The organism is Campylobacter concisus (genome assembly GCF_902460845.1).
Classification (GTDB): domain Bacteria; phylum Campylobacterota; class Campylobacteria; order Campylobacterales; family Campylobacteraceae; genus Campylobacter_A; species Campylobacter_A concisus_X.
In genome coordinates this window covers 1-57,671 of the sequence record NZ_CABPVS010000002.1, presented here as the reverse complement: position 1 = coordinate 57,671, position 57,671 = coordinate 1, and the positions used below count along the sequence as shown (strand labels likewise).

Here is a 57,671-nt window from a genome sequence, read left to right as displayed (position 1 = left end):
ATATCGACTACATCGCTGGCATCGAGTCTCGTGGCTTTATCTTTGGCGCAGCGCTTGCAGCAAGGCTGAGGCTGCCTTTTGTGCCTATTCGCAAGCCAAAAAAACTGCCTTTTATCACGCTTTCTCAAAAATATAGCCTAGAGTATGGCGTCGATGAAGTACAAATTCACATCGATGCTTTTGGTGAAAAAGCGGGCGCAAGAGTGCTTTTAATAGATGATCTCATAGCCACTGGAGGCACTGCAAAGGCTTCAATCGAGCTTATCAATCAAACTAACGCAACCTGCGTAGAAGCGTGCTTTATCGTAGATCTAGTTGATCTAAAAGGTAGTGAAAAGCTAAAGTCGCTTACTAAAATTTACAGCGTTTTAGAGGTTTAGAATGGAAGAATTTTTCATAGAACTACTTAAAGAGTACGGTTACATCATACTTTTTGTCTGGTGTATCATGGAAGGCGAGATGGCCTTAATAATGGCTGGAATTCTCGCTCACACCACGCATATGCACATCGCACTTGCTATCTTTGTGGCTGGACTTGGAGGCTTTGTGGGAGATCAAATTTACTTCTACCTTGGCCGTTACAATAAAAAATACATCGCAAAAAGGCTTCACACGCAGCGGAGAAAATTTGCAGTGGCGCACATAATGCTGAAAAAATACGGCTGGCCGATCATCTTTTTGCAACGCTATATGTATGGCTTTCGTGTCATCATACCGCTTTGCATAGGACTTACCGGCTATGACGCTAAAAAATATGCCTTTATAAATTTAATCAGCGCTTGGTGCTGGGCGGCGATCACCACCATACCTGCTTGGATACTTGGCGAGCATATATTAGTGCTGCTTCAAAAAGCAAAAGAGCACTGGTATGTCGCTATCCCAGTGGTTGCTATATTTATGGGGCTTTTGATATATACATTTAAGCGCATCGAAAATAAAATTTTAAACGAAAGGAGAGATAGAAGACATGCAGTTTCAAATAGTTGATAAAAAATTAAAAGATATAAAAGCTGATATTGAACTAATTTTCGTAGTAGATAAGGACTTAAAACATAAATTTATAGGCGATAAAGAGGCTATTAAATTTAACAATTACAAAGGCGAGAGCGTCCTTGTCCTAAGCGAGGCAAAAAGGGCTTACGTGCCACTTTTTAAGCTTGATCTTGACGAGCTTAGAGTTGCAGCTGCTAAAGCTTATAACGCACTAAAGTCGCTAAATATTAAGAGCATAAAGTTAGCTTCTTACATAGCGGAGTGTCAAAAACTAAGCTTTGAGGCGCTAGCTGAGGGCTTTTTGCTTGGAAGTTATGAATTTAACAAGTATAAAGAGAAAAAAGAGAAATACACCCTTAAAGAGATCATCTTTTCTACTGAAGAATTTGCTGGCAAAAAGGTCGATCTAAAAGCTGCAAATGATGGCTTTAAAGAGGCAGAGATAATAGCAAGTGCTACAAATTTTGCAAAAGATATCGTAAATGAAATCCCAGAAATTTATACACCACAAAAGATGGCCGAGGATGCGCAAAATTTAGCCAAAAACATCGCAAGCATAAAGTGCGAGGTCTATGACGAGAAATTTCTAGCAAAAGAGAATATGAACGCATTTTTGGCGGTAAATCGCGCAAGCGTGCATAAACCAAGGCTCATCCACCTAACCTACAAGCCTAAAAAGTCTAAAAAACGCATCATCTTTGTTGGCAAAGGGCTAACATACGATAGCGGCGGACTTAGCTTGAAGCCGGCTGATTATATGCTAACTATGAAATCAGACAAAAGCGGTGCAGCAGCAGCACTTGGCATCATAAAAGGTGCAGCAGAGCTAAATTTACCATTTGAAATTCACGCCATTTTGGGCGCAACTGAAAATATGATCGGCGGCAACGCCTATAAGCCAGACGACGTGCTTATTTCAAGAAGTGGCGTTAGCATAGAGGTGAGAAACACCGACGCGGAGGGACGCTTGGTGCTGGCTGACTGCCTAAGCTACGCGCAGGACTTTAAACCAGACATCTTAATCGACATGGCAACCCTAACTGGCGCTTGCGTCGTGGGACTTGGCGAATACACGACAGGCATCATGGGCAACAGCGAGAGCCTAAAAAATGAGTTTAAAAACAAGATAAAAGATAGCGGCGAGCTAGCAACTACGCTTGATTTTAACCCTTATCTTAGCGAGCTTATCAAAAGCCAGATCGCAGACGTTAGCAACTGCGCATCAAGCAGATATGGTGGTGCGATCACAGCTGGCATGTTTTTAGCTAAATTTATCAAAGATGAGTATAAAGATAAGTGGCTACACCTTGATATCGCAGGCCCAGCATACCGCGAAAAGGCTTGGGGATACAACCAAGCAGGTGCGAGTGGAGCAGGAGTTAGGATGAATTTATACTTTTTACAAGCACTTAGCAAGGAGAATTGATGGGACTTTCAGTTGGAATAGTAGGCCTACCAAATGTGGGCAAATCAACGACATTTAACGCACTTACAAAGGCGCAAAATGCCGAGAGTGCAAACTATCCGTTTTGCACTATCGAGCCAAACAAAGCCATCGTGCCAGTGCCTGATAAGCGCCTAAATGAGCTTGCAAAGATAGTAAGTCCTAATAAAATTCAGTATTCAACCATCGAATTCGTAGATATCGCAGGCCTTGTAAAAGGGGCTAGCTCTGGCGAGGGACTTGGCAATAAATTTTTATCAAACATCAGAGAAACCGAGCTTATCTTACACATAGTTCGCTGCTTTGAGGATGAAAACATCACTCACGTCGAGGGCAGCGTCGATCCAGTAAGAGACATCGAGATCATCCAAACCGAGCTGATACTAGCTGACATCGAGCAACTAAATAAAAAGATAGAAAAGCTCACAAGAGAGGCAAAAGCAAATGCAAAAGGTGCTAAAGAGGCGCTAGAGATAGCAAATTTACTTCTTGCTCACCTAAATGATGGCAAAAGTGCGAGCAGCTTTGAGCAAAGAGATAGTGAGGCGTTTTTGGCACTAAACAAAGAGCTAAGGCTTCTAAGCGCCAAAGAGGTAGTTTATGGCGCAAACGTCGATGAAGAGGGGCTTAGCGAAGATAATAAATTTGTAAAAGCGCTAAAAGAGTACGCAAAAGCCTCAGACCACGAGGTGATCAAGCTTTGCGCCAAAGTAGAAGAGGAGCTAATTGGTCTAAGCGACGAGGAGGCACACGAGTTTCTAGCCTCTCTTGGCACGAGCGAGAGTGGCCTTGAAAAGATCATCAGAACATCTTTTGCAAAGCTAAATTTGATAAGCTATTTCACAGCTGGCGTCGTTGAAGTAAGAGCTTGGACGATTACAAAGGGCTGGAAAGCACCGAAAGCAGCAAGCGTCATTCACAACGACTTTGAGAGGGGTTTTATCAGAGCTGAAGTGATAAGCTATGACGACTATATCGCACATGGCGGCGAAAACGGAGCCAAAGAGGCTGGCAAGATGAGACTTGAGGGCAAAGACTACATCGTACAAGATGGCGATGTTATGCACTTTAGATTTAATGTTTAATTTTAGCCCTCTTTTGGGCTAAATAGTTAAAAAATATTTAATCCTTGGCTGCATAAGGTAAATTAAAACTTCCTTATTATAGTTGATAAAAATTCTTTTGAAAAATATACTAAGTTATCTTATATCTTATTAATAATCTTTATTGATACACAAGCTTCTCTATACAAGTAATGGTGTAAATGCTATCAGCTCTGTGATATCAATATGGATTTTATGGGTAAGCCAATTAAATCTTAGGACAAAGTACTAAGTCGAGAGAAATTTCGATAGATAAAATAATGTATTCATCATCTTTTACAAACTTTTAAATCTATAATAATTTTTAAAGACTGTATAAAACTTACAACCAAAGTCTAAGCAAATAAGACACCGGCCAAGTAGGGTATAAAAATTTTACTTATATACCTAGCGTATTTATTTTATTATTCCAATGGTCTCGGCAAATTTAAGCTCTTTATTTTCAAAGAGATTGTATTCAATTGCATCTTTTTCGCTAAGTATCACGATAGTTGAGCCAAGCTCAAAATTCCCAAGGCGCTCGCCCTTTTTGATATGTAAATTTTCATACTCGTAAATTTGTGTAAAATTTGCCATCGCATTTGTCTGTATACGCTCATCAAAACAAAATTTCATCTTTCCGACATTTAACGCACCTACAAAAACAAGCCAAAGTTTCTTACCATTTTTTATCTCACAAGATAGCGCTACGCGTTCATTCTTTGTATAAAGGCTGTCTACTTTTGCAAGCCATTTTGTAGCCACGCTGTAAAGCTTACCCGGAATGTATATGGCTTTTTTAATGGCAATATCGCAAGGCGCATGATAATGATGATAATCTTTTGGGCTAAGATAGATATTTGCAAAGTCATATTCGCCCTCAAGCTCACTCTGCCCCAATAGTTCGCTTACACTATACTCCATGCCTTTTATGCTAAAGGCCTTTAGTTCCTTTGTGCTACCAAAACTAAGACAAGTACCATCAACTGGGCTTATAAACATCTCATCTGCTGCATCAAAATCTCTTGGTTTTATGAGCCTTCTAGTAAAAAGCTCATTTAAATTTTTATATTCATTTGCTGGCTTAAACTCGCTCATATCTATCTTAAACAGCTTTATGTAAAAAGAATTTATGGCTTCTTGAAGTGGTTTGAAAAAGTTAATCTTTGCAACCTTTCCAAAAATTTGAGAAAACAGATTGTCTTTACTCATTTTATTCCTTACTTAAATTTAATATTGCAATCTCACTTGGAGCAAAAATTCTAACAGGAGGCCCCCAAAATCCAGCACCACTGCTAACATAAGCTTGCATTTTATCATTAATCTTATAAAGGCCATGTAAAAATCCCTGATCAAGTAAAACCAAAAGACCAAAAGGAAAAATTTGACCAGCGTGCGTATGACCGCAAAGCACTAGATCAACGTCTTGCTGCATTGATTTTATAAATTTTGGCTGATGAGAGAGCAAGATAGTAGGTAGCGATGGATCACGTCCTGTCAATGCTTCATCTAAATTTGGCTCCAAATGTTTAAACCTAATGCCAGCCAAATCGTAAATGCCAGCTAGATTTATACTCGCAATTTTTTTGTTTTTATTACCTAAAATTTCTATGCCAAGAGAACTGATCTTTTCCAAAATACCATCTATCCCGTGATAATACTCATGATTGCCAGGGACATAAAAAGTCCCATAAGTGCTTTTAAGGCTTTTTAATGGTTCCAAAAAATCTCCTATAAAAGCAGCATTTACATCAACTAAGTCGCCCACTATCACTACGATGTCAGGATTTACCAAATTTATGTCATTGACGAGTTTTTTCATAAAATCTTTCTGCAGAAATTCTCCTATATGCACGTCTGTTATCATGGCTATTTTTAGGGTGCTTTGTAAATTTTTTATTTTTATATCTACTTGTCTGATCTTTGGTGGTGTTAAAGCATTGAAAATACCTTTTAAAAAACAAGCAATTACAAAAATAACAAATGTAATATCAAAACAAAATTTTATAAATTTTCGTCTTGTTGGACTAAAATTACTCTTAGAAAAAATACTACGTAAAATATCGTAAAATAGACTAACAGCAAACAAAAATAGTGAAAATCCTATGAGCGTACCAGCGATCAAATAAAGCTCAATGCTTAAGAATGAAAACCTGATCTGAAGAACAAATATAAACTCAAGAATACAAATAACATATAAAAGTATCCTGATTTTTGCAAGATGTGGTATAAAAAATGAAACCTTTTTTATGAAACGGTTATATGAATAAAAATTTATAAGAAAACTAAATATAAATGCTCCAATAATAATTCTCAAAAGTCCCAAAAATTCTCCTTGTAAAAATAAAAAATTATATTTTATATTTTTAAATTTGTACTATAAAAATTAATATCTTACTTTTAATGTTATTAGTCTTAAAAATTGTATAGTTTTGAACGTATAAAAAATGATTTAAGTTGAGTAAATCTAATAGTTATTTAAGAAAGTAAGGTGGGAGAAAACCCACCTTATAAAGAATTATTTAACTTTACCAGTTTCCATTCTTTGTTTGTGTATCTCACGAAGTTTTCTAATATCATTTTTAACTTCAAATACTCCATGCCAGTGTGAATAGTCAGGACCACCCATTAGAGCACCTTGTCTCATACGGCGACCTTCGTGGTGCCACATATGATAGTAAACATCTTGGAATTCATCTTCCCAAGCGTCTGCGAGTAGTAAGTTTTTAGCTTTCAACTCTTCAAGCATCTTAGTTGCTTCAGCATTGTAAACGTTATAAAGCTCTACTTGCTTATCACCCATAATGAAGAAGTTATCTGTATGAGTTGATGTATGGCAAGCTTTACAAACTAGCTTCATCTCAGCTCTTGCTGCTTCTGGTCCATTTGGATGACCTGCAAGTGGCGTTCCTATGGTTAGTTTGCCAGTTTTTTCGTAAACAACAGCAGCTTGTTCATCACCAGCTGTTCTTAGCTTACTGCTGACGCCCCATAGGTTCCATTTTAGTCTTCTTGAAACATTGTGAGTTGTTGTTGTTTCACCAACACCACTCATGTGGCAAGCTGCACAAGTTGGAGCTCTAAAGTCTGGTACATCCCATGTATCAGGAGCAGCATCAAAATTCCATTTGTGAGCTTCGCTATTATAGATATGTCCGTGCATTGAGTTGTTAAAGATCTCAATATCTGGGTGATCAGGTCCAAGGTGGCAAGATGCACAAGCAGCTGGTTTTCTAGCTTCAGCTATGCTAAATGTGTGTGCGCTGTGGCATGATTTACATCCGCCTACGCCACCATCAGGATAAACATTACCTATACCGTAGTTTGGCCAAGTCTCTTTTGTAGGTTTGTGATCAGCGTCTAGTTTGATGACGGTTCCGTGGCACTGTGTACAACCAGTAGCGTCTGGAGCCATTTTGTATTCTGGATGATCCATACCTTCATAGTGATACATTAGTTTTACCATCGCAGGGTTAGCATACATTTGCATAGCACCTCTTGCGTGACCACTCTTAACAAATTCTTCAACCTCATTCTCGTGGCACTTAGCACAAGTTTTTGGGCTAACTAGCATTGATACGTGGTTGTTAGAATCTTTTGGATGCACCTTAACTGAAGCCATAGGATTATCTGCATTTACAGAGTGGCAATCCATACAACTTACGCCAACGTGAGCGTGGCGACTATTTTTCCAATCGGCAACTATGCCAGGTGTCTTTTCAGCGTGGCACTCAACACAGCTTTTTGATAAGTCTGACATTTTGTGAGCAACTTTAATATTTTTTACAACATTAAGGTTTAAAGCGTCAGATTTATTTGCATCCATGTTTGCGGCAACGCCAAAAGACATTAGACAGGCTAATAACATTAGCGACTTTTTAAACATCTTTCCTCCTTATTTGGTTTTATTGTTCTCTTGTTTTTTTATTGCTTCAAATTTATCTATATGAAGTCCTAAATTTTTGTGGCCTACGTGATTATGACAATCAACACATGATTTTTTATTAGGATTTCCAAGAACGAAATAATCTCTATGTGGTAAGAATGATTTACCAGCTTGAATAACATTTTTTAAATTTGAGTGGCAAGTCAAACATCCACTATCATAGACAAAGTGAGATGCATGCTCGCGTTTTTTACGCCAGTCGATCTTGTCCGTATCTGTAAAAAATGTCTTATAACCATCATTTATCGATACTTTAAGTTTTGTAAGTACATAGGTATAGGCACTTGTATGATTTAGGTGACAGGCTGAACATTCAGCTTTTATGCCAAGCTTGTTATTGCCGCCGTGTACATCTTCATGATATGCAGCATTCATAGGATCCATAGTGTGGCAAATGGTACAGATGTAGCCGCTACCAGTTGCATGAAGTGCATCAGCAATACCCATAGACGCAATAAGTCCGATCACAATGCCGATAATAACAGATGACCAAACAAAAAATTTCTTCTTAACTTCAGCCAAAATCTCCTCCTGAATTTATCAATATATCGTAAATTTTTACGAAAATTTTAAGTGAATGTTATCTAAAAAAATATAAATTTTTTCTTTAAGTAAATAAAAATATTTATTTGATATTAACTTTCAATAAGAATAAATTTCTTGCAGTCCACCCACATCTTTTTCCAAAATTTGGTTCTTTTCATCAAGTTTAACTAAACCATTTGTTTTAAATTTATTTAAAATTCTCGAAAAAGTTTCTGGAGTCATATTAAGTATTGATGAAATTTTTGTGTGTTTTAGCTCGTTAAATAAATCTTCATGATCTAAAATAAACTTAGCAACTTTTTCTTCTGAGCTTAAAATTAACTCTTGATGAAGTAGATTTGTTGTGATTCTTATCTTTTCGGACATTGATTTTAAAAATTTCATACAAATTTCTGGTTTTATTAAAAATTCAGCCGCGAATTTTTCATAATTTATCTTTAACACCTCGCCAGATATGGTAAAAATGGCACTAGCTGGGTAGACAATATTTTCAAAATTTACGACTTCAGCTACAAAATTCATAGGTGCTAACTGATGAATAAAAATTTCTTTTCCGTTTGCCGTGGTTTTATAAAGCTTAACAGAGCCACTTATTAAAAATATTAACCATTTTGGCTCCTCACCTTCTATAAATAAAAATTCACCCTTTTTATACTTTTTTACAACACTTATGGCTTCAAGCTTGGCTAAATCTTCTTCGTTTAAGCCTTGAAAAAACGGGATTTTTTCTATCATATTTTTACTCGCCTTTTTAAAATAAAAAACATTTTAGCATATAAAAATAAGATAAATTTTAATAGATTTTCAAAGGGAATTCTCCCTTCGAATTGTATGAAATTATTTTTTAAGTAGATCTCTAATCTCAGTTAGAAGTGCAATGTCGGCTGGAGTTTCAGGCTCTACTGGAGCTGGCTCCTCTTTTGGTAATTTATTTTTAAGTGTATTTAGAGCCTTGATAACGCAGAAAATACAAAATGCGATTATTAAAAAATCAACCATTGTTTGTATAAATGAGCCATAGTTTATCGTAACAGCAGGTACGCCATCTACCGCTTCTTTTAGCGTAAGCTTAAGATCAGTAAAATTTACACCGCCAGTTAAAACGCCAACAACAGGCATGATAACATCACCAACTAGTGATGAAACGATCTTTCCAAACGCACCACCTATAACAACACCAACTGCCATATCTATGACATTTCCGCGCATCGCAAATTCTTTAAATTCGCTTATAAAACTCATTGTTTCTCCTAAAAATGTTAAATTTTTGTTCGGATTTTATTCAAGAAATGCTTTGCTTCGGCTAAAAAAATCAAATTACATAACTTTAAATTTATCAAGCTGGTGTTATAATCCAAATTCAAAATTTAACGTAAGGAATGAGCTTATGTATCGTTTTGCACCCTCTCCAACAGGAGATATGCACATAGGAAATTTACGTGCCGCTATTTTTAATTATATTTGTTCTTTACAAGATAAAAGTGGCTTTATTTTACGTATAGAAGATACCGACAAAGAGCGAAATATAGAGGGAAAAGAGAAAGATATCTTAGAAATTTTAAGCAAATTTGGCATAAAACCAGAGCAAATTTACATCCAAAGTGAAAATTTAAAATTCCACAGGCAGTTAGCTTCAAAGCTTCTTATCGATAAAAAGGCCTTTGCTTGTTTTTGCACCGAAGAAGAGCTTGAGGCAAAAAAACAAAAAGCAAAAGAACAAGGCGTGGCATATAGATATGACGGTACCTGCGAGAGACTAAGCGATGCTGAAGTTTTAAACTGCGAGAAGCCATTTGTCATCCGCATGAAAAAGCCAACACGCACTATGAGCTTTACAGATGCGATCAAAGGCGAGCTAAGCTTCGAGCCAGACGCTGTTGATAGCTTTGTCATCATGAGAGCAGACAAAACACCAACTTATAACTTCGCCTGCGCAGTCGATGATATGCTTGAGGGCGTGACCTTTGTCATACGTGGCGAGGATCACGTGAGCAATACACCAAAGCAAGACCTCATACGCGAGGGTCTTGGCTACACCGGCAAGATGAATTACGCGCATTTGCCTATACTTTTAAATATTGAAGGTAAAAAAATGAGCAAGCGCGAGAACGAATCAAGTGTAAAATGGCTCTTTGAGCAGGGATTTTTACCTGAGGCGATCGCAAACTATTTGATACTTCTTGGTAACAAAACTCCGACTGAAATTTTTACCATCGAAGAGGCGGTGAAATGGTTTGATATAACCAAAATTTCACGTTCACCTGCTAGATTTGACATTAAAAAACTTGAGCAGATAAATAGAGAACACATCAAGCTTGCCTCAAAAGAGCGTATAAAAGAAATTTTTGGTGTAGATGAAAATTTGGCTGAGTTAGTTAAATTTTACACTCAAGAAAGCTCACTAGTGCCTGAGATAAAGGCAAAAGTTGAGGCTATATATTCGCCAAAGATAGCTCCAGATGAGTACAAAAACGAATTTGATATCATCAAAAAAGCAGCTCGTAATTTAAAAGCTTGCAAAACATTTGATGAGTTTAAAAAAGAGCTTATGAGCGCTACAAATTTAAAAGGTAAAAACTTTTTCATGCCGCTACGTGCGCTTCTTACGAACGACCTTCACGGTCCTGAGCTTAGTGAGCTCTATCCTCTTATCAAAGATGATCTGGCTAAAATTTTAATCTAGGAGCAAAAATGATACTTTCCACCCTATTTTCAGCGATTGCAAACATTTTGCACCTTATTATCACGGTCTATACTTGGATCATCATCGCAGCAGCTCTGATTAGCTGGGTCAGACCTGATCCTAGCTCACCGGTCGTGCAGCTGCTTTATAGGCTAACTGAGCCGGTTTATTGCTTTATTAGACGCTATATAAAAACAAATTTTAGTGGTATTGACTTTACTCCGCTTATCGTACTTTTAGCACTTCAATTTTTAGATCAATTTTTAATAAGGCTTTTGTTTGGTTTTGCTGCGTCACTTTAGTATTCTCTCCCTTGTCTGTGTTGCTCTTTTGGCTAAAATTTATACCTACGAAGAGCTAAAAAACGAGCCAAAAAGCCTAGCAAAAGACTACTACATCAACCGTCTTATTAACGAGGGTAGTTACACAAAAGAGCAGATCGCAGAGCTTTCGCGTGATGTGTTTAGAAAAGCGGGTCTTGTTCAAAAATCAATCGATAAAATTTTACCTCCAAAAGCGGCTCCTAGCAAATGCCCTGGTGTAAATGCAAAAAATATCACCCAGGCAAATCTAACCTGCCAAAATTTGCTAACATCTATTGCGTTTAGCTTAAAACTTGATAATAACACTCGTGAAATTTTAGCGACCAATCTTGCAAAGACAAATCCAGAAAAATCAAAAATTTTGCTCGCACTAAATGAGGCAAATCCGGCTCAAGCATTTGTAAAACTAAACGATACAAAGAGTTTTTTAGAGCTGTTTAACGCCTCTAGCCCGCAAAATAAAAGTACACTTTTTAGCGAAAGCTTTGATGCAAATTTCATGACCAAGCTCTACTCGCAAAAGGGCTTCACAAATTTATTAAACGATATTGTTTTTAATAAAAAATATGAAGGCTTTAGGAGAAATTTACTAAGCATCGATCCAGCCATCACTGAGAAAAATGATGCTTTTACGCTTGGATTAAATGCCATTTTACTAGGACAAGACGATATCGCTTTTAGTCTTTTTGCAAGAGCCAAGAGCACATTTGAAAGAGCTTGGCAAAGGGATAATGCGACCTTTTGGCAGTACCAGATAAGTAAAAACGAAAGCTTTTTAAAAGAGCTAAGTGCCAGCAAGGATGCAAATATCTACTCGCTTTACGCAAGAGATTTGATCGGTGGCGAACCACTCGAGGTCATCGTACCAAGGCCTAGTAAGCAAAATATCGAAAATTTTGACGTAAGCGATCCGTTTTTATGGAACAAAACTGTAGCCCTTGCAAAGGATATGAATGCCACGCAAGCAAGCGAATTTGCGAAGAAATTTTATACAAACGAAAGTATCGGTGCTTATGCCTACTTTATGCAAAAGGCGCATGGCTGGGAGAAACAATACTTCTTGATGCCAAGTTCTCCTGAGCTTGAGGGCATCAGCAACGAGAGAAAATCGATGATCTACGCCCTAGCTAGACAAGAGAGTCTCTTTATCCCAAGCGTAGTTTCTACTTCATACGCCCTTGGCATGATGCAGTTTATGCCATTTCTCGCAAATGCGATCGGTAAAAAAGAGTTAAAAATCCCAAATTTTGACCAGGATGATCTTTTTAAAACAGATATTGCATTTAAATTTGCAAACCATCACCTAAACTATCTTGATAAATTTCTCTATCATCCGCTCTTTATCGCATACGCGTACAACGGCGGTATTGGCTTTACCAAAAAGCTTATCACAAGAGATGATATGTTTAAAGAGGGAAAATTTGAGCCATTTTTGTCGATCGAGCTTGTCCCAGTCGGAGAAACTAGAAACTACGGCAAAAAGGTGCTTGCCAACTACGTGATCTATATGGCGCTTACTGGTTCCAATATAAAGATTTCGCAACTTTTCGAAAATTTAACAAAACCTGCTTTGACTGATAAATTTCGAAACTAAGCGCTAGATCATCGCTTTGCTTACTTGGTGCGGTCACTTCGTAATAGACCGCCCAAGGCATAGAAAATCCAGCAAATTTAAGCATCTCGTTGTTTTCATCAAGCAGTCTTGCATTTGTGGCGTTTGAGTCGTTATTTACCTTGATATTATTTAGCTCACTAGCGTGCTCTTTTGGATTTATGGCCACCAAAAAGTGCTCTTTGCTTGCATCTAAATTTGAGTTATAAATAGGATTTAGATAGGTTGCTACAATTAGCGTTCTATCAGTGCCGTCAATGATCTCGCTCTTGCTTGTGTAGGCCAAAAGCTCATTTTTTAACGGCTCATGTACAATTACTTTTTCACCAGCACAGCCAAATATCATCAAAATAAATACAAAAAACGATATAAATTTGCTCATAAAAACTCTTAAATTTCTAAAATTTCTGCCATTTTAGCATTTTAATTTTTAAATTTCACTCATAAATTTTAAAGCCAACATAAGTTATAATCGCGAGAAGTTTTAAAAAAAAGGTTCTTATGAAAAGACTTGCTATTGCTTTTTCTGGCCCTTCAAATAGCGGAAAAACGACTCTTATTTTAAAGGTAGCAAAAAAATTTATAAATGATGGTTTGAAAGTCGCGATAGTAAAACACGACCCGGGCGACAAGGCCAAATTTGACGTTGAAGGCAAGGATAGCTTTAAATTTTCTCAAACTGGGGCAGATGTGGTGGTGATGAGTCCGACTAGAACAACTTATTTTTCACAAAAACCACAAGAAATTAACGATGTCATTAAAATGCTCGGCGAGTTTGATATGCTATTAGTCGAGGGGTTAAAGACGCTTCCACTACCAAGATTAAGTGTTTTTAAAGATGAAATAGATGAAAAATATCTTAGCTTTTCAGACGCGATCGCAACATATAAAAAACAAATTCCTTATGAGATAAAAAATATAAATTTAGACGATATAGACGCCATTTGTGCGTGGATAATCAAAAATGCAAAGGCTGTATAATGCAAGAATTAAATCAAATTTTTAACACCATAAAAGAGATCGCAAAAGAGATAAGCGAAGTGATAAAATACGCCGATCTTGGCTACACAACTCACGAAAACGCGACTGGCGACACACAGCTAAAGCTTGATGTCAAAAGCGACGAGATCATCACGGCTAAATTTAAGGAGCTTGCCTGCGTAAAAGCACTAATTAGCGAAGAAAAAGAAGAGGCGCTTGAGATCAATAAAAGCGCAAATTTTATAATCGCCTATGATCCACTTGATGGCTCAAGCCTAGTTGATGTAAATTTCGCAGTTGGCTCGATCTTTGGCATCTACGAAGACGAGGTAAAACCAGAAAATTTAATAGCTGCAGCTTACAGCATCTATGGTCCAAGACTTGAGCTCGTAATCGCTGAGAAAAAGGGCGCCTTGCCTAAATTTTATAGACTTGGCAAAGAAGGCGAGTTTAAATTTGTAAAAGAGCTTGAGCTAAAAGAAAAAGGCAAGTTAAATGCTACAGGAGCGACACAAAAAGGCTGGAGCCAAACGCATAGAAATTTCATAAATGAGCTATTTAACGAGGGCTACAGGCTAAGATACTCAGGTGCTATGGTGAGCGACCTGCACCAAATTTTACTAAAAGGCGGCGGTCTTTTTAGCTACCCAGCAACGAGCGATCATCTAAACGGCAAACTAAGAGTAGTCTTTGAAGTGTTGCCATTTGCTTTCATATATGAAAACGCAAAGGGCGCAACCTCAAACGGCAAAAACCAAACGCTTTTTGATATAAAAATAGAAAAAATTCACCAAACAACGCCATGCTTTTTTGGCTCACGTGATGAAATTTCTCTTTTGCATAAATTTTACGAGAAAAAATAATGCAAGAAAACGAGCAATTAGACGCATTTGAACTAGCCTTGAAGCAAAAGGCAAAGATATTGCAAGAATGCCAAGAACAAAAAAGGCAAAAAAGCTGCTTTAACTGCGAAATATTTTTTGACTGCGAGACAAGAAAAGAATACGTAAATAGCTGCTATAACTCAATGTCAAAGGGCAATACTGGCAGTGATGGTGGATTTGATTTTTAAAATTAAAGGAAAAATATGAAAGAAAAAGCTTATATAACGACCCCAATATACTATGTAAACGACGTGCCACACATTGGCCATGCCTACACGACTATCATCGCTGATACACTTGCTAGATTTAACCGCTTGCAAGGTAAAGAAACATACTTTATGACAGGTACAGACGAGCACGGACAAAAGATCGAGCAAGCAGCTCGTGCTAGAGGCAAGACTCCAAAAGAGTATGCTGACGAGATCAGTGCGAAATTTAGATCACTTTGGGACGAATTTGAGATAAGCTACGATCATTTCATAAGAACAACCGACGAAGAGCACAAACAAACCGTGCAAAATGTCTTTGAAAAGATGCAAGCAAATGGCGACATTTACAAAGGCGAATATGAGGGATTTTACTGCGTTAGCTGCGAAACTTTTTTTAACCAAAGAGACCTACTAGAAGACAATCACTGTCCAGACTGTGGCCGCGTGACGTCTTTAGTCAAAGAAGAGAGCTACTTTTTCAAGCTTTCAAAATATGAAGACGCGCTTTTAAAATGGTACGAAAATGACGAGCTTTGCGTCATCCCAAAAGGTAAGAAAAACGAGGTCGTAAGCTTTGTAAAAGGTGGACTAAAAGATCTTTCAGTAACTAGAACGAGCTTTGACTGGGGCATAAAGCTACCAAAGAGCGCAAACGATGAAAAGCACGTTATGTACGTCTGGCTTGACGCGCTTATAAACTACCTAACAACACTAGGATATTCAAGAGATGACGCTAGAATGGATCTTTGGCCATACACTACTCACATCGTTGGCAAAGATATTTTACGCTTTCACGCAGTTTACTGGCCAGCATTTTTGATGAGTCTTGGCTTGCCATTACCAAAACACGTAGCAGCGCACGGCTGGTGGACCATAAATGGCGAAAAGATGAGCAAAAGTAAGGGTAATGTTATAAACCCAAGAGAGGTTGCAAACGCTTATGGACTTGAAAATTTCAGATACTTTTTGCTTAGAGAAGTGCCGTTTGGACAAGATGGCGACTACAGCCAAAAGGCTTTGATCGAGCGTATAAACTCAGAACTTGGCAACGGACTTGGCAACCTGCTAAGCCGCATTGTTGGTATGAGTGCAAAGTATAGCGACTATAAAATCAACTCAAAAGATGTACTCAAATTTCACAAAGCCGAGCTTGATGAGGCGAAGGGCTACCTTGATGAGGCTATAAAAAATTTAGAAAATTTAGCGACGAACCGCTATTTAGAGGATCTTTGGAAGGTCGTAACGCTTGCAAATGCAGCCGTTGCGAAGTATGAGCCATGGTCACTTGTAAAAGCTGGCAAAATTGACGAGGCAAACGCACTTGTGGCACTTTGTGCAAATTTACTTGCAAAAGTGACGATACTGCTTAGCCCAGCTATGCCAAAAACTTGTACTAAGATAGCTGACACGCTTGGCTTTAGCATAGATACGGCATCTTATGAAAGTCTTGTTTTGAAAAATGAAATTTCAAATTTTGTAGCAAAAGCTACCGAGCCGCTATTTCCAAGGATAGAAAAAGAGCTAATGAGCGAGGCAAATGAGCCAAAGGTTGAGGCGAAAGCTGAGCCAAAAGAGGAGAAAAAAGAGGACGAAATCATTAGCATTGATGACTTTGCAAAGGTGGTGATAAAAGTAGGTGAAGTGCTCGAGTGCGAGAGAGTCGAGGGTAGTGAGAAACTGCTTAAATTTAAGATAGATCTTGGCGAGGAGCAGCCGCGTCAAATTTTATCTGGCATCGCAAAATACTACGAGCCTAGCTCGCTTATTGGCAAACAAGTTTGCGTTTTAGCAAATTTAAAAGAGCGAACGATGATGAAAAAATATGTCTCACAAGGCATGATCCTAAGCGCATCTGATGGCTCGCTAACGCTTCTTGGTACGCAAGGTAAAGTTAAAAACGGTGCGATCGTTGGCTAAATGACAATAGAAAATTTAACACGTCTAATAAATGCCGAGGCTCTAAACGCACCGACGATAACTAGTGTAAGCGAGTTTGTTTTCGAGTTAAAGCATGTAAGACGTGGCTTTGCCTATATTTGCTTAAACGCAAACGATAGCGACATAGAAACAGCGATTAAACAAGGCGCATACGCCATAATTAGCGAAGATAATGTGCCAATTATAGACAAAGAGATCGCTTTTTTAAAAGTTAGTAGCTTACAAACCGCCATGATAAAACTCATGAGATTTGAGGCTACTCACAAAGATCTAAAATTTTGCGCCGTAAATCCTTTTATAAATGATTTTTTAGAAAAATCAAAACTTGGCTCTAACGCACACGTCATGTCAAAAAATATCACTGAGCTTTTTCATCAAATTTTTCACGCAAAGGTCTTTGATGTCTTTTTCGGCGATGATACAAGAACACTTCAGCGAATATCGCCTCTTTTTGAGACCATTTACACAGATACTACTATGCACGAGATAAATCCGAGCTCGATATTTTTTACAAGCATAGTCTTTAAGCAAACATACTATCAAAACTTAAACATACCACGAGTTTTTGCTGGAATGTTTTATGGGCTTTTAAAATTTCTTGATAGCAATAAAATTTCATTTAAGCCTTACGAAGGTAGGATTCACGGGCATTTTGACCCGATTTTTATAGATAAAAATTTTATTCCTACTAGTTTTGGAAATAGCTTTAGAGCCATAATTACTGAAAGCGATGAAGATTTATTCATAAGCCAAAGTATATTTTTAAATAAAAAATTTAGCCCTGATGAGATAAAAATTTGCTTGCCAGAAGGCTCGCTATTAAAAGTACAAAACGCAATCTACTTTAAAAATTTAAGCGAGATAAAAAAGCTTAAAAATTTTATCTATATATTGATTTTATGCCAAAAAGAGGAGCTTTTAGAAGAGCTTCACAAAACATCTGAAGAAAATCTACTCTTTTAAGTTTTTATTATTTATAAGATCGATTAGCCTAACGTCCTCACTTCTTACGATTAGACTTTTAGGCAGCTCAAATTTTTTTATCACTTCGCACTCTTTTTCTCTCATTTCACCATCATCTTTTTCATGATCAAATCCTAATATATGAAGTAATCCATGTGTAAAAAGTAGTGCGGTTTCGGCCTCTTCACTATGATTTAGCTCAGTGGCTTTCTCTTTTACCATATCTTTGTTTATAACGATTGAGCCAAGTGGGGCGTGAATGACAAGCTCAAGTGGAAAGCTTAAAACATCTGTCGTTTTATCAATGCCTCGCTCAGTTTTATTTAGTTCTCTCATCTCTTCTTTATCGACAAAAACTAGCTCGATTTCTCCTAACGTCAAATATTCACAAATTTCATCTAAAATTTTTGGATAGCTCTCTTCGCAAAGTATCATTTTAGGCTCTTTCCTTGGTAACTTTTTGTATAATTCTAGCAAAAATAAAAGGCAAAATATGAAAAAAGCAGTTTGTATAATGAGCGGCGGTATGGATAGTACGCTTTGTGCTGTAATGGCAAAGAAGGCTGGATATGATATCGTAGCGCTTCATTTTGACTATGGCCAAAGGACGATGAAGCGTGAAAAACGTGCGTTTGACGAGATATGTGAGCAACTAGAGGTTACTAAAAAGCTCAGCCTTGATGTTAGCTTTATCGCACAAATCGGCGGAAATTCGTTAACAGATACCAGCATGAAAATAAGAAAAGATGGGGTAGAAAAAGACGTGCCAAATACCTATGTACCTTTTAGAAATGGCGTGTTTATCTCGGTCGCTACTGCACTTGCTGAAAAAGAGGGAGCAGAAGCTATCTATATCGGTGTCGTAGAAGAAGATAGCTCAGGATACCCAGACTGCAAAGAGAGCTTCATAAAAAGAATGAATGAGGCTATAAATTTAGGCACATCGCCTAGTTTTTCGTGCGAGATAATTACTCCACTTGTAAATTTAAGTAAGGCTGACATCGTAGCAAAGTCGCTTGAGCTTGGCTCGCCACTAGAGCTTACTTGGAGCTGCTACGAGAGTGATGACGAGGCATGCGGACTTTGCGATAGCTGCAGGCTAAGGCTAAATGGCTTTAAAAAGGCAAATGCCACTGATAAAATCGCATATAAAAATCAAAAATTTTCCTTATGAGCCTCTAAAAGTGGTAAATTATTAAGCAAGAGCATTTAACGAATTTAAAGATATATCAACATTTAGGCTCTTGTTACCTACCAAAAAACATAAATTCTCAGTCAACCTTGCCAAAATTTAATAAAGAAGATTAAAAAGTAGTTGATAAATTTAGTCAAGGGTACAGTAAAAATTTCTAAGTCAGTGGTCACTACCACGGCTTTTTAGTGATCTTTATTTTTTCTTATTGTCTTGTTTTTTACTTTGATCACTTTGGATTTTTTCTAAATTTATATATCCCATTTCAACGAGTTTATTATAAATTTGAGCGATTTTTGGTCCAGCCGCACTTCCACCATGGCCACCATGCTCGATAACCATTGTGATGACATATTGCGGATCTTCATAAGGCGCATATGTAGTCATCCACGCATGAGATCTTTGCAAATACGCCATATCCTCTTCTTTCATACGTTTCTTTTCAGTTTGAGAAATTCCAACGACCTGGGCAGTACCAGTCTTTGCAGCAACTTTAACTAGGCTTCCAATAAAATGCCTATTTGCCGTGCCTCTTGGGTGATTTGCCACTTCATACATTGCATGCCTAATGGCTGGTAACTGTGATTTTTCAAACGGCGTAAAAGCATCATCTGTTGGCGTAAAATCAACATCCTTGTCATCAATGCTCTTTAAAAAATGTGGAGTCACATTTAGCCCAGTTGCAAGGCCTGCTGTATATTTTGCCACTTGCATAGGCGTGACCAAGAAATTTCCCTGGCCGATAGAAGTAATGAGGGTCTCGCCTTGAAACCACGCTTTGCCATACTTTCTCATCTTCCACTCTCTACTTGGCAAAGTCCCCACAAACTCATTTGGCAAATCAACCTCTGTTTTTCTACCAAATCCCATACGCTCAAGTATCGGAACAATAGCGTCTATGCCGATCTTTTGACTACCTTTATAAAAATAATCATCACAGCTCTCTCTAATTGCCGTATTCATATTAACATTTCCATGTCCGTGAGAGTTCCAGCAGCGGAATTTACGCCCTCCAAGCTCATACGAGCCACTACAAAAAAAGCTATCGTATTTGCTCATGCCATTATCCAAAAACGCAAGTGCCATACCCATTTTTACGACAGATCCTGGCGGATAAAGGCCGTTTATTAGCTTATTTGTAAAAGGATGATCGACATTTTTTACAAGCTCTTCCCATTCAGGCTGAGAAATTCCAAGCACAAATGGGTTTAGATCGTACTCTGGAAAGCTACCAGCAGCTATGATAGCACCGTCTTTTAGACTCATAACTATGACGCTTCCTGCATCCTTACCAAAGACATCAGCGACAAACTGCTGAAGCTCAAGATCGACTGCAAGCTTGATGTTTTGACTTTGTGGCGCTTGATAGCTTATCTGCTCTATCTCTTCATTTAAGGCATTTACCTTTATCTTTTTAAATCCCTGAATTCCTTGTAAGATCGGATTATAAAATCGCTCCACGCCACTTCTTCCAATGTAGTTTGTAAGCTTTGTCAAAGGATCATTGTCCATATCTTTTTGATTTGCCCTACCGACGTAGCCGATAATGTGAGAAGCCAGATCGTTATACGGATAGTGGCGTTTTGAAGCGGGCCTTATCTCTAAATTTTCACGCAAAGAAAGTGATGCAAAAAATGGCAAAAATTTATCATAATCAATAAATTCGACCACATTTATAAAATCTTGGTTATAAGCTGAGTCATTTTTTATGTATTCATTTTTAAGCTTTGTGACATTTAGATCACTAAATAGTGAGCCAATGTAAGCTAGCTCATCATCTAAAATTTTTACCTTTTTATTAGCACTTAAATGAGGTCTAATGGATACCGAAAAACCAAGACGATTAACAGCCATTGGCTTATCATGTGCGTCAAAGATGATACCCCTAACTGGCGGAATATAAATAGTCTTTATCGCGTTTTGTTCTGCGATCTCGTTGTAGTAGGTATTTGAGTTTATGCTTAGGTGATAAATTCGTCCCAAAAGTATAATCCAAAAAAGAGCGATCACACTAAAGACGATGCGCATCCTCATAGCACTTTATCCCTAAAAAGAACGATAGCAAGGATACTTTCAAATGCTATAAAAAATAGATATTCAGACGAAAATGTTAAATTTTGCTCATTCAAAACGTAAGCAAATAGATTATTTACAAGAAATGTTAAAGTATATCCAGCTGCTACAAAGATGATAAGTAGGCAATTTCGCCACTTCATCGTGGTATAGAGCCAGTCTAAAATAAAATTATAAAAAAGCAAAAAGGCAATAATCATTGAAAAAAGATGAAATCCATGAATTTGCTCAGCAAATATTATAAAAATTATCGCAAAGTACCAATTGTGCTTAAACTCGTCGTATTGCTTTTGTTTTCTTGAATACTCCAAAATCATATAAGTAAAAAAAATACCAATGAGTGGTGGCAAAAAGCCAAATTGCGTAGTTGCGATCTCATATGAGAATAAAAAAACAGCCCACCAAAATTCTTTAAAAATTTTAATATCTAAGCTGCTTATGGTTTGCATTTTATCTACCAAGAGCGTTATTTATGATAGCTTCTCTAGCCTTTTCGATACCGCTTTTATTAAGAGTTGAGACCAAGATGCCGCTTGGGTCAAATTTCATTACCGCACTCTTTTGGCTTTGATTTAGCTTATCGCTTTTTGTATATAAATTTAAAATTTTCTGGTCAGCTCTTAAAAAGCTTTTTAGATAAGCATCCACATTTACGTCTATGTCTAAATCAAAATGTCTAGCATCAATTAGGTGTATAAAAAGTCTAATGTCGCTTCTAAATTTCAAAAACTCATCTAAATTTTTACGCCATTCATCATGCTTTGACTTTGCCACTTTTGCATAGCCAAAGCCTGGCAAATCAACAAAAATGAGCTTAAATTTATCTTTTTCTTCCTGCTCATCTTTTTGCTCACAAAACTCGGCCTCAAAAAAATTTATAAGCTGAGTTTTGCCAGGAGTCGATGAGCTTTTGGCTAGATTTTTTTGATTTACAAGTGTATTTATGAGGCTGCTTTTACCAACATTTGATCTACCCAAAAAGACAACTTCGCTTGTTACGAAGCTTGGAGCCTCTTTTATACTTGGACTTGATGTGATAAATTTAGCACCTAGTGGCCTTATCACTTATCTTTTTCCTCTACCTGAAAGATAAACTTAACAGGCTTTTTTTCATCACTATTTACACTATATGTGCCATTTTTTTGGTTGACAACGATCTTTTCACCATAAACATTCTTATCAGTTTCTACCTCATGCAAATAGCCATTTCCACTAACAGTATAGACCTGTTTTGCTGGCTCGTATGTAAGAGTATTGCCTTTGCCGTCGTAGTGCTTATCTTTTATAAAAATTTTAGCTCTAGCATTGCCAGTGGCCACATATTTTATAGGCTGGCGTTTTTTGTCAAAATAGACGACCACCTTATCTGCCTTAAGCTCATCAAATGAACCCTTTTTGATATTTACATTACCTATAAATTCACTAGTTTGCTTATTCTCATCTGCAAAAAAATCATTTGATGTGATTTCAACTTGCTCTGCATTTAAAAATGTAAAACCCAATATCACCGCTAAAATCGCTGATTTTCTTCTACCCATGCCCTTAACCCTTTTACCTGCGTTTGTTTTTTGCCAAGATCATAGCTTCCACTCTCACCCAGTGCCTTATCATTATTTCTTATGAGCGTGAAATTTGCTTCAGATCTTACTATTTTTGTTTTTGTTCCATATATCACTTCGTCACTTATAAATCTCAAACTATCGTTGTTTTCATAGTTCGCATTCTTTTGAAAAATGATTTCGTCATTTTGTGAGATTGCTTTGTCTGAGCTTAGAAAATGTTTTAAATTTCCTCTTAAAATTTTTGCTTTAAAACTCAAAAATTCATCTTTATCATTGTATCTATTTAGCTCATCAGCCTCGTAGACTCCGCTTATTTTCGTGGAATTTATCTCATAATCTATCACGTCATTTATCTGCATATTTGATATCTTTGTGTCGATCTTTAAAACATTTGTAAGGTATGGATCTTGAGCTGCCAAAAATATCATCACGACACTAAAAATAGCCACGACGAAGTAGAAAATTTTTACAACCAACGCTTCGACCACTCGTCATATAAATTTTCTGATTTTATAATAAGCTCTATCATCTCTCTAACCGCGCCATTGCCACCTTTGTGCTTTAGTTTTGTCTTTACATCAAGCTCTTTTATCGCATCTTTTGGCTTAAAGCTCCAAGCAACTGCATTTAAAATTTTATAGTCATTGTAGTCATCGCCGATAGCTGCTGCGTTTTTAAAGCTAAGCCCTTCAAATTTTAATATCTCACTCGCCACTTCAAATTTATCACCAACGCCTTGATAGACGTGATTTATCTTTAGATCTTCAGCTCTTCGCTCAACGATGGCTGAATTTCTGCCAGTGATGATAGCTACTTTTTTGCCAAGCTTTAACCAGCTTTCTATCGCGTAGCCGTCTTTTACATCAAAAAATTTAAGCTCTTCACCATTTGCATTATAGATGATCTTGCCATCAGTCATGCAGCCATCAACATCTAAAAATATAATCTCTATCATAAAACACCCTTTGTGCTTGGTGTGCCTATCCTTGCGTTTTTAGCAAGCGCTCTACGAAATGCTACGGCAAATGATTTAAATGTTGCTTCGATTATGTGGTGAGTGTTTTTACCGCGAATTTGATTTAGATGAAGCGTGATACCAGAATTTACAGCAACTGCCCTAAAAAACTCCTCCACAAGCTCCGTGTCAAACTCCCCTGCTTTGGCATTTTCATTAAAATTTTCATAGACAAGATAGGCTCTATTGCTAAGATCTAGCGCACAAAAAACAGCCGCCTCATCCATAACAACGCTTGCCTCACCAAATCTCTCAACGCCACTTAAAGGGTACAAGGCCTCTTTTAAAAGCTGACCCAAAACTATGCCAACATCCTCAACGCTGTGGTGAAAATCCACATGCGTGTCGCCCTTGCATGAAATTTCAAGATCAAGCAAAGAATGCTTAGTAAATGCCTCAAGCATATGGTCAAAAAAGCCAATGCTAGTATCTATCTTTGCAACACCAGAGCCATAAATTTTAAGTTTCATTGAGATTTGTGTCTCTTTTGTATTTCTAGTTAGTTCTAAAATTTCTTCTCTCACGCCCTAACCTCTTACTATAAATGCACCTTGGAATTTACCGCTTCTTGCATAATCTCTAGCCTCGTCCTCACTTCTAAAGCCATTTAAAAATACTCTATAAATGGTCGAGCCATCTATAGTAAATGTCCTGACTACCGACTTATAGCCATCTATGCTTTGATGTTCTCTTTGATATCTGTTTGCGCCCTCAAGGTTTTTAAATGAGCCAATTTGCACCATAAAATCTCCACCTACGACTCGTTGCTCTGACGAAATAATAATGCCTCCAGTTGGAGCTGTCGGAGAGACTGGATTTGGCACTTTTATACCAGTGCTTGTTGATTTTACTTGAGTGTTAATGCTTGCAACAGCATTAATATCTTCATTAAAGCCTATGACTTCCATACTGACTGGAGCTGTGCCTGTACCGATAATATCAAGTTTAGTTGCAGCCGCCTTTGAAAGATCTAAAACTCTATCAGCCACAAAAGGTCCACGATCGTTTACACGCACAATAACGCTTTTTTGATTTCTTAAATTTATTACTTTAAGGATCGTATTCATCGGCAAAGTTTTGTGTGCTGCAGTCATGTTGTACATATTATAAATTTCACCGTTTGAGGTTGTTTTGCCATGAAAATTTGGACCATACCAGCTTGCCGTGCCACTTGCCTTATCGCCCACACTTACAACGGTTGGGTAGTATGTTTTACCATTTATCGTGTAAGGTCTCATTGTTGCTTTTTGGATAGAAGCTGAATTGTTGCCCTTTACATTAGTTGGACCACTTGGTGTAAATGGTGCCCCGCTCCAAGAGCAACCAGTAACTAGAAGAGTAAAACTTAGCCCTATATAAAATTTTAGGCTCTTATGGTATGACAATATTTGCTCCAACATTTAAATTTGAACTAGCAAAAGAATTTGCATCTTTTAAATCTTTTTCGCTCACATTAAATTTTTTAGATAAAGAAGCTATCGTATCACCAGCTTGGACTAGATAGTTTTGAGATTTATTTTGGGCGGAAAATGGAATAATTAGTTTTTGATTATAGCTTACGGCATTTGTGCTAAGCTCGTTGTAGTCCTTGATCGCTCTATGACTAACACCTGTTTTTTTAGAGATAGAAAGTAATGTTTCGCCTTTTTTTACAACGTAGGCATAAAAATTGTTTTTACCATTAAATGGCTTGAAATTTTCTGCAAAAAGCTGCTTTTTATTTTCAGGGATATAAACATAATAATCTTTTAGAGTTGGTGGAGTAAATACAAATTTTAAGTGCGGATTGTTGTTTTTCATTTTTTTTGTACTAAGACCGATACTATCGCCTATTTGAGCTAAATTTGTACCGCCTGGAACTTTTACTTTTACAAGCTTTAGTCCTCCATTTATATTTAATAAAGATGAATCTTTAGACATCAAGAAGTCCGCGTCTTTTGCGGTATATGCTGCTCTTAAAATTTTGATAACAAAATTTCTAGTTTCGGCTGGAAGGTATTTTTTCTCAGCATCAAGAAGCGTTACAAGATCATCTGTACCAGCTTTTTGTATGGCTCTTTTTAAAGCTCCATCACCGCAGTTATAGGCCATAGCTGCTAGATACCATTTGCCAAATTGATTTTTAAGCGACTTTAGATAATTTGTTGCTGCAATAGTAGACTCTACTGGATCTTTTCTCTCATCGACATACTGTCCTACCTTTAGACCATGCAGTCTAGCCGTTTGCTCCATAAACTGCCACATGCCAGTAGCTTTTGCGTTTGAGACTGTGTGATTTGAAAAGCCTGATTCTATCATAGCTAGATAAAAGAATGACTCAGGTACGCCTGATTTTTTGATCTGCTCTTTTACCATCGGTATATACATATAACCATTTTTTAGAGCATCTGTAAATGTTTCAAGTTGTGATTGTTTGATACCTTTCCTCATCTTTGCATAGTGAGAAGTCTTCATAAAGCTAGCATCGATGTCCAACTCTTTTAAAATTTTTACCTGAGTATCGTATGAGCTCTTTTCAGGTGTATTTGCTAGTAGCAAGGTACTACATGCAAACATTAAAAATATTTTAAGCATTGCTTTCATTTCTATCCTTTTTCGTGTCAAAACTTAAGATGCTAGCATCTTAAACAAGTGCAACGCTCAAAATTTAAGCAAAGCACTTAAACAACCTTTTGGCATTATTTGAAGTTTTTTCACAAACAACTTCAAACTCAAGGTTTAAAATTTCAGCTATCTTTTTAGCAACAAATGTCGTAAACGCCGGCTCATTTCTCTTGCCACGATTTGGTTCTGGCGTGAGATAAGGAGCGTCAGTTTCAATAACTATCCTATCAAATGGGATTTTTGGCAAAATTTCGACTAAATTTTTAGCATTTTTAAATGTTAAAACACCGCCTATACCAAAATGAAAATTCCCAAATTTACAAAGCTCTAAAAGAAGTGGCGAAGCATTATAACAGTGCAAAATCGCTCCAGCTTCAAGCTTTGGTGAATACTCTTTTAAGATATTAAAAGAGTCCTCATTAGCCTCCCTAATGTGAAGAATAACGGGTTTTTTTAACTCAACAGCTAAATCAAGTTGAGCTAAAAAAATACGTTTTTGTTCATCTTTTTCTTTTATCTTTTCATTTTCATCTTTTGGCAAACGGTAGTAATCAAGACCACATTCACCAATCGCCACGCATTTTTCATCTTTAGCAAAATTTCTTAAAATTTCAATACTAAAACTCTCTTTATCATATGGATGAACTCCAACGGCAAAGAAAATGTCAGAATTTTCATGCGCTATTTTAGCCGCTTTTGGTAAATCATTGATATCAGCTCCCGGGATAATAAAGCCTTTTAGCCCTAAATTTCTAGCTTCATCTAAAATTTTATCAAGGTCAGGATCATAAACTTTACTATCTAAATGACAATGCGTATCTATAATCATAAAGCTATTTCTACTCTGTTTCTACCATTTTCTTTTGCGGTGTAAAGTGCTGAATCGCAAGCCTCAAGCATATCGTCTATCTCGCAATGCCCATTGCCAAAAGATACACCTATTGATATAGTAACTTTTACTTTTTCCTTTTTTATAGTTACTTCATTTTCAGCCACTTTGGCTCGTAAATTTACAAAAAATTTAACAGCTTCTTCTTTATTTATCTTTTTAAGGACAACGCAAAATTCTTCGCCGCCAAATCTAGCAACGATATCACTTCCTTTTGTATTGTCATTTAAAATTTTTGCGATTGATTTTAGTACCTTATCTCCGCCATCATGGCCATATTTATCATTTATCTTTTTGAAATAATCAACATCAATCATTGCAAAAGCGTAAGGCTCATTAGTCTCTTCAGCTACTTGAACATACTCTTCTACGTCAGAATAAAAAAATCTTCTATTATAAACTCCGGTTAAGAAGTCGCGATTTGCAAAATTTGCTATCTTGTTTATATTTTCCATCGCTTCGATCGTATTATTAACACGGCATATTAGCTCTTCTTTTGAAAATGGTTTTGCTATAAAATCGCTCGCACCATTTTTTAAAAATATTGATGCGTCAGTCTTTTCGCTAGGCGATGTCATAACGATTACACCAAGACTATTTTTATCTTTTTCTTTTCTAACCTCTTTTAAAACTTCAAGACCATCTTTTACCGGCATTCTATAATCAGTTATTATAAGATTTATATCAGGATTATCCGCAAAATAGTTCATTGCCTCTTCGCCGTGAGCTGCGGCCAAAACTTTAAACTGAAGGCTGGTTAATATCTTTTTTATCATATTTCTAAAAGGAAGCGAGTCTTCGACAACCAAAACCTTATATTGTCTATTTTTGCTCAGTCTATTTATCATTTGGAAGATATAGTTGATATCGTCCATATTCCCTTTATAAACATAATCCACAATATCTTTATTTATAAAATTTTGCCTTGTTTCATCGTCAATGCTACCTGTTAAAACGATAGCCGAAAGTCCTTTGGAAAGCGCATAATCAACGATCTCTCCATTTGGAGCATCTGGTAAATTTAAATCCAAAATAGTCATAAAATAATCTTTGTCATGCTCGCTAATTAGCGTCTTAGCCTCGGCAAAACTGTATGCGACATCAATTGTCATATCATCAATAGTCTTTTCCATTTGCATAACAATCAGCTTTGCTAGCGCCTTATTATCATCAACTACAAGGATTCTTTCCATATTATTCCTACAAAAATTTTTATCAAATTAGTGGCGATTTTATCAAATAAATTTATTTACAAAGCTTAAATTAATAATTTAAATTAAGCTACTTTAAAAGCCCTTTAGCAAAATTTATTGCCTCTTCACTTATGTGCTCACCGCTTATCATACGTGCTAATTCGCTCACTCGTTCATCTTTATCAAGCTCTCTTACGACCGAGTTTTCCTCATGACGTTCTACCAAAAAGTGAGAATTTGCCTTTGAGCTAAGCTGTGGCTGATGTGAAATGGCAAAAATTTGATAAAAACTTGCAAGCTTAAGCAAGACATTTGCGATACTCATCGCCTCTTTTCCACTTAAATTTGCATCTATTTCATCTAAAATTATGACGTCACCGCCGGTTTTTGTGATCTCGCTAGAGGCAGCTATGAAGGCCAGCCTTAAGCGATTTAGCTCGCCTGAGCTTAAATTTTTAAGTGAGGTCTCGTTTAAATTTAAAAAAATTTCATCAAGTCCTAAAATATCAAGTCTTTTTTCTTCTATTTTTAGCGTAATATCTGGCATATAAAGCTCTTTTAAATATGAATTTATCATCACCTCAAGCTCTTTTAAATTTACGATCCTTGCCTTGCTTAAAGTGCTGGCTAGCTCATTTGCCTTTTTGCTTAAAATTTCAAATTTCTTCTCTAGCTCGCTCTTTTCAAAGCTTAAATTTTCATATCTGGCAAGCTCTTTTTCCTTTTTAGCAAGCGCTTCCAATGCCTCCTCTTCGCTGCCGTATCGCCTAATAATGGCATTAAGAGCTTCTATTCTATCAAGCACGCTCTCCACGTCGATATCGTCAAGCTCCTCCATATTTAGGCTATCTCTTGCGACCCTTAGCTCGTTCATCGCATCTTCAAAAAAGCCGTTGTCAAGGTCGCTGATGCTTAGCGCCTCATTTACGCTGTGCTCTAGCTCAAATATCCGCTCAGCTCTAGCCCACGCCTCATTTATCTTATCCTTTTTACTAAGCCTCTTTTTAGTCTCCATAAGCTCTTCAAACTCGCCTTTTTTAGGCCCCACGCTTCTTATCTTCTCGATCTCAAAGCTAGCAAGCTCCTTTAGCTCCTCGACCTTTTTCTCTTCCTCTTTTATAGTGGCTAGCTCTTTTGAAATTTTAGAAAATTCTAAAAACGCCTCTTCAAATTCTTGTTTTATCTCTTTAAAATTCTCATTTTTTGAAATTTCTAGCCTATCAAGCAAATTTAGAAATTTCTCATTTTCAAATTCATTTGCCTCTTTTGCCGAGAGATATTTGATGTGCTCGCGCGCCACTTGGGCTAAATTTTTCTTTGAGATGGCTTGCTGGTTTATAAAATACCTCGTGCTCTTATCTTTTAAAAGCTTGAAAATATTAACCTCTTCGTTTTCTATGCCAAACTCATCAAGCTCAAATTTATGCTCCACATCAGCTTCTATCAGCCTTGCCTCGCTATCTTTTAGCCCAAAAACAGCCATAATTGCACCCATAAGCACCGACTTGCCAGCGCCGCTAACGCCCGTAAATACGCTAAGACCCTCTTTGAAATTTAGCTCGACATTTTTAAAATTTAGATAATCCTTAATCAAAATTCGATCAATCATTATAACCCCAGTGAAGTTTCTCTTTTAAAATTTGAAAATAATCCCTACCGATGTGGCGTATCAGCCTCGCTTTTTTCTCGCTCAGACTCATACTGACGGCTGAAATTTTACTCATATCAAATCTATCTTGTCCGTCTATTACTAAAATGGCGTCACTATTTGTTCTAAATTTAACCGTGTGATTTTTCGTGAGCACGACTGGACGCTGTGTAAGTGAGTGCGAGCAGATAGGAGTTACTGTGAAAACTTCGCTTAATGGATAGATAATAGGGCCATTTGCGCTCATATTATATGCCGTGGTTCCAGCAGGTGTCGCTACTATAACGCCGTCTCCAAAATATGAATTAAAATATTTTTCATTTAAAAGTGCCTCGATATGCGTCATCGAACCACCATTTTTACTAACGATAACTGCATCGTTAAATGCTATCTTTTGCTCGGTTTTGCCATCATTTTTATGAAGCGTGACATCTAGCATAAAAGGCGTTTCCACCTCAAATTTATCATCAAAAAAGTCTTTAAAAAATTTCTCACTCTCATTTATCGTAATATCTGTTAAAAAGCCTAGCCTACCAGCGTGTATGCCAAGGACAAGCGGTGAGATATGAGCTAGTTTTCTACAAGTTGAAATGATCGTGCCATCTCCGCCAAGAGTGATCAAAAATTCGCACTCTTCGGCTAGTTTTATCAACTCAAAACCACTCTTTTCTATGCGCTTAGCACAATTTTTTTCAAGCAAAATTTCTGCGTTATACTTTTTTAAAATTTTTTCTAATTTTTCTAAATCTTGCCTAAATAATGGATAATCTTTAGCGATAAGTCCCACTTTTTTTGTGCAAAAAGTATTAAATTTTTGTTCATTTTCCATGTAAATGATTGTAACATATTTTATTTTAACAAAGCTTTTCAAAAGAAAAAAGCGATTATAATTGCCTAAAAAACATTGCAAAGGAGCATTTTATGCGAAGTCATTATTGCACCGATCTTAGCAAAGCTGATATCGGTAAAGAAGTAATACTTTGTGGCTGGGCAAACACATATAGAGACCATGGCGGCGTTGTTTTCATCGACTTAAGAGACGTTAGCGGGCTTATACAATTAGTCTGTGACCCTGCTGACAGCAAAGAAGCACACGACGTGGCTGCAAAAGTAAGAGATGAATATGTCTTAAAAGCAAAAGGAAAAGTAAGGGCTAGAGGCGAAGGGCTAACCAATCCAAAGCTAAAAACTGGTGAGATAGAAGTAATAGTAAGTGAGCTAATCATCGAAAATCCAAGCGAGCCGCTACCATTTATGATAGGCGATGAGAGCGTAAATGAGGACATTAGGCTAAAATACCGCTTTTTAGATCTTAGAAGCGAGCGCTTGCAAAATATCTTTAAAATGCGTTCTCGTGCGGCGATCGCAGCTAGAAATAGCCTAGATAAAATGGGCTTTATCGAGTTTGAAACTCCAGTTTTAACACGCGCAACTCCAGAAGGAGCGAGAGACTACCTAGTGCCAAGCCGTGTATATCCGGGTCAATTTTATGCGCTCCCACAAAGCCCACAGCTATTTAAGCAGCTTTTGATGTGCTCGGGCTTTGATAAATATTTCCAAATCGCAAAATGTTTCCGCGACGAAGATCTAAGGGCTGATCGCCAACCAGAATTTACTCAAATAGATATCGAAATGAGCTTTGTCGAGCAAGAAGATATCATAAATATGGCTGAGACGATGCTAAAAGATATATTTAAAGCCTGCGGATACGATATTAAAACGCCATTTAGACGTATGAGCTACAAAGAGGCGACTGAGACTTATGGCTCAGATAAGCCTGATCTTAGATATGATCTAAAAATGATCGATGTTATCGATATTTTCGAGCGCTCAAGCAATGAAATTTTTAGCTCGATCGCAAAAGATAAGAAGAAAAACCGTATCAAAGCGCTAAAAGTGCCAAATGGCGACAACATCTTTAGTAAACGTGAGATGAATAGATTTGAGGAATTTGTACGTAAATTTGGTGCACAAGGTCTTGGCTACTTCCAGATGAAAGAAGATGGCCTAAAAGGCCCACTTTGCAAATTTTTTGAACAAAGCGATCTTGACGAGATCGTCTCAAGATGTGAGCTAAAAGTTGGTGACGTAGTATTTTTTGGTGCTGGCAAGAAAAAAATCGTGCTTGATTATATGGGACGATTTAGAATTTTCCTAGCTGAGCAAATGGGCATCATCGATCAAGACAAACTTGAGTTTTTATGGGTGCTTGACTTCCCAATGTTTGAGCAAAATGATGATGGCAGCTACTCTGCGATGCACCATCCATTTACAATGCCAAAAAATATAGACGAGCCTGATCTTGAAGACATCCTCTCTATCGCTCACGACGTTGTGCTAAACGGCTTTGAGCTTGGTGGCGGAAGTATAAGAATTCACAAAAACGATATCCAACAAAAGGTCTTTAAGCTTCTTGGCATAGACGAAGAGGAGCAGCGTGAGAAATTTGGCTTCTTGCTTGATGCCTTGACGTTTGGCGCGCCTCCACATGGTGGTATCGCGATCGGATTTGACAGACTAAATATGCTTGTAAATAAAGCAGGCTCGATCCGTGATGTTATAGCATTCCCTAAAACGCAGCGTGCTCAGTGCCCACTCACAAAAGCACCAAGTCACGCTAGCAACGAGCAGCTTAGGGAGCTAGGACTAAGGATAAGAGAAAAAGAGCAAAAAGCTTAAAATTTTGTTGTAATAAATTTGGACTTTTTAGATGTCTAAATTTGAGTTAATTTAAAGATTTAAATTTTTGAGATGAATTTGGATGTTGCATAGAAATTTTCAAACTCATTCAAAGACACTCAAAAAATATAAAAAAGGGAAAGAATGAAGAATTTATTTTTAATCATAGGCGCTCCAGGTAGCGGAAAAACGACAGACGCATCACTCATCGCGCAGCAAGATGAAAAATTTGCACACTTCTCAACTGGCGATCTTTTAAGAGCTGAGGTTGCTAGTGGTAGCGAGCTTGGTAAGCTGATAGATGGCTTTATCTCAAAAGGAAATTTAGTTCCGCTTGACGTTGTCGTAAATGCGATCGTATCAGCCATTAAAGGCTCAGAAAAATCAAACATCATAATAGACGGCTACCCAAGAAGCGTTGAACAAATGACAGAGCTTGATAAGGTTTTAAGTGAGCAGAATGAAATTTCTCTTAAAGGCGTAATTGAAGTTGACGTTAGCGAAGATGTAGCAAGAGCAAGAGTGCTCGGCCGTGCAAGAGGTGCTGATGACAACAACGAAGTATTTAACAACCGCATGAAAGTATATCTTGATCCGATTGTTTCTATCCGTGAATTTTACAGTAAAAAAGAGCTACTTCATGTGGTAAACGGTGAACGTGGTATAGACGAGATCGTAGCTGATATCAAAAATTTACTAGCTAAACTTTTATAAATTTACAGACCTTGCATCAAAAGGTGTAAGGTCTGTAAAACTTACTTTTCATTAACATCAAAAATGTAATATCCTTTTAAATTTTTACAACAAATTCCAAAAGGATAAAAATGAAAAAAATTATAATCGCTTCACTAGCTGCTAGTATCGCAATGACTGGAGGCTTCACATCAAAGTACTCAGGCGAAGCGATAAGCGTAAAAGAGGCTTTAAAACTAAAAGACGACGCTAAAGTCGTACTTGAGGGCAAAATAAAATCACATATAAAATCAGACAAATATGAATTTATTGATAAAAATGGTGATGTCATTATTATTGAGATCGATAACAAAAAATGGGGCAACATAACAGCCAACGAAGATACACCTTTAAGAATAAGAGGCGAAGTGGATAAAGACCTTATGAAAACAGAGATCGATGTCGATAGCGTAGAGGTTATAAAGTAGTTAAATTTTACGCGTATTTAATGCAAAAAATACTAAAATCACGAAAATTTCTAATAAAAAGGACGAATATATGGACGTTTCAAAGATTAAAGCTGGTTCAAACCCAGACAAAATCAATGCCGTAATCGAAATACCTTATGGCTCAAATATCAAATACGAGATCGACAAAGATAGCGGTGCGGTTGTAGTTGATCGTGTGCTTTACTCAGCGATGTTTTACCCAGCAAACTACGGCTTTGTGCCAAACACACTTGCGGCTGATGGCGATCCAGCTGATATTTTGGTACTAAATGAGTATTCGCTCCAAGCTGGCAGTGTCATCCCTTGTCGCTTGATAGGCGTTTTGGTAATGGAAGATGAGGCTGGCATGGACGAAAAGCTTTTGGCTGTGCCGGTTACAAAGATCGATCCAAGATATGAAGCGATAAAAAGCTACGAGGATCTGCCAGCTGCAACACTAAATAAGATCAAAAATTTCTTTGAAACTTATAAAATTCTCGAGCCAAACAAATGGGTAAAAGTAAAAGAATTTAAAGATGCAAATGCTGCAAAAGAAATTTTAGACACCGCAATTAAAAATTATAAATGATTTTAAGCCCTATTTTTAGGGCTTTTACTTTAAAAATTTCTCAGTTTTATATGCTAGAAAAAAAGAATTATTTTTATATTTAGATAAGCTTTTTCTTGTATAATACAGTTTTCTTTCAACTGTGGGTTCATAGCTCAGTTGGTTAGAGCATCCGGCTCATAACCGGATGGTCCCAGGTTCGAGTCCTGGTGAACCCACCATTTTATGTTTTTTATAATTCCTTATACTTCTTTTTAATTCTTTTTACTTCTTTATAATTCCGATTTCATGGGCTAAAAGTAGCTATCTAATTCTTTTTACTTCTTTTTTATATACAATTACTTCCAGATAATTCTAGTTACATATAAGGTAATTCTTACTACATAAAGGTAACTTTTAAAAAAGGAGTAAAAGATGCCAAGAGTTTCTACCGCAAATTTGTTTGATAAAGATATAAGGGCAATGTTGCCAGCCAATAAAGTATATAAAAAAGCTGTGGGCAATCCAAAAGAACTTTATATAAAAGTGTATCCAAGTGGTATGAAAACATTTTTTATACAATATAAAAACACTACACATTTTAAGTTGAAAGAATTTAGGGAGGGGATTTACTCAGTTGCTGAAGCAAGAAGAGATGCGATAGAAATTATAAGAAAATTTGAAAGTGGTTTTGTAAGATCCAAAGATAAATATCGAATTTCAGAGCTATTTGATAGATATATTGATAAAAAAGAGAAAATAGACCAGCTAGATAAGGTTTATATAGACAAAATTAAATCTAGGATAAAAAAATATATCTTGCCTAAATTTGGTAATGTTGATATTAAAGATATAAAATTTAATGATCTAAAAACCATATTAACACCATTATTTAATCCATATAATCCAAAGAAATCAAGACTTGAGACTATACACAGAATTATAAATACGCTAAATTCGCTATATGAAAATGCCATTAAAGATAGATATATAGATTATAACCCTTGCAAGGCTTTACACGATGAATTTCCAACTTCCAACAGCTTTAGCCTTAGAAATGGCATCGACACAAGATACCCAGCTATTACAGATGAAAATGAGTTAAAAGAGTTTTTGACTGATTTACGAAATGACAGCAAATTAGATCTACAAGTCAAAAGAGCCGTAATGCTCCAAATTTTATGCGTTAATCGTCCCATTAACACCGTAAGTGCTGAATGGAAAGATATAGATCTTAAAAAAGGAATTTGGACTATTCCGCCTATCCAAATGAAAATGAGGCATGCACACCAAATAACACTCTCAAAGCAAGCTTTATCAGTTTTACTAGAACAAAAACAATATACACCATTAGAAAGTAATTTTGTATTTCCGTCTCTTACAAAAACAGGTCATATTAACAGAGACAGCATTAGTAATGCCATAAGAAATATAGGCGGCAGAGAAAAATATAATTCTAAAGCTTCTGCTCATGGTTTTAGAGCCACGTTTAAAACAATTTGCTCTTTACATCTTACGGATCTGGCACAATTGGGCATAAGCGAAAAAACAATAGAAAATGCTCTAGCGCACACAGAAAGCAATGCAGTTAAATATGCCTACGAAAGACAGACAGCAACTATTGATCAAAATAGAATTTTAATGCAATGGTATGCAGATTACCTAAACAATCTAGTTCAATTTATTTAAAGTTAATATCTTAAAGTCATACGATATAAAACATCAGTAAAAGGTTCGGTTTTTTAAAAATTTATATCGTTTTTTTAATGCTATTTCATCGGTTTTTTACTGGTTTTTTAATACAGCTTAAAAAACCGATAAAGCCCTTTAAATCGCCATTTGTATAGCAATTTTTTTCGGTTTTTTAACTTTTTCAGCGCGTGTATGAGAAAACTTAAATCGTTTATAAGCTCGGTAATAACGATATTTTAAAGCATTAAAAAAGTAAAAATTCATATTTTTATTTAAGGTAAAAAACCTATTTTAAGACCATTTTTTGTTTAAAAAGAGGTATTTTTATCTAAATTCTCTTAAGAATATAAAAATTTCTTTCGGTTTTTTACTGGTTTTTTAATTTAAAAAAGTCTATTTTTAGGTGCTTAGAGAGCATTTAAGCAAAAAATATATTACTAAAAGATAAAAAATACTTTGAAATATCGTCTTGATGGGTTTTTTATCGGTTTTTTAATGCTTTGCAAATCATAAAATCAAAATTTCAAAAAATTAGCTATGCTCTAGGATGATGAATTGTAGGTTACTGATAAAAAATTGATTAGAGTTTTCATATTTTTATATCATTTTATTCAAAAATATGTTACACTTGCGTGTCAATATTTAAAAGGAGACATAAAATGACAAACAACATTTCCGCTCTAATCGTCGAGAGAGAGAGAGAGAGAGAATAAAAATCGCTTTCTAAAATCTAGCTCTACTTCAATCTCATATTTCAAGCAGTTTTCTGCTTTTCTGTTTTTATTTTTTTTCCCAAATTTTCTATTTGCTGCTGGTGGGACTGGTCTGACCAAAGTCGACAACTTTTTTTCAACTGTGAATGGTTGGTTAGCTGCTGCTGGTGTTTTTATCATGACTGGCGCAATCATGGTTGCAGGATACAAAGTAATGTTCGGTGGTCAAGCAATTAGAGAAGTTACACCTATAATTCTTGGTGGTATTCTTATTGGTGGCGCCGCGATGATCGCTGGCATGCTTCTTTAAAAGATACTCCCAATGTTAACTCCTGAGCCTATCTTTAAAGCCTTGACCCGTCCTCCTATGGTATTTGGTGTTCCTATGGTGCCATTTATGGCTATGGCACTTAGTTGGGCTTTATTTGCAATTTTTGCTAAAGTGCTATTTGGAAACGAATATTTGCTTTTAGCAGTTATGATTATTCCTACTACCTTTGTTTTTCAATTTATAGTTAAAAAAGACGATATGGCGTTTAGGCTTTGGGGGTTGAAACTTAGATTTTTTAGATCCCCTGCCATTAATAAATTTTATAATGGTCGGAAAAGCTATATGGCGAATTCGACATATACCAAGCAATCTATGCGCAATTTTTATCCAAGACTTAGCGTTGTTGGACTAAGTGAATTTGCAAATTTAGAGAATTTAATTCCGTATCAAACATATATAAATAATGTTGTCATCACAAAAGATAGAGATTATTTAGCCACATGGCGAGTTGATGGTATAGCTTTTGAAGTAGAAGATGACGAATTAATAGATCTTGCGAAAAACAAGCTTAATATGCTTGTTAGGCAATTCGCTGGTGAAAATATTAGTTTTTATTTTCACAATGCTAGAATTAATACACAAGTTGGCTTGAACGATTATTTTTCAAATGAATTTTTAAAAAGTTTCTCAAAAAAGTATTATGAGATTTTTAGCTCTAAAAATTTAAAAGAAAACAGACTTTATCTAACTGCGATATATTCACCATTTAGTAAGGCTGAGAAACTACACTTTAGAAATCAAAACATAGATACGAAAAAGAAACAGATCAAAGCTCATTTGAAAAGTTTTCACCAAAAATGCATAACTATTGAACAAAATTTAAACCATTTTAAGCCACATAGACTTGGCATATATGAGCAAGATGGTGTAATTTTTAGCTCTCAACTAGAATTTTACAACTATTTGATAGGTGGTAAATTTACAAAAGTTCGTGTTCCAAATGCACCCCTAGACTTTTACCTTAATGGTAACTTAAATGAAATTTTTCCTTCACAGCATACTTTACAGCTAAATTATAATGATGGAACTAAGAAATTCGTAAAAGCAATTGAATTAAAAGACTATCCAAATGTAAGTTTTAGTGGAATATTTGATAGTCTAATGTATGCTAATGTCGAATATACCATAACTCAAAGCTTTACGCCACTTTCAAAAAAAGAGGCGAGAGATGAGCTTACAAAGCAACAAAAAAGATTAGTAGCAGCAGAAGATGATGCATTGAGTCAAATTGCAGAACTTGGCACCGCTTTAGATGAACTACAAAATGACATAATCTTTGGCGAGTATCACTTTTCTATCGTCATATACGCTGATACACAAAACGATTGCGAGCACATTGCAAACCAAATTGCGGTCGTATTGCAAGATCTAGGATTTTTAGCAACACAAGCCAATATAGCTCTAGAAGCTACATATTTTGCGCAGCTTCCAGCAAATTTCATGTTACGCCCTAGGCTTCACACCATTTCGAGTAAAAATTTTGCTAGTTTTGTAGCACTTCACAACTTTCCACGAGGAAAACAATATGGCAATCCATGGGGAGATGCCATTGCAATATTGCAAACGCCAAATGCGCAGCCATATTTTTTTAACATACACCAAACAATTTTCGATAAAGACGAATTTGGTAAAAACGATGTTTTAGCAAATACCTTTGTTTTAGGTCAAAGCGGTGGAGGCAAAACTGTTTTAATGAATTTCACGCTAAATATGCTCTGCAAATTTAATGAGCCAGATACTTTTGCAGAAAACACTCCAAAAGAAAAACGTAAGGCTACCTATTTCTATTTAGACAAGGATAAAGGAGCTATCGGCAATATAATTGCCATTGGCGGAAAGTATTTAACCATTACAAGTGGAGAACCGACCGGATTTAATCCTTTTAGTTGTGATGCAACACCTGAAAATATACGTCGCTTGAAGGTTCTCTTAAAAATGTTAGCCACCAAAGGCAATCAAAATAATTTAATGCTAACAACTAGAGAAGAAGAGCAACTCAATCTAGCAGTAGATAGCGTCATGAGACTGGAAAAAAGCGAAAGAACTCATGGCATCAGTAGGGTTTGGCAATTGCTTCAAGAAGGCGAAAATGAGTCAAATTCATTAAAATCTAGATTGATGGCTTGGACTATCGGTAATGAATTTGGATGGGTATTCGACAATGAAATGGATACTTTAGATTTTAGCGACGAGAGTATTCTTGTATATGGTATAGACGGCACAACGATCTTAAAAGACGATGAAATTTCTCCATATGTTGCATATTATATTCTTTGGCGAATTATCGATATGGTTGATGGACGCAGGTTTGGCTTATTTGTCGATGAAGCATGGGATTGGCTCAAAAATCCAGTAGTGTCAAAAGAGGTCTTCAACAAGGAAAAGACCATTAGAAAAGAAAACGGCTTTTTGTTTCTTGGCACTCAAAGTGTCGAAGATATCGCAAAATCTAGCATTGGCACAGCAATCATGGAACAAAGCGAAACAGTATTGCTGCTAAGTAACCCAAAAGCAAAAGAAACTGATTTTTGCGGTTCCTTGGGCATGAGTGAAGCAGAATACCAATTCGTTAAAACAACAGATCCAGAGAAATATGAATTTTTAGTTCGAAAAGGCGTTGATTATAGGGCGATTGCCAAGATCAATCTATCACATCTAGGAAACATGATTAAAGTTTTATCAACAGCCAAAGTCTATGTTGATGAATTAACAAATATTAATGCCTTGGATATCAGTCGTGAAGAAAAATACCAACTCATCAAAAAATTATATAAATTTTAAGGAGAAGACATATGAAAAATAGTCTCGTTTATAGAGCAAAGAAAGCTTCAGTTATAGCTACTTCTGTAGCAATTCTATCATCTAATCTATTAGCCTCTGGTATTCCAGTAGTTGATGGTGCTGCTATAGCCCAAAATCAAGCAACATTTACCATGGAGTGGATGCAAACGCTGAAGGACTACGCTGAAAAAGTCAAAGTATGGGGAGAAGAAGCTTCACATAGAGTCCAAGAAGTTAAAAAATGGGCTGATGAAAGAGTGCAATGGGCAAATGACCTATATACCAAAACAGGCATTAGGGATATTGTCAATTTCACAAAAGAAATGAACGAACTCTATAATGAAGTCTACGATACTGGCTATTCAATATATACACAAGCGACAGGTTTTAGTCTCGATAGCTTTGATGAAAGGGCATGGGATTTGTTTTTAAAATTTGGTGGAACAGACCAGTGTTCATCAATAAGTGATATTACGCATAGAAATATCTGCAAAAAGAATACCACAAGTGCTTTTAAAGAATTTGAAGTTGTAAATAGACAATTTGATCGTCTTAAGCACGAAATTAATGATCTTGACAAAATAAGCAAAGAAGTAGCTAGAAATAAAGGCAAACAAGAGGATCTAAAAGGTTCTATAGATACTTCAAATCAAATAGCCCTATTGCGTGCCAGACAAGAGAATAACTGGCGTGCCTATCAAAGAGACATGGATCAGTTAGAAAACGAAAGAAAAAGATTACAAGACGCAGAGTTTAAGATGACTAAAGATAGGCAGCGAGCGGCATTTAAAATTTTACAAAAATAGGCTCATAGTATGTATAAAGTAACAACTGATTCAGGTCGAGGATTACACGATCTAGTCATAGATATATCAGAGAATGTTGATAGTTTCTTTCAAAATAATTATTCAAACGGAGTGGGAGCACTTCAATCGCTAATTAATACAACTGGAAATATTCTAGCTGTGTATCTTACCGCTTGGATTATGATCGAGGGATATAAAATTCTTTGGGGTAATGGCAAACAAACTTTTCAAAATTTTGCTTTTGATGCAACCATTAAGTTTGTCTTTATAGTCTTAGCAATGAATGCTGGAAACTGGATCAATCTTGTTTTTGAAGCATTCAATGGCGCAAAAGAATATGCAAACACCTTTTTGTCATATGATGGCAAAGGCTTATATTCAAAAATCGCAACATGGGCTGGATTTATGGGTGACTACTACGATGTGGTATGGGATCAGTCAAGCACTTTAGAGCTAGCATACATTATCTTCATAATTATTATAGCTTTTATTGGCTTTTTTATTGGTGCAGTCCCTATTTTGAGAGCGCTGTTTGTAAATACACTATCATTTCTATTGCTTATGATTTTGGCTCCATTGGCATTTTATTTTTTAATCTTTAAAACGACTAAAAATTCATTTGCACAGTGGTTCCAAATGGTTTTAGCAAATATTATTGCGTTGCTCTGCCTATCATTATTCTTAAATATTTTGTTTGATTACATGTTTCCAAAAATCAATAGCAATCACGATTTTAAGGATGAAGTATTTGTATTGGCTCTAGCGATGGTATTTTATGGAATTCTTGCAAATATAATGTGTGGTATGGCTACTGGAATAGCCGAAAAACTCACTAATGTTAGCCTTGATGGATTAGCTGGAACAGGCGTTGGACGTGCAATGGGTCTTGCAGGTGCTGTTGGGGGTGGTGCAATAGGTGGTGCAATGTTGGCGGTAAGAGGTGCTCAGGCAATGGGTGCTGGCAAGGCAACTGGTTTTATAGGCTCTCGTCTTTTAGGTGCAGCCACATCTGCAGCAAAAGAAGTTGGCAATTCAAAGCTCGGTCAAAGCATCAACTCTGGAATAAACACGATTAAAAATTCTTCAGCAGCCCAAGCCGTTGGATCACGACTTAACCAAGCGAAAAACATAGGTTCAAAAATTAACAATTTTACAAAAGGTCAAGGTTGGAAATAAAATGAAATTAAATAATATTTTAAACTATAAAAAATATTTTAAAAAAATATTAAATTATATTTTAATATTTTTATCTTTACTTGTAGGCACTAGCTTTATGAGCGGTTGTGCCGCTCATAATTCTCCTAAATTTGAAAATAGCAGTAATCAAAAATGGGAAGATTATTTTGATAGTAATGAATACAAGCCAGTAAATGAAAATAGAGAAAATTTAGATCTCAAACAAAGTATAAAAAAGGCAATGTAAAATGAAAAGAGCTAATGATAAAAATGATTTTTTGGCTTCTAATAATCCAGATGATGTAGCAATTAGCTATGAAGCAAGCATTAGATACATAGCGGAACAAGCTAACAAGAGGGCTTATTTTATATCAGGTGTGGCTCTGCTTATTGCTATCATCAGCGTTATCGCTGTTTGCTTATTGACGCCATTAAAATCGGTTGAGCCTTATGTTATTAGGGTTGATAATACAACCGGAATGGTTGACATAATAACAAGCGTAAATAAAGCCGAATTCACAGGTAATGAAGCACTTGATAAGTATTTTGCAACAACATATGTAAAAGCGAGAGAGGGATACTATTATGATATTTTGCAAAGCGACTATGAATTAGTTCAAATTTTAAGCTATCCAAGTGTTGCCAGTGATTATTTGAGAATTTACGAAGGTGAAAATTCTAGAGACAAAGTTTTAAAAGATGACTACGAAGTAGAGATTGATATTGTTTCGGTTACACTGGGAAATAGCGCTGGAGCACCTACTGCAACTATCAGATTTAATCAAATTACCAGAAAAAAAGGCGAAAAAATAGCTGTATCAAACAAAGCAAAGATTGTGACACTTTCATATGACTACCAACCAAATACACTCACAACAGAGGAAGAGCGTATTAAAAACCCACTTGGATTTAAAGTTAGCACGTATAGAGTTGATGACGAAATAAGGAGATAGAAATGATTACTTATGATGATTTCACAAAGTTAATTGATGTTATGACTGAGCTTTTAGCTCAAAAAAATACTGACATTGCAGAACTAGTGCAAGAGGTCGAAACCTTAGAAAGAAAACTCGCATTATATGAGCAGAAGGATCTATTTGAAGTAGTAGGGACTTCAAATATCGGTGACCAAGTTTTGAAAGTATATGAGAAATTTGTTCCAGATTTTGTAACAGATGAAGAAATTGCAGCAGCAAACTCCATTGCACCAAAATTTGACATTTCGGAGTAAAAAATGGATTTTAAAACAGCATATACGCACGATTTGCTTACTCAAGCCGAACAATGCTTCTCAGACAAGGAGCTCACGCATAGCTTTTTAAAATTTATTTTCAATAGTTCTAAAAATAGACAAGAAGCAGAGAGAAAACTAAAAGCCCTTAGGGCTAGAATTTTTCATTTAGAAGATATGGCAAAAAATTCTTACAACATGATCCTTGATATGCAACGCACCGCACAACAAGAAGAATATGAGTTAGACAAAAAACAAAGACAAGTCTTTGGTAATAGTGAAATTTATGACTTTTTTATAGATAGCAAAAATGATGAATTTATAGCATATCTAAAGGAAATGGCGCCATTAGAGCGAATAAATACAGCTATTAAACAATTTGAAACGATGAGAGCACGTTGTGATAGTCTAATAGATGGTTTAAGAAAAAGTCATCCTATGAAGAGCAATCAAGTCATTACACAAACACCACAAATAAGTCCTAAGACGAGAACAAGCAACACATTACAGCTAGATCGTGGCTTATATTTAAACAATACTGGGAGATTTTAAATGATAAAAAATAATAAAAAATTATTTAATATTGCAATAATTTTACTCTTAGCAATAGCAAATTTACACGCAGTAAATACTCCAAGGCTATCTAAATTTGACAAACGCATCACGTATGCAACATACAATGCCGATGACGTTGTCTTAGTTAAGTGCAAAGAGGGTTTTGTGAGTATTATAGAATTTGAAAAAGATGAACGCATCGTAAATATAGCAACTGGGTTTAGCGATGGTTGGGAAGTAATGGATAAAGATAACTATCTATTTATTAAACCAAAGAGTTACACCATAAAATCCGAAGAACAAAATATGACCAATGAAAGTGGTGAGCAAATAGAATTTTATGGTAGTTCGGTTATTCAACCAAATGCAGCTGATTGGAAGACAAATCTAATCATCACAACAAATAAAGATAAAGTTTATACATTTGATTTGGAGCTAGGAGAGATTAACAAGATTAATTACAAACTAACTTTTAATTATGCAACCCCTAAAGAAAAGATAGAAAAAGAGAAAGCCGAAAAAGAACTCGCCGAAAAAGCAGCAAAAGAAAAGGCACTATATAAAAAAGAGATCGATAGAAATACAATACCTAGAAATTGGAACTTTGTAATGCATGTAAATAAAGATAGTGAAACTATAACACCTGATTATGCATATGACGATGGTATCTTTACATATCTTGGTTTTAGCTCAACTAAAACTATACCAAGTGTCTTTCTCTTTGATGATGCCAATAAAGAAAGCATCCTCAATACTCATATCAAAAAAGACGGCAAATATGACGTAGTTGTGATCCACAAGACAGCTAAAAAAATTTTACTAAGAAGTGGCAATAAGTTAGTCGGAATCATAAATAATGGCTATGGTCAAAATCCACTTGATAAAACCTACAGCACTAATAAAGACAATATTCAAAGAGAGATTATAGACAATGAGCAAAAATAGAAGTAATGAAAATATGAATAATCAAGAGTCTCAAGTTGAAAGAATTGAATATGAGCATCCAGAAGTCGAAAATGAGCCAAGCAAAAAATTAATGGTTATTGCGGTCATGGTTTTATGTCTGGTTGTTTTTGTTATGGTTGGTCTTAGTTTTTTAGGGAAAAATAGAGAGGCAAATGATGCTGTAAAATCACAAATTCAACAAATAGGAACTGAAGTAAAGAATAAAAATTTTGAGTTGCCTCAGCAAGAAGTGTCTCAAAAGAATTTTCAAGAGTTTCAAACTGCTCCAGCACCACAACAAACGCCTGTGCAAGTAGCGAGCAAGCCAGACCCTTTATCAAATACTACGGTAGTTCAAAAAACTATTTTTAAGCCTAAAGTTTTTAAAACTGGTAGTAGTTTGGCGATTGCAACAAGTAGTTCAAGCAAAAAAGATATATATGTTGCCGACCAAAACATATCTTGGGCAGAACAAGCCAAACGTTTTGAAGAAGACCAGGATTATGAAGGCAATACATACACTCCAAAAATTGCCGTAAAAGACAAATTTAACCCTAGTCTCTTGCTTCAAAAAGGCACATATATTGGTTGTTCGCTCGACACTAGACTTGTGTCTCAAATTAAAGGCGGAATATCTTGCACAACTAGCGAAGACGTATATAGCAAAGATGGCGTAACCCTCCTAATTGAAAAGGGAAGCAAAATCTTTGGCAGCTTCAGAAGCGGAGAGATGAATGATGGAATGAATAGAATTTTTGTTATTTGGAGCGAGATCAGAACACCAAACAATATTAACATTCCAGTTCAAAGTGGTGCTAGTGATGAATTAGGCGGTAGCGGTCTACAAGGATACGTTGATCATCAATGGCTAAAAAGATTTGGTGCTAGCATATTGCTTTCAATGGTAGATGACGTTTTTAATTATGCTGCAAATGGCAAACGTGACAATAGCTATGACTATAGTGAAAACACAAGAGACTCTACACAACAAATGGCAAATACTGCACTTGAGGAATTTATAAAAATAAAACCAGTCCTTTATAGAAATCAAGGAGATATAGTTGGTGTTTACGTCAATCGCGATATAGACTTTAGTAAGGTGTATAAGCTTACAATAGGTAGAAGAAAATGAGCACAATGGGATTAGACAAATCTGCTATGCTAGATGGCTACGTCAAAAAGTATTTTGGCAAGTATCTAGATGATGAAAGTATAAATGAAATAGCTTACAACGGCGGAAATCTAATTTGGACTGAAGATATAATCGGTAATTGGTCTAGTCACGAAAGTGAATTAAACTTTAATGCTGCCCAATCTTTTGCTAATGCATGTGCCGCTTATAAAAACGATAAGATAGAAAGACAAAAACCTATTTTATCATGCATTCTCTCAACTGGAGAGAGAGTGCAAATAGTTATACCAAATGCTACAAAAGAAAATCATATATCAATCACCATTAGAAAACCTAGTAAGGTTCGTTATACGATAGATGACTACATTAATAATGGTTCAATAGATGCAAAAATGGCAAATGAACTAAAAATAGCTATCGAAAATGGCAAGAATATTATTATTTGTGGTGAAACTGGTAGCGGAAAAACTACTTTTATGAAAACACTTATCGATTTTATACCATTAGATGAAAGAATTATTACTATAGAAGATGTTGAGGAAATTAAATTTTGGGATCATAAAAATTTTGTTCAACTCTTTTATCCAAGTGAGGCAAAAAGCGATAGTCTAGTAAATGCCACAACTCTCTTAAAGAGCTGCTTGAGAATGAAACCCAGCAGAATTCTACTAGCAGAAGTTAGGGGTGGTGAAACATATGATTTTTTAAATGTGATTTCAAGTGGTCATAATGGCAGTATGACAAGTTGTCATGCTGGTAGTGTTAAGTCAGCCATAGATCGTCTTGTAATGATGAGCATGCAAAATACTCAAGCCCAAGTTCTAGGTAAAGATATGTTGCTTGATATTGTTTCAAATACAATTGACTACATCGTAGTTTTTAAGCGTCTTGGCAAGAAACGTCAAGTTACAGAATACTTGGCTAATGGCGAATATTTCATAAGAAATAATGAAGGTAATGCTTTTGTTGAGTCTAGCTTAAGGAACGCTAAGCAATGAAAAAAATGCAGATTGGTTTTTTAATTGCAATTGCCTTAATTATAGGCTATTTCTTGGCTAGTGTATTATTTTTTGGACTAAATCACAGTTTTAAAAAGCTTCCAAAAATATGGTATTTAGGGCTTACTTTTGATATGCTGATAAACGGCTGGTCAAAAGCATATTTGGCTTACTTTATTGCAAATTTAATAAGTTTCACTCTAGCTTTTTTACTACCATTTTTACCAAAGAAACAAAGCCTACACGGAGATGCAAGATTTGCAAATGCCAATGATGTAAAGAAAATGGATCTTTATGGAGATGGAATAATCATTGGTAAATTTCAAAACCGCCTCTTAAGATTTGGCGGTCAGCAGTTCGTATCGCTTGGCGCTCCAACACGTAGCGGAAAAGGCGTTGGTATTGTTATTCCAAATTTACTTGACTGGAAAGAGAGTGCAGTTGTTCAAGATATTAAACAAGAGTGCTTTGACTTTACTAGCGGATATAGAGAAAAAATACTAGGGCAAAAAGTATATTTATTTGATCCGTTCAATAAACGCACTCATAGATATAATCCACTAGCTTATATTGATATGGCAAGCGATAATGCAGATGGACAGCTAACTGATTTTGCAAATATTTTATATCCCATGACAGGCGATAGCACTACGCAGTTTTTTAACCAACTAGCTCAAAACTTATTTATAGGAATTTGTTATATCGTTCATGATCTTTTAAATTCAAAAGGTGGCATTTCGCTCCTAAAAGCTCTAAATATGGAGATAGATTTTACACTATATGGTATTTTGCAAATGAGCGAAGGTTTTAAAGGTGAAGTTGATATAGACGGCAATAGAAAAATTATATTCAAGGCATTTGATGATACATATAATGTTTTATCTGAGCTTGGACTAATTGGTAAAAAAGCTCAAATGCGTTGCCAAAGCTATTTCAAGATTGATAGCGATAACACAAAAAGTGGCGTTATGTCAAGCTTCAATGCTCCTTTGATGATGTTTAGAAATGACAATATGAGGCTTGCTACTTCAGCAAATGATTTTGATTTTAGAGATCTTCGTAAAGAAAAAATGACTATTTATGTAGGTATTACTCCTGATCAATTGGCAAATGCGAAGCTAATTTTAAACATATTTTGGCAGCAATTAATCTTGGTAAATACAAAAGAGTTACCGCAAGCTAATCCCGATTTAAAATATAAAGTGCTTTTAGTAATGGATGAATTTACTGCACCAGGCTTTTTAGGAATATATTTAAAGTCAATTAGCTTTATAGCTGGATATTGGCTAAGAAGCCTAATGATCTATCAATCAAACTCACAACTTGAAGCAAATCAACCTGATGGATATGGTAGAGAAGGCGCTAAAACACTGCTTACAAACCATGCTTGTCAAATTTTTTATACACCAAGAGAACAAGAGGATGCTAAAAAGATTAGCGAAATTTTAGGAACAAAAACCATTAAAAATAGGAGTAGAAATCTGGGACAAGGCGGTGGAGGAAGTGAAAGTGACACAAGTAGAGCCTTAATGCTTGCGCAAGAATTACGAGAAATGCCTTTTGAAAACGAGCTAATTACGATTGATAATGGCAAGCCTATTATGGCAAAAAAGGCATTTTACTACTCAGATCGCTACTTTATGAACAAGTTCAAAGAAGTAAGTCCAAGCCTTAGAGCGATCGATGGAGATAAATATAAGATAAAAGTGAAAGAAAATGGAAAGATACCAAATCGCAATCAATTAGAGAAAGCTATTCAAAATGGTGAGACAAACATAGAAGTCCCTATTCAAAACATAGCAAATATAAAAGCATACTTTAAAGAGCTTTATAATGATGAAAGTTCTAGATATAAAAATTTACCTGAAATAGTTCATGAAATAGATGAAACTCAAGAAGAATATGAAAAAAAACTTAGACTTCAAAGGGATAAAGATGAAGCAATAAAAGAAGAGACTCAAAAGCTTTACGAGCAACAAATAGTCGAACAATCGAGTAATGCAAATAAAAGTGTAGAAAATATCGATACTGATCCGGCAGCAGAAGAAACAATCAACGATAGCGATAGCATAGAAGAATTAATGGCTCAAAATGCTAGTTGCCCAAATTTTGATGAATTAGACGATGAGAGACAAGACTATAGTGAGTAGATAATGAAAGATACAAGCTTTTATGAAAAATATATAACACCAGCACAACTGGAAGAGATGTTTGGCATTAGTAGAGGACTTCAAAATAAGTTACGAATGCAAAAGAACTATACGGATGAGAATAGACAAAAACATTTACCTTTGCCATTTTTAAAAATTGGCAACCGTATTTTATACAACATTGATAGCATCAAACAATGGCTAGAAGACATAGAACAAAAGTAATTTCCGAGGAGACAAAATGATTAAATTTACGAGTTTAGCAAGTATGGCAGCTATATCCTTTTTATTTTTTGGATGTTCAAGCATACCAAAGCCAATAGAACTTGATAGTAGTAGTCAAATCACTATCAACCAAGAGCTAATTAGGCAAGAAAGACACAATATTCCGCTAGATCCATTCTTAAAACAAAATAACTGGACATATAACTTAATGTTTGAAAAAAATGACGATGAGTATATACCAAATAATATGATTGTTAAAACATTTTATGTAGCGCACAATGCCGATAAGATCATAGTTATTGGAAATAAAAAGATAGCCCAAGACTACAAAGATTACTTGGCAAGCAATGGTTGTAAGAATATTGCTATTCATCCAGTAGATAGCATTGGACAATCTAAAAAACGCGTAAATATCTTATTTTTTGGAATGAAAGGGAAAAACGATGAAGATTATATCAAAAGCTTTACTAACTTGTTTGATTTTTAATAGTGCCGTATGTGGAGCTGACGAGCTTACTGGGGATACAAAACTAGCATGCGAAGCTATTTTGTGCCTATCAAGTAGCGAAAGACCAAGTGAGTGTTCGGCAAGTTTAAGTAAATACTTTTCAATAAGAGCAAAAAAGGCACATGAAACGGCAAAAAAGAGGAAAAATTTCTTAAAGCTTTGCCCAACTGATACTGCTATAAAAACAGACCAAGATTACGCAAGTTTGATTGATACTATATCAGAGATAGGTGGGGGATGTGATGCTAGCGATCTTAACAAGAATTTAGACAAACGTCGTGTCTGGGATAGTGAGAAAGGACTATATCAAACTCAAATTAGAATAAGCCCAAACATGCCTGAATATTGTAAAAGACTTGCTCGTCATAATTATACAAATATTAAGGACTTGAAATATACTTGCGACACCAAGTTTTATGACGAGAATATATGGAAAAGAGGATATGAGCTACAAACTATAAGTCAAGCTCAATACAACGCTTTAAGTAGCGATAAAAAAGAAATTCAACCAAATCCAGAATTTTCGAAATGTGGCGACATAAACAAAAGTTACCATTGGCGACAGAGTTGTCGTCAACATATATCTCAATACCTATTCTTTGAGAAGAAGTATTTTAGTAAAACATGCTGGGTAGACTGATGGAAAATGAAAATCTATTTGATAGCACTGGCTCATCTGAAGTTGCACCAATAAGAAAACTCGAAAGCAAAGATGAAATCATAGCTAGGCTTCAAAAAGAGGCAGAAAATGCCAAAAACGAGCTAGATAATGTAGAGCAAGGCAAAAAAGAATTGCAAGAAAGACTTGAAAGACTAGTTTATGAGCGTAATACAACAGCTGATATTTTAAAGAATGAAGTGGCGGAGCTAAATTCTAAATTTGAAAAAGCTGGATTGAAAATAAGCGAAAAAGGCGTTGTCTCTGTCTTAGATTATTCCAACTACCAAAAAAGAGTTGACATGAGTTTCAATATGTTTAATAGTGAGCTAAATTTGGTTCAACAAGCCTTTGAAAGATTTGCAACAGAAAATAATGCAGATTACAGTAGATACGTCAAAATGGTTCAATCGCTTATGGATGAGAGTGCGAAGCTTAAACAACTCTTTGAATACCTAAATGAATTTATGCTCAATCCTCCTAGTAAAGAATTTATGGCTCTCATGAATAATACACTTGCTATTAGGAAAATAGCTCAAGACTATAAAGAATTTGAAAACATCGCAGACATAACTAAAATTAAGGCAACCATGCAAGATCAAGAAGATGCCTTTAACGAGATGACTATGCAGTTTAATAATTTTGCTGAAAATCAAAACAAATTCTTTGAAGAAGAGCTAAATAAGATTGAAATTTTTAAGGATAAGATAAACATAAGGCTAAATGATACTGGAGATGAATACAAAAGATTTAGTGAGAATATGATCGCTCATTTAAACGATCAGTTAAAAGTTTTTGAGGTAAATCTGGCTGAGTATAAAGAAATTAGAGAAAATGAAACAAAAATACTAAAAAACTTAAAAAAAGGAGGATACGCACTAACAGGATTACTTTTCATGATGTGCTTGACACTTGGTGGAGTTATCGGTTACGCTATTTTTTTAATCAAATAGCGTTATAAAAATTTTAACTTAAAAGGATAAAACAATGGCAGATTTTGACAGAACAGAAAACGGCAACGAAAAGAACCTTGCAACAATTTTCATAAGCAAAACTGAATTACCAGAACAAAACAAAACATTAATTGGCTTTGGCATGGAGCGTCCATACGAAAAAGAAGGAAAAGAAATAGAACTTGGTGCAGTAAAAGCATTTTATGCTATAGAAAATGCTAGAAATTTTCTCAATGGTGTTGATTGTCGCAATCACCCAGTAAAAATAGAGTGCGGCTTACAAAACGAAAAGCACACTTTCTATACAGCATCTACTTGGATACACAATGGCATAAACGATAAGACTGGTCAAGCTTATAGTCTTCATAAAATGGCAATCACAATTCGCCCAGAGATTAAAAACGAAGCTGGCGAAATAGTTCAACAGCAAGAGAGAATTTTTGCTACAAAAAATAGAAATGGCGTAAAAGGTTACTCTTTTGATGTTACAAATGATAGTGCCCTCGAGAAAGAATTTTTAAGCAATATTTCCAAAGGCTTTAACTTGGGTCTGGTCGCTGAGAAAAATGAGACATTGGCTAAAAATCCAAAACTTATGGAAATCGTTAATAAAATTCCAGACAGATCAGCCGTAACAATGAATTATGACTTTGTTAAGCAACAAGGCATAGTCGTATTGCCAGAAACCATGAAAGCAGTCACAAAATCAGTAAGCAAAGGTGCTGAAATTTTAAATGGCGAATTAAAGCAAGAGCAAAAAAGTCAAGGTTTTGATAGATAGTCTCACTTCAACTTTTTTGCTGTATTTAGGGCTAAAACTGCTACTTTTAGCCCTTCAAAAATTATAATAAAAAATAATTTTAAAATGTATAAAAATATAAAAAACAATTTAAAACAATTTAAAAAATTAATGAAGGATACAAAATGGGTAGATTATTTATAGCAGAAAAACCTGAACTTGCACGTGCAATAGCTAAAGGGCTTATTGGCAATGAAAGTAAAGGTAATGGCTTCATTAGAAAAGGTAACGATACCATAACTTGGGCTTTTGGACACATTTTAGAGCTTTTTAAGCCTGACGATTATGCAGAAAAATATAAAAAATGGAATTTAGGAGATCTACCCTTTGAAATAGAGAAATTTAAATATAAGCCTATTGACAAGAGCAAAGATCAACTTAAAATAATTTTAAACTTATTAAAAGAAAAAGATATAACAGAAGTTATTCATTGTGGTGATGCGGACGATGAGGGACAAATTTTAGTTGATGAAATTTTAGCTTATGCAAATAATAAGTTACCAGTAAAAAGAATGTTAATAAATGACCTTAGTGAAGCTGGCATCAAGAAAGAGTTAAATAATATAAAGTCAAATGATGACTTTTATGGGCTTTCTCAACGTGGTTTTGCAAGAAGCTTGGCTGATTGGATAGTCGGACTAAATTTAACTAGAGCATTTACCGTTGTGGCTAGAAATAAGGGGTATCAAAATGGTGTTTTAAATTTAGGACGTGTCCAAACCCCTATTCTCTCCTTAGTGGTAAATAGAGATAAAGAAAATGAAGATTTTAAAAGTCTGGAATACTTTGCAATTAGTGGTGAATTTAAAAGCTTTGATGGTATAGATTTTCGTGCAAATTTAAAAACTGATGATAAAATTACAGATAAGAATTTAGCTCAAAACATATTAAAAGAGTGCGAAAACAAATCCGCAAGAATTACAATTAAGAAAACCGAAAAGAAGAAAGAGCTACCGCCACTTCCTTACAATTTATTAAAACTTCAAGCTCAATGCGCAAAAGAATTTGGCTTAAAACCTGATAAAGTTCTTGCTATTACTCAAGACTTAAGAGAGAAATTTCACTTAATAACTTATAACAGAAGTGATTGCGAATACCTACCTGATACAATGTATGATGAGTCGCCAGCTATTATACAAAGTTTAAAAGAAATTTTTAAAAATACAGACGATATTGAGCTAAAAGGGATTTTAGACAATGCTGATCTTACTATAAAAGGTGCAGCATTTAACTCAGCAAATATTTCGGCTCACCATGGCATTGTCCCAACTGGAGCAAAAGCGTGTTTAAATGAACTAAGTAAGGATGAATTAAATATTTTTACACTTATAGCAAAAAGATTTGCATTGCAATTTTTTAAAGCAAGAGAATATGAGGCAACAAATATAGTTTTGGAACTTAACGAATATAAATTTACAGCCTCGCAAAATACCACAACTGATCTAGGTTTTACTTTCTATCTTAAACCGCAAAAAGATGAAAAAGATGGTAATGATGATGAAATAGAAAACACTTCAAAGTTGGATAATTTAATAGAAGGCTCTATGGCTGAGTGTTTAAAGATTAAACTTGAGCCAAAAAAAACTAAACCAAAGCCATTTTACACCATGGCAACACTTCTCACCGACTTAACTGGCGTAGCCAAATATGCTAAAGATCCGAACATTAAGAAATTACTCCTTGAAAAAGATCAAGGCAAAAAAGGAGAAAATGGAGGTATCGGAACCCCAGCTACTAGATCAAATCATATAAAAAGCTTGATAGATAATGAATTTATCAGTGTTAGCAATGACAAAAAGCAAATAATACATGCAACACAAAAAGGTAAAGACTTAATTTCAGTTGCACCTGAAATTTTAACCTGCGTTGATATGACTGCTTTATGGTTTGAAAAACAAAAAATGATCGAAAGCCGCGACTTAAGCTTGGATGACTTTTTAACAGAAATCAATCAACAAATAAAGGAAGAGATAGCAAAGGTAAAAGATAGCGATATGGGAAATTTTGAAACAAAACCAGATAATGCTCAAATTTGCCCTATTTGCAATAAGGGATACCTTATAAGACATGAAAGCCAAAATAAAAAAGGCGTATTTTGGTGGGGTTGCAGTCAATGGCGTGAAGGTTGTAAGGCATTTTATTACGATAACGATGGCAAACCACAACTTGAAACTAAGCCAAAACAAGAAATACCAAGTGATGCACCTATGTGTCCAAAATGTAAGAGTGGTAAGCTGCTGCCTAGAACCAGCGCGAAAGGTTTTAATTATTTTGCATGTAACGGTAAGTTAAAAAATGGTAATTGGTGCAATGCTAAATTTAAGACAAACGATAATGGCGAACTTGAAGAGATGGTTTTTGAGAAAAAATAAGGATAGTAGAATGCAAGCAGAAGATCTAAAAAAAATTATCAATACGGTAAGATTTAATGATATTTTATTAACTTTTAAAGATACAGAGGATTTCAAATGCTATTGTGATTTCTTAATCAATAAGCCAAATAGCATTCATGATAACAGCCACAGCTTTTGGAATAGTTATTATAAATTACAAAATAATATTCTAAAAGATATTGAAGAAAAAAATTCCAAATATGATCTTTGTAGAAACGAACAAACTAGAGAAGAAGCTGGTTTGTCTTTAGAACGATTAATAAATGAATGCGGCTGCGAAAACATAAAAGCCAATGTTATTTATTTTGATGCATTTGATAAAAAATCACAATACATCTATGCTGATGAATACGAAAAACTAGAAGAGCTTGTAAATATTATCGACAAAAAATACCACATCTCGAGTCATAAAACAAAATTTGCTTGTATACACTGGAATGATCACGAAGAAGAGTATCACTCACCAAAGGTCAGCATCCATAGAGTCTTAATAAAGGAATAACATGCCAACTTACAAAAATTTAAAATATATCAATGAAAGCAAAAATTCAATATTAAGTAATTTAGATAACAATTTACAAGAACAATATGCCAGTGACCTAGATCAAAATCTAAACGAACTCTACAATAATGAGGTTAGGTCGAAGATTGAAAAAATGGGGGATAAAAACCAACAAATTTCAGAATTTTTAAATGAAATGTATTCAAATGTTGATTACAACATGGATGAATTCGATCCAAAATACTTAAAAGAGAATAAAGAAAAATTTAAGGATATAAAAGGTGGCATAATCGCAAGTATTATTGACAAGAACAATAAAGCACAAAGCAATTACCAGCTTGAGAGCTTTTTCGAAAAGTATGATCAAATTTTTGACAAGAATACACCTCATGATAAGATAATAGATAATGTTGCTAGTAAATTTCTAGAACTCAATGGAGAACTTTATAACAAAATAGAGCATGAATCAGTATATAACGAAGCTGAACTAGCTCTTAGTAAAACATTATCTAAAAATATAACTTCACGCATTGATATTGATATAAACAAAGACGGAAATTATCAAATACATAAATTTAGTAAGTTGCTAGCTGCCAACAAAGAGTTTAGGGGAGATGAAAATATCGCCCTATTCCAAACTCTAAAAATGATGGATAAAACATTAATGGATGAAAACAATAAGGATTTTAAAGCTATACATGAAAAAATAGGCTTTAACTTTACTGATATTGATGGAAAAACTATTCATATCAATGCAAGACTTGGCGAAGGACACTTTCAAAAAGACTTAGATCATTTAGTAAAGATAGGTTGCAATGATTGTGGCATAGGTAGTGTTAGCAAAATAGCTAATAAAATTTTTATAAAATCCACTGAAACAAACGATCTAATTTTAGATCAAAATGAAGAACAAAACAAGGAGAGAGGCAAAGGATTAAATTTTAAAAATCCTGCAACAATTGATAATTTTGAAAAATGTTTAAAAGGTGGCATAGAAGCAACTGCAGCATTAGCTGAAAGCATAGGAGATGAAAGTATTACAGCTTTTACTCAAAATTTAAATCGTGTTGCTGGCATATCTGGTATAGGTAAACATATAAATAATATTGTATCGGCACAAAACAACAAAGAGGTAATAAATAGATTAGGTAAGGCATACACAGAAAAGGTCAAAAGTGGTGCAATAAAACTTCCAAAAGAAAAAGTTATGGAACACTCAAATCAAAAGAGCTTAGGCGCTAATAGATGAAATTTTTAAAACAATTTAAAACAATAAAATACTATAAAAAACTATTTATTATTATATTATCATTATCTACAATAGCGACAAATGTTTTAGCTATACCCAATGCTAATGAAAGTAGATACAATAAGCTCTTTTATAAATTTGGCAAAGAGTTTAATATCCCTCCGATACTTCTTTGGGCTATAGCAAAAACAGAGAGTAACTTTACCAATAATGCAAAGAATATTAACAACAATGGCTCAATAGATTATGGGTTGATGCAGATTAATTCAATTCATGAAACAACGTTAAAAGCTAAAAATTTAAGCATTGATGACCTATATAAGCCAGAAACAAACATTCAAATGGGAGCAATGATACTAAGAAATTGCATTAATAAACATGGTTGGGATTATAAAGCACTAAACTGCTATAACGGAAAAGTTGAAAATAATCCATATTCTCGTAAAGTTTTTGCAAATTTAAAAACTTTAAAACAAGCAAGAAGAGTAATTAAATGAACTTACACAAAGATGATACAAGGGCTTTTTTAGAATATCTTGGTTTTGACGTGGATAGCCACTATAAATTCAGGATGCGAGAAGATGAGCATACCGCTTCTGCTTCTATTGATCCAAAGAATGGCTATATTAAAGACTTTGGCAGTGGTTTTAGGGGTGATATAATAGCATTTTATAAGGAAATAAAGAATTGCGACGAAAGAAGTGCATTTTTAGAAGTAGCAGGTATTCTAGACAACCTAAAAATAGATCATGATCTAAATCATGGGCAAAAGACAAATATTGCTATTCATAAAAAAGCTATAAATGTTAGACCAATTAAAGAAGAACCCACAATAGATTATCTTGATGACGACATAGTAAAAAAATACGAAAATGAAAGGCGTGAGAATTTTACACGCTATCAAGAACTTTTACATAAACTGCTTCCAGTTTGTGACAATAATCAACGTAAAGAAATAGCTCAAAGATTTCAAATAGGTTATTCCAAAGAAGAAGATAGGTTGGTAATGCCATTAAGAAATGAGACTGGCAAGATCGTAACGCTTTGGAAATATAATCCAAATTTAAATATCAAATACACTTTTAGCAAAAATAGACCACGCTGCGCCTTTAATATCCAAGCATTAAAAGAATATACAAGAGATGATAGTCCTATATTCATAGCTGAAGGTGAAAAAGACTGCTTAAATATGTTGTCACGTGGATATAAGGCTATAAGCTTTGGGAGTGCTGCCACTCATTTAAAACAAATTCAAATTGATATGTTAAAAGATAGTTACATTGTTGTAGCATATGATTATGACGAGGCAGGGAAAAATGGTGCAAAGGCTTTAAAAGAGCAGTTAAATAACTCTTGTAAAGTTGTAGAAATAATAGAATGGGAAAAGATACTCAAACAAAACGGATTAGAAAAAGAGCTAAAGAAAGGATTTGATTTCACTGATTTTCTAAAACTTAGTGCCAAGGAGAGGGAAAAAAAACAAGGAATTAATAGATGACAGACAACAAAGAAAAAGATAATAGCCAATATAAACCAAAGAAAAGACAGGTTGTAATTTATTTAGAAGAAGATGAATTAAAATATTTAGACTATATCTATAATAAAAAATTCTTTCCAACTCGTGCCGCATATATTAGAATGCTTATTAATGAAGACAAAGAAATGAATGGCTATTAAAAATATTAAATATTTTAATATTGTATAAAAA

General features: G+C 35.3%; 61 protein-coding genes, 1 tRNA gene and 1 pseudogene (1 of these 63 running past the window's edge). 42 read left to right on the top strand and 21 right to left on the bottom strand.

All coding sequences use genetic code 11. The annotated features are described in order from the left end of the window. The 4 genes in view from apt to ychF are tightly spaced (at most 1 nt apart) and all read left to right on the top strand, a layout consistent with a single transcriptional unit that may run on beyond the window. Positions 1–380 carry the 3' portion of an adenine phosphoribosyltransferase gene (gene apt, locus F3H00_RS01905; protein ID WP_148798208.1) on the top strand. 169 nt of this gene lie to the left of the window's left edge, so only the last 380 of its 549 coding nucleotides appear in the window; its start codon lies beyond the left edge, outside the window; it ends in the stop codon at positions 378–380. Between the two features lies 1 nt (position 381). Then, entirely contained in the window at positions 382–987 is a 606-nt protein-coding gene (locus tag F3H00_RS01900; RefSeq protein ID WP_021083652.1) for a DedA family protein, read from the top strand. Then, positions 968–2,419 (top strand): leucyl aminopeptidase, encoded by a 1,452-nt coding sequence (locus tag F3H00_RS01895; protein WP_103600510.1) that lies wholly within the window; start codon positions 968–970, stop codon positions 2,417–2,419. Before F3H00_RS01900 ends, F3H00_RS01895 begins: the two co-directional genes overlap by 20 nt. Then, a complete protein-coding gene (ychF, locus tag F3H00_RS01890) occupies positions 2,419–3,522 on the top strand; it encodes a redox-regulated ATPase YchF (RefSeq protein WP_107698065.1) in 1,104 nt (367 codons plus the stop codon). The genes F3H00_RS01895 and ychF overlap by 1 nt, the downstream gene beginning before the upstream one ends. Positions 3,523–3,936: 414 nt before the next feature. Here the strand turns inward: ychF and F3H00_RS01885 are convergent, their stop codons facing one another. The 6 genes from F3H00_RS01885 to mscL all read right to left on the bottom strand — a co-directional run bounded on the left by F3H00_RS01885 (position 3,937) and on the right by mscL (position 9,253). Then, positions 3,937–4,731, bottom strand: coding sequence for a phosphatidylserine decarboxylase (locus tag F3H00_RS01885; RefSeq protein ID WP_149703672.1), 795 nt, complete (start codon positions 4,729–4,731; stop codon positions 3,937–3,939). Between the two features lies 1 nt (position 4,732). After that, entirely contained in the window at positions 4,733–5,845 is a 1,113-nt protein-coding gene (locus F3H00_RS01880) for a metallophosphoesterase (RefSeq protein WP_149703671.1), read from the bottom strand. Between the two features lie 192 nt (positions 5,846–6,037). After that, the gene (locus tag F3H00_RS01875) at positions 6,038–7,405 is read right to left on the bottom strand and encodes a multiheme c-type cytochrome (protein ID WP_149703670.1); all 1,368 of its coding nucleotides are present in this window, start codon (positions 7,403–7,405) and stop codon (positions 6,038–6,040) included. A gap of 9 nt (positions 7,406–7,414) precedes the next feature. Then, positions 7,415–7,987, bottom strand: a complete 573-nt coding sequence (locus F3H00_RS01870) for a cytochrome c3 family protein (protein WP_054196326.1) — start codon at positions 7,985–7,987, stop codon at positions 7,415–7,417. A gap of 120 nt (positions 7,988–8,107) precedes the next feature. Next, entirely contained in the window at positions 8,108–8,746 is a 639-nt protein-coding gene (locus F3H00_RS01865; protein WP_087585620.1) for a Crp/Fnr family transcriptional regulator, read from the bottom strand. A gap of 102 nt (positions 8,747–8,848) precedes the next feature. Further along, the gene (gene mscL / locus F3H00_RS01860) at positions 8,849–9,253 is read right to left on the bottom strand and encodes a large-conductance mechanosensitive channel protein MscL (RefSeq protein ID WP_103583782.1); all 405 of its coding nucleotides are present in this window, start codon (positions 9,251–9,253) and stop codon (positions 8,849–8,851) included. A gap of 145 nt (positions 9,254–9,398) precedes the next feature. On the opposite strand from mscL, the gene gltX reads away from it, so the two are divergent. From gltX to F3H00_RS01845, 3 genes are read left to right on the top strand one after another with little or no spacing between them, the layout of a single operon-like run. Further along, positions 9,399–10,694 carry a glutamate--tRNA ligase gene (gene gltX / locus F3H00_RS01855; protein WP_107698070.1) on the top strand — a complete coding sequence of 432 codons (1,296 nt, stop codon included), beginning with the start codon at positions 9,399–9,401 and terminating at the stop codon, positions 10,692–10,694. 8 nt (positions 10,695–10,702) lie between these two features. Then, a complete protein-coding gene (locus F3H00_RS01850; RefSeq protein ID WP_107698071.1) occupies positions 10,703–10,996 on the top strand; it encodes a YggT family protein in 294 nt (97 codons plus the stop codon). Then, positions 10,974–12,611, top strand: a complete 1,638-nt coding sequence (locus tag F3H00_RS01845) for a lytic transglycosylase domain-containing protein (protein ID WP_148798199.1) — start codon at positions 10,974–10,976, stop codon at positions 12,609–12,611. Before F3H00_RS01850 ends, F3H00_RS01845 begins: the two co-directional genes overlap by 23 nt. Here F3H00_RS01845 and F3H00_RS01840 read toward each other — a convergent pair. After that, positions 12,532–13,011, bottom strand: a complete 480-nt coding sequence (locus tag F3H00_RS01840; RefSeq protein ID WP_103644634.1) for a hypothetical protein — start codon at positions 13,009–13,011, stop codon at positions 12,532–12,534. The genes F3H00_RS01845 and F3H00_RS01840 overlap by 80 nt on opposite strands. Before the next feature lie 119 nt (positions 13,012–13,130). Here F3H00_RS01840 and mobB point away from each other — a divergent pair, with 119 nt between their 5' ends. Genes mobB through F3H00_RS01815 form a run of 5 tightly spaced genes read left to right on the top strand, consistent with a single transcriptional unit; the run spans position 13,131 to position 17,604 of the window. Beyond that, on the top strand, positions 13,131–13,610 hold the full coding sequence (gene mobB, locus F3H00_RS01835) for a molybdopterin-guanine dinucleotide biosynthesis protein B (protein WP_148798197.1): 480 nt from the start codon (positions 13,131–13,133) through the stop codon (positions 13,608–13,610). Continuing rightward, positions 13,610–14,473 carry a class 1 fructose-bisphosphatase gene (locus tag F3H00_RS01830; RefSeq protein ID WP_262367327.1) on the top strand — a complete coding sequence of 288 codons (864 nt, stop codon included), beginning with the start codon at positions 13,610–13,612 and terminating at the stop codon, positions 14,471–14,473. Before mobB ends, F3H00_RS01830 begins: the two co-directional genes overlap by 1 nt. Beyond that, positions 14,473–14,682, top strand: coding sequence for a hypothetical protein (locus F3H00_RS01825; RefSeq protein WP_148798192.1), 210 nt, complete (start codon positions 14,473–14,475; stop codon positions 14,680–14,682). Before F3H00_RS01830 ends, F3H00_RS01825 begins: the two co-directional genes overlap by 1 nt. A 15-nt stretch (positions 14,683–14,697) precedes the next feature. Then, entirely contained in the window at positions 14,698–16,620 is a 1,923-nt protein-coding gene (gene metG, locus F3H00_RS01820) for a methionine--tRNA ligase (RefSeq protein ID WP_087578527.1), read from the top strand. Then, a complete protein-coding gene (locus F3H00_RS01815) occupies positions 16,621–17,604 on the top strand; it encodes a ferrochelatase (RefSeq protein WP_087578526.1) in 984 nt (327 codons plus the stop codon). Here the strand turns inward: F3H00_RS01815 and ybeY are convergent. Beyond that, positions 17,593–18,039 (bottom strand): rRNA maturation RNase YbeY, encoded by a 447-nt coding sequence (ybeY, locus tag F3H00_RS01810; protein WP_072594784.1) that lies wholly within the window; start codon positions 18,037–18,039, stop codon positions 17,593–17,595. The two genes, F3H00_RS01815 and ybeY, sit on opposite strands and share 12 nt — an antisense overlap. A 58-nt stretch (positions 18,040–18,097) precedes the next feature. On the opposite strand from ybeY, the gene queC reads away from it, so the two are divergent. After that, on the top strand, positions 18,098–18,778 hold the full coding sequence (gene queC, locus F3H00_RS01805; protein WP_148798190.1) for a 7-cyano-7-deazaguanine synthase QueC: 681 nt from the start codon (positions 18,098–18,100) through the stop codon (positions 18,776–18,778). A gap of 213 nt (positions 18,779–18,991) precedes the next feature. Here the strand turns inward: queC and mrdA are convergent, their stop codons facing one another. The 13 genes from mrdA to F3H00_RS01740 form a co-directional block, all read right to left on the bottom strand. Further along, the gene (gene mrdA / locus F3H00_RS01800) at positions 18,992–20,830 is read right to left on the bottom strand and encodes a penicillin-binding protein 2 (RefSeq protein WP_148798187.1); all 1,839 of its coding nucleotides are present in this window, start codon (positions 20,828–20,830) and stop codon (positions 18,992–18,994) included. Further along, positions 20,827–21,318 (bottom strand): hypothetical protein, encoded by a 492-nt coding sequence (locus tag F3H00_RS01795; protein WP_148798185.1) that lies wholly within the window; start codon positions 21,316–21,318, stop codon positions 20,827–20,829. Before F3H00_RS01795 ends, mrdA begins: the two co-directional genes overlap by 4 nt. A gap of 1 nt (position 21,319) precedes the next feature. After that, on the bottom strand, positions 21,320–21,934 hold the full coding sequence (yihA, locus tag F3H00_RS01790) for a ribosome biogenesis GTP-binding protein YihA/YsxC (RefSeq protein ID WP_084108576.1): 615 nt from the start codon (positions 21,932–21,934) through the stop codon (positions 21,320–21,322). Beyond that, positions 21,931–22,407, bottom strand: coding sequence for a lipopolysaccharide transport periplasmic protein LptA (lptA, locus tag F3H00_RS01785; RefSeq protein ID WP_148798184.1), 477 nt, complete (start codon positions 22,405–22,407; stop codon positions 21,931–21,933). Before lptA ends, yihA begins: the two co-directional genes overlap by 4 nt. Then, positions 22,380–22,907, bottom strand: coding sequence for an LPS export ABC transporter periplasmic protein LptC (locus tag F3H00_RS01780; protein WP_148798182.1), 528 nt, complete (start codon positions 22,905–22,907; stop codon positions 22,380–22,382). The genes lptA and F3H00_RS01780 overlap by 28 nt, the downstream gene beginning before the upstream one ends. Then, positions 22,898–23,386 (bottom strand): KdsC family phosphatase, encoded by a 489-nt coding sequence (locus tag F3H00_RS01775; protein WP_148798180.1) that lies wholly within the window; start codon positions 23,384–23,386, stop codon positions 22,898–22,900. Before F3H00_RS01775 ends, F3H00_RS01780 begins: the two co-directional genes overlap by 10 nt. Further along, complete coding sequence (hisB, locus tag F3H00_RS01770) at positions 23,383–23,958, bottom strand: imidazoleglycerol-phosphate dehydratase HisB (protein ID WP_187424079.1); 576 nt, start codon at positions 23,956–23,958, stop codon at positions 23,383–23,385. Before hisB ends, F3H00_RS01775 begins: the two co-directional genes overlap by 4 nt. Positions 23,959–23,973: 15 nt before the next feature. Continuing rightward, entirely contained in the window at positions 23,974–24,831 is an 858-nt protein-coding gene (locus F3H00_RS01765; RefSeq protein ID WP_148798176.1) for a septal ring lytic transglycosylase RlpA family protein, read from the bottom strand. Continuing rightward, a complete protein-coding gene (locus F3H00_RS01760) occupies positions 24,818–26,029 on the bottom strand; it encodes a lytic transglycosylase domain-containing protein (protein WP_148798174.1) in 1,212 nt (403 codons plus the stop codon). The genes F3H00_RS01765 and F3H00_RS01760 overlap by 14 nt, the downstream gene beginning before the upstream one ends. 64 nt (positions 26,030–26,093) lie before the next feature. Continuing rightward, positions 26,094–26,879: a TatD family hydrolase gene (locus F3H00_RS01755; protein ID WP_148798172.1), complete on the bottom strand. Its 786-nt coding sequence runs from the start codon at positions 26,877–26,879 to the stop codon at positions 26,094–26,096. After that, positions 26,876–28,132 carry a GGDEF domain-containing response regulator gene (locus F3H00_RS01750; protein WP_107686637.1) on the bottom strand — a complete coding sequence of 419 codons (1,257 nt, stop codon included), beginning with the start codon at positions 28,130–28,132 and terminating at the stop codon, positions 26,876–26,878. Before F3H00_RS01750 ends, F3H00_RS01755 begins: the two co-directional genes overlap by 4 nt. 88 nt (positions 28,133–28,220) lie before the next feature. Then, a complete protein-coding gene (locus F3H00_RS01745) occupies positions 28,221–29,741 on the bottom strand; it encodes an AAA family ATPase (protein WP_187424068.1) in 1,521 nt (506 codons plus the stop codon). After that, on the bottom strand, positions 29,734–30,609 hold the full coding sequence (locus tag F3H00_RS01740) for an NAD(+) kinase (RefSeq protein WP_148798170.1): 876 nt from the start codon (positions 30,607–30,609) through the stop codon (positions 29,734–29,736). Before F3H00_RS01740 ends, F3H00_RS01745 begins: the two co-directional genes overlap by 8 nt. Before the next feature lie 92 nt (positions 30,610–30,701). Here F3H00_RS01740 and aspS point away from each other — a divergent pair, with 92 nt between their 5' ends. The 29 genes and pseudogenes from aspS (at position 30,702) to F3H00_RS01595 (ending at position 57,640) form a co-directional block, all read left to right on the top strand. Then, positions 30,702–32,459 carry an aspartate--tRNA ligase gene (gene aspS / locus F3H00_RS01735; protein WP_148798168.1) on the top strand — a complete coding sequence of 586 codons (1,758 nt, stop codon included), beginning with the start codon at positions 30,702–30,704 and terminating at the stop codon, positions 32,457–32,459. Between the two features lie 144 nt (positions 32,460–32,603). After that, positions 32,604–33,173, top strand: a complete 570-nt coding sequence (locus F3H00_RS01730; RefSeq protein ID WP_148798166.1) for an adenylate kinase — start codon at positions 32,604–32,606, stop codon at positions 33,171–33,173. A 110-nt stretch (positions 33,174–33,283) separates the two neighbouring features. Next, positions 33,284–33,619: a NirD/YgiW/YdeI family stress tolerance protein gene (locus tag F3H00_RS01725; RefSeq protein WP_148798164.1), complete on the top strand. Its 336-nt coding sequence runs from the start codon at positions 33,284–33,286 to the stop codon at positions 33,617–33,619. 70 nt (positions 33,620–33,689) lie between these two features. Then, entirely contained in the window at positions 33,690–34,208 is a 519-nt protein-coding gene (gene ppa / locus F3H00_RS01720; RefSeq protein ID WP_148798162.1) for an inorganic diphosphatase, read from the top strand. Positions 34,209–34,331: 123 nt separating this feature from the next. Next, a tRNA-Ile gene (locus F3H00_RS01715) sits at positions 34,332–34,408 on the top strand. A gap of 193 nt (positions 34,409–34,601) precedes the next feature. Further along, positions 34,602–35,855 carry a tyrosine-type recombinase/integrase gene (locus tag F3H00_RS01710; protein ID WP_103596802.1) on the top strand — a complete coding sequence of 418 codons (1,254 nt, stop codon included), beginning with the start codon at positions 34,602–34,604 and terminating at the stop codon, positions 35,853–35,855. Positions 35,856–36,602: 747 nt separating this feature from the next. Continuing rightward, positions 36,603–36,881 (top strand): TrbC/VirB2 family protein, encoded by a 279-nt coding sequence (locus F3H00_RS01705; protein WP_149703669.1) that lies wholly within the window; start codon positions 36,603–36,605, stop codon positions 36,879–36,881. A 12-nt stretch (positions 36,882–36,893) separates the two neighbouring features. Then, positions 36,894–39,683 (top strand): VirB4 family type IV secretion/conjugal transfer ATPase, encoded by a 2,790-nt coding sequence (locus tag F3H00_RS01700; protein WP_149703668.1) that lies wholly within the window; start codon positions 36,894–36,896, stop codon positions 39,681–39,683. 11 nt (positions 39,684–39,694) lie between these two features. Further along, a complete protein-coding gene (locus F3H00_RS01695) occupies positions 39,695–40,489 on the top strand; it encodes a type IV secretion system protein (protein WP_149703667.1) in 795 nt (264 codons plus the stop codon). Positions 40,490–40,498: 9 nt separating this feature from the next. Then, positions 40,499–41,665 (top strand): type IV secretion system protein, encoded by a 1,167-nt coding sequence (locus F3H00_RS01690; RefSeq protein WP_149703666.1) that lies wholly within the window; start codon positions 40,499–40,501, stop codon positions 41,663–41,665. 1 nt (position 41,666) lies between these two features. Then, positions 41,667–41,912: a hypothetical protein gene (locus F3H00_RS01685; protein ID WP_103568018.1), complete on the top strand. Its 246-nt coding sequence runs from the start codon at positions 41,667–41,669 to the stop codon at positions 41,910–41,912. 1 nt (position 41,913) lies between these two features. Continuing rightward, positions 41,914–42,618, top strand: coding sequence for a VirB8 family type IV secretion system protein (locus F3H00_RS01680; RefSeq protein ID WP_103594652.1), 705 nt, complete (start codon positions 41,914–41,916; stop codon positions 42,616–42,618). 2 nt (positions 42,619–42,620) lie between these two features. Beyond that, the gene (locus F3H00_RS01675; RefSeq protein ID WP_103568020.1) at positions 42,621–42,896 is read left to right on the top strand and encodes a hypothetical protein; all 276 of its coding nucleotides are present in this window, start codon (positions 42,621–42,623) and stop codon (positions 42,894–42,896) included. A 3-nt stretch (positions 42,897–42,899) separates the two neighbouring features. Beyond that, on the top strand, positions 42,900–43,448 hold the full coding sequence (locus F3H00_RS01670; RefSeq protein ID WP_103596805.1) for a hypothetical protein: 549 nt from the start codon (positions 42,900–42,902) through the stop codon (positions 43,446–43,448). Then, on the top strand, positions 43,449–44,396 hold the full coding sequence (virB9, locus tag F3H00_RS01665) for a P-type conjugative transfer protein VirB9 (RefSeq protein ID WP_103594654.1): 948 nt from the start codon (positions 43,449–43,451) through the stop codon (positions 44,394–44,396). After that, on the top strand, positions 44,383–45,528 hold the full coding sequence (gene virB10 / locus F3H00_RS01660; RefSeq protein ID WP_223155225.1) for a type IV secretion system protein VirB10: 1,146 nt from the start codon (positions 44,383–44,385) through the stop codon (positions 45,526–45,528). The genes virB9 and virB10 overlap by 14 nt, the downstream gene beginning before the upstream one ends. Next, positions 45,525–46,526 (top strand): ATPase, T2SS/T4P/T4SS family, encoded by a 1,002-nt coding sequence (locus tag F3H00_RS01655; RefSeq protein WP_103594655.1) that lies wholly within the window; start codon positions 45,525–45,527, stop codon positions 46,524–46,526. The genes virB10 and F3H00_RS01655 overlap by 4 nt, the downstream gene beginning before the upstream one ends. Next, positions 46,523–48,316 (top strand): annotated as a pseudogene (locus F3H00_RS01650) (type IV secretory system conjugative DNA transfer family protein); the annotation flags it as partial. The gene F3H00_RS01655 and the pseudogene F3H00_RS01650, both read left to right, overlap by 4 nt. A gap of 363 nt (positions 48,317–48,679) precedes the next feature. Then, positions 48,680–48,901, top strand: coding sequence for a helix-turn-helix domain-containing protein (locus F3H00_RS01645; protein ID WP_103568025.1), 222 nt, complete (start codon positions 48,680–48,682; stop codon positions 48,899–48,901). A 16-nt stretch (positions 48,902–48,917) separates the two neighbouring features. Beyond that, complete coding sequence (locus tag F3H00_RS01640) at positions 48,918–49,388, top strand: cag pathogenicity island Cag12 family protein (RefSeq protein WP_180999549.1); 471 nt, start codon at positions 48,918–48,920, stop codon at positions 49,386–49,388. After that, positions 49,345–50,049: a TrbM/KikA/MpfK family conjugal transfer protein gene (locus tag F3H00_RS01635; protein WP_103609469.1), complete on the top strand. Its 705-nt coding sequence runs from the start codon at positions 49,345–49,347 to the stop codon at positions 50,047–50,049. Before F3H00_RS01640 ends, F3H00_RS01635 begins: the two co-directional genes overlap by 44 nt. Next, positions 50,049–51,020, top strand: a complete 972-nt coding sequence (locus F3H00_RS01630) for a hypothetical protein (protein ID WP_103594658.1) — start codon at positions 50,049–50,051, stop codon at positions 51,018–51,020. Before F3H00_RS01635 ends, F3H00_RS01630 begins: the two co-directional genes overlap by 1 nt. Before the next feature lie 34 nt (positions 51,021–51,054). Further along, positions 51,055–51,801, top strand: coding sequence for a hypothetical protein (locus F3H00_RS01625; protein ID WP_149703665.1), 747 nt, complete (start codon positions 51,055–51,057; stop codon positions 51,799–51,801). A gap of 143 nt (positions 51,802–51,944) precedes the next feature. Further along, complete coding sequence (gene topB, locus F3H00_RS01620; RefSeq protein WP_149703664.1) at positions 51,945–54,191, top strand: DNA topoisomerase III; 2,247 nt, start codon at positions 51,945–51,947, stop codon at positions 54,189–54,191. Between the two features lie 10 nt (positions 54,192–54,201). Then, on the top strand, positions 54,202–54,714 hold the full coding sequence (locus tag F3H00_RS01615; protein WP_103568030.1) for a hypothetical protein: 513 nt from the start codon (positions 54,202–54,204) through the stop codon (positions 54,712–54,714). 1 nt (position 54,715) lies between these two features. Next, a complete protein-coding gene (locus F3H00_RS01610) occupies positions 54,716–55,963 on the top strand; it encodes a hypothetical protein (RefSeq protein ID WP_103596808.1) in 1,248 nt (415 codons plus the stop codon). Beyond that, entirely contained in the window at positions 55,960–56,460 is a 501-nt protein-coding gene (locus tag F3H00_RS01605; protein WP_103568032.1) for a lytic transglycosylase domain-containing protein, read from the top strand. Before F3H00_RS01610 ends, F3H00_RS01605 begins: the two co-directional genes overlap by 4 nt. Continuing rightward, the gene (locus F3H00_RS01600; protein ID WP_103568033.1) at positions 56,457–57,461 is read left to right on the top strand and encodes a toprim domain-containing protein; all 1,005 of its coding nucleotides are present in this window, start codon (positions 56,457–56,459) and stop codon (positions 57,459–57,461) included. Before F3H00_RS01605 ends, F3H00_RS01600 begins: the two co-directional genes overlap by 4 nt. After that, positions 57,458–57,640 carry a hypothetical protein gene (locus tag F3H00_RS01595; protein WP_103568034.1) on the top strand — a complete coding sequence of 61 codons (183 nt, stop codon included), beginning with the start codon at positions 57,458–57,460 and terminating at the stop codon, positions 57,638–57,640. Before F3H00_RS01600 ends, F3H00_RS01595 begins: the two co-directional genes overlap by 4 nt. Positions 57,641–57,671: the final 31 nt, after the last annotated feature.

Bases quoted from the DNA above. Each gene is read 5' to 3' on its own strand.
- F3H00_RS01900 (WP_021083652.1), top strand. From the start codon at position 382: ATGGAAGAATTTTTCATAGAACTACTTAAAGAGTACGGTTACATCATA.
- F3H00_RS01895 (WP_103600510.1), top strand. From the start codon at position 968: ATGCAGTTTCAAATAGTTGATAAAAAATTAAAAGATATAAAAGCTGAT.
- ychF (WP_107698065.1), top strand. From the start codon at position 2,419: ATGGGACTTTCAGTTGGAATAGTAGGCCTACCAAATGTGGGCAAATCA.
- F3H00_RS01885 (WP_149703672.1), bottom strand. From the start codon at position 4,731: ATGAGTAAAGACAATCTGTTTTCTCAAATTTTTGGAAAGGTTGCAAAG.
- F3H00_RS01875 (WP_149703670.1), bottom strand. From the start codon at position 7,405: ATGTTTAAAAAGTCGCTAATGTTATTAGCCTGTCTAATGTCTTTTGGC.
- F3H00_RS01865 (WP_087585620.1), bottom strand. From the start codon at position 8,746: ATGATAGAAAAAATCCCGTTTTTTCAAGGCTTAAACGAAGAAGATTTA.
- mscL (WP_103583782.1), bottom strand. From the start codon at position 9,253: ATGAGTTTTATAAGCGAATTTAAAGAATTTGCGATGCGCGGAAATGTC.
- gltX (WP_107698070.1), top strand. From the start codon at position 9,399: ATGTATCGTTTTGCACCCTCTCCAACAGGAGATATGCACATAGGAAAT.
- F3H00_RS01850 (WP_107698071.1), top strand. From the start codon at position 10,703: ATGATACTTTCCACCCTATTTTCAGCGATTGCAAACATTTTGCACCTT.
- F3H00_RS01840 (WP_103644634.1), bottom strand. From the start codon at position 13,011: ATGAGCAAATTTATATCGTTTTTTGTATTTATTTTGATGATATTTGGC.
- mobB (WP_148798197.1), top strand. From the start codon at position 13,131: ATGAAAAGACTTGCTATTGCTTTTTCTGGCCCTTCAAATAGCGGAAAA.
- F3H00_RS01830 (WP_262367327.1), top strand. From the start codon at position 13,610: ATGCAAGAATTAAATCAAATTTTTAACACCATAAAAGAGATCGCAAAA.
- F3H00_RS01825 (WP_148798192.1), top strand. From the start codon at position 14,473: ATGCAAGAAAACGAGCAATTAGACGCATTTGAACTAGCCTTGAAGCAA.
- metG (WP_087578527.1), top strand. From the start codon at position 14,698: ATGAAAGAAAAAGCTTATATAACGACCCCAATATACTATGTAAACGAC.
- F3H00_RS01815 (WP_087578526.1), top strand. From the start codon at position 16,621: ATGACAATAGAAAATTTAACACGTCTAATAAATGCCGAGGCTCTAAAC.
- ybeY (WP_072594784.1), bottom strand. From the start codon at position 18,039: ATGATACTTTGCGAAGAGAGCTATCCAAAAATTTTAGATGAAATTTGT.
- queC (WP_148798190.1), top strand. From the start codon at position 18,098: ATGAAAAAAGCAGTTTGTATAATGAGCGGCGGTATGGATAGTACGCTT.
- mrdA (WP_148798187.1), bottom strand. From the start codon at position 20,830: ATGAGGATGCGCATCGTCTTTAGTGTGATCGCTCTTTTTTGGATTATA.
- F3H00_RS01795 (WP_148798185.1), bottom strand. From the start codon at position 21,318: ATGCAAACCATAAGCAGCTTAGATATTAAAATTTTTAAAGAATTTTGG.
- lptA (WP_148798184.1), bottom strand. From the start codon at position 22,407: ATGGGTAGAAGAAAATCAGCGATTTTAGCGGTGATATTGGGTTTTACA.
- F3H00_RS01775 (WP_148798180.1), bottom strand. From the start codon at position 23,386: ATGATAGAGATTATATTTTTAGATGTTGATGGCTGCATGACTGATGGC.
- F3H00_RS01760 (WP_148798174.1), bottom strand. From the start codon at position 26,029: ATGAAAGCAATGCTTAAAATATTTTTAATGTTTGCATGTAGTACCTTG.
- F3H00_RS01755 (WP_148798172.1), bottom strand. From the start codon at position 26,879: ATGATTATAGATACGCATTGTCATTTAGATAGTAAAGTTTATGATCCT.
- F3H00_RS01750 (WP_107686637.1), bottom strand. From the start codon at position 28,132: ATGGAAAGAATCCTTGTAGTTGATGATAATAAGGCGCTAGCAAAGCTG.
- F3H00_RS01745 (WP_187424068.1), bottom strand. From the start codon at position 29,741: ATGATTGATCGAATTTTGATTAAGGATTATCTAAATTTTAAAAATGTC.
- F3H00_RS01740 (WP_148798170.1), bottom strand. From the start codon at position 30,609: ATGGAAAATGAACAAAAATTTAATACTTTTTGCACAAAAAAAGTGGGA.
- aspS (WP_148798168.1), top strand. From the start codon at position 30,702: ATGCGAAGTCATTATTGCACCGATCTTAGCAAAGCTGATATCGGTAAA.
- F3H00_RS01730 (WP_148798166.1), top strand. From the start codon at position 32,604: ATGAAGAATTTATTTTTAATCATAGGCGCTCCAGGTAGCGGAAAAACG.
- F3H00_RS01725 (WP_148798164.1), top strand. From the start codon at position 33,284: ATGAAAAAAATTATAATCGCTTCACTAGCTGCTAGTATCGCAATGACT.
- ppa (WP_148798162.1), top strand. From the start codon at position 33,690: ATGGACGTTTCAAAGATTAAAGCTGGTTCAAACCCAGACAAAATCAAT.
- F3H00_RS01710 (WP_103596802.1), top strand. From the start codon at position 34,602: ATGCCAAGAGTTTCTACCGCAAATTTGTTTGATAAAGATATAAGGGCA.
- F3H00_RS01700 (WP_149703668.1), top strand. From the start codon at position 36,894: ATGTTAACTCCTGAGCCTATCTTTAAAGCCTTGACCCGTCCTCCTATG.
- F3H00_RS01695 (WP_149703667.1), top strand. From the start codon at position 39,695: ATGAAAAATAGTCTCGTTTATAGAGCAAAGAAAGCTTCAGTTATAGCT.
- F3H00_RS01690 (WP_149703666.1), top strand. From the start codon at position 40,499: ATGTATAAAGTAACAACTGATTCAGGTCGAGGATTACACGATCTAGTC.
- F3H00_RS01685 (WP_103568018.1), top strand. From the start codon at position 41,667: ATGAAATTAAATAATATTTTAAACTATAAAAAATATTTTAAAAAAATA.
- F3H00_RS01680 (WP_103594652.1), top strand. From the start codon at position 41,914: ATGAAAAGAGCTAATGATAAAAATGATTTTTTGGCTTCTAATAATCCA.
- F3H00_RS01675 (WP_103568020.1), top strand. From the start codon at position 42,621: ATGATTACTTATGATGATTTCACAAAGTTAATTGATGTTATGACTGAG.
- F3H00_RS01670 (WP_103596805.1), top strand. From the start codon at position 42,900: ATGGATTTTAAAACAGCATATACGCACGATTTGCTTACTCAAGCCGAA.
- virB9 (WP_103594654.1), top strand. From the start codon at position 43,449: ATGATAAAAAATAATAAAAAATTATTTAATATTGCAATAATTTTACTC.
- virB10 (WP_223155225.1), top strand. From the start codon at position 44,383: ATGAGCAAAAATAGAAGTAATGAAAATATGAATAATCAAGAGTCTCAA.
- F3H00_RS01655 (WP_103594655.1), top strand. From the start codon at position 45,525: ATGAGCACAATGGGATTAGACAAATCTGCTATGCTAGATGGCTACGTC.
- F3H00_RS01645 (WP_103568025.1), top strand. From the start codon at position 48,680: ATGAAAGATACAAGCTTTTATGAAAAATATATAACACCAGCACAACTG.
- F3H00_RS01640 (WP_180999549.1), top strand. From the start codon at position 48,918: ATGATTAAATTTACGAGTTTAGCAAGTATGGCAGCTATATCCTTTTTA.
- F3H00_RS01635 (WP_103609469.1), top strand. From the start codon at position 49,345: ATGAAGATTATATCAAAAGCTTTACTAACTTGTTTGATTTTTAATAGT.
- F3H00_RS01630 (WP_103594658.1), top strand. From the start codon at position 50,049: ATGGAAAATGAAAATCTATTTGATAGCACTGGCTCATCTGAAGTTGCA.
- F3H00_RS01625 (WP_149703665.1), top strand. From the start codon at position 51,055: ATGGCAGATTTTGACAGAACAGAAAACGGCAACGAAAAGAACCTTGCA.
- topB (WP_149703664.1), top strand. From the start codon at position 51,945: ATGGGTAGATTATTTATAGCAGAAAAACCTGAACTTGCACGTGCAATA.
- F3H00_RS01615 (WP_103568030.1), top strand. From the start codon at position 54,202: ATGCAAGCAGAAGATCTAAAAAAAATTATCAATACGGTAAGATTTAAT.
- F3H00_RS01610 (WP_103596808.1), top strand. From the start codon at position 54,716: ATGCCAACTTACAAAAATTTAAAATATATCAATGAAAGCAAAAATTCA.
- F3H00_RS01605 (WP_103568032.1), top strand. From the start codon at position 55,960: ATGAAATTTTTAAAACAATTTAAAACAATAAAATACTATAAAAAACTA.
- F3H00_RS01600 (WP_103568033.1), top strand. From the start codon at position 56,457: ATGAACTTACACAAAGATGATACAAGGGCTTTTTTAGAATATCTTGGT.
- F3H00_RS01595 (WP_103568034.1), top strand. From the start codon at position 57,458: ATGACAGACAACAAAGAAAAAGATAATAGCCAATATAAACCAAAGAAA.